Below are 51,972 nucleotides of genomic sequence, written 5' to 3'. Positions count from 1 at the left end.
CCCCCCCCCACCGCCAGCCTCCCCCTCACGCCGGGGCAAATCAGTCAGGCTGCCAAACTCCCCTCCGGCTCGGCCTCCTTCGCCTCGCCCATGCCGGAACTCGAAGCCGAAGAGAACAAACCCACGCCCATCTGGCAGGCCATCCTCGCCTTTGTCGGAGCCGCCGGTGCCATCACCTGCGCCGTCCTCCTCTATCTGATCTACAAGCAACCCATCTGATCGACTGATCGGCAGATCGTCAGATCGTCATTAAAATTTCGTTTCCGCATTAAAACACATGTCCGCAGCCATCGCTCAACTGACCACCGACACCTTCAAGACCGCTCTCACCAGCACCAAGCTCCTCCTCGTGGATTTCTGGGCTCCTTGGTGCGGCCCCTGCAAGGCCATCGCCCCCATCCTTGACCAGATCGCCACCGAACTCGCCGGCCAGGTCACCATCGCCAAAGTCAACGTTGACGACAATGGCGAGCTTGCCGCGCAGTACGGAGTCCGCGCCATACCCACCATGCTCCTTTTCAAGGACGGCCAGCTTGCCGACACCCTTGTGGGCATGATGCAGAAAGACGTGATCAAACAAAAAATCCAGGCTCAGGCCTGACAGCCGGGGAAATCCCAAAGCACCATGACCCGGCCCACCAGCCGGGTCATGTTTTTTCTAAAAACCGCCACCGCGCATCTCCACCTGTCCCGGTAACTATTTCAGGGAACTTCTAAAAAACGAATTTTGAACCACTAGAGCATTTGCAGTTGAGAGGTAGCCGTCGTCTTAACGGTAGGGAGGCCTCTCCGAGGCCTCCGAAACCATGCTCCATCCACCTATGAATTTCGCATTCTCTTACCACGCACGGCGGAGGCCTCGGACGGAGCGCAGCAGCGCGCAGATGGCATCGCCGAAGGCGATGGCCCGAAGGGCTGCCCTCGGCAGAGGGCACAAAGGCCTCCCTACCAAGTAGGATATAACATTTCAGCTTTTCCGCGCATGTCCGCCTCCAACCCGCCAATTTCCGCCCTCTTCCCTGAGCACCGCCCGTTGCGCTCGCTAGAATTTTTCCCGCCCAAGGACGACGCCGGAGTCGAGTCCCTGCGCGCCGCCGCCACCGCCCTGCGCAAAGCTCCCTGGGACTTTGTTTCCGTCACCTACGGAGCAGGCGGCTCCACCCGCCAGCGCACCACGCAAGTCAGCCGCATTCTCAAAGACGAACTCGGCTTCACCGTCATGCCTCACCTCACCTGCGTCGGCCACAGCCGCGCCGAGCTGACCGCCCTTGCCGACCAGATTCACGCCGACGGCTTCCGCAACATCATGGCCCTGCGCGGCGACCCCCCCAAAGGCTCCGCCACGTTCACCCCTGCCGCCGACGGACTCCGCCACGCCAACGAACTCGTTGCCCTCCTCAAGCAGCGCCACCCCGACTTCTGCCTCGGCGTCGCCGGCTATCCCGAAAAACACCCCGAAGCCGTCACCCTCGAAGCCGACCTCGACGCCCTCAAGCGCAAGATCGACGACGGCGCTTCGTTCGTCACCACCCAGCTCTTTTTCGACAACGCCATCTACCAAAAATTCGTCGAAAAATGCCACGCTCGCGGCATCCACGTCCCCATCATCCCCGGCATCATGCCCGTCCTCTCCATCGGGCAGATCAAGCGCATTGCAACCCTCTCCGGCACGCAACTCCCCCCCCCCCTTGCACGCCGCCTCGAAGTCGCCGCGGAAGACCCCGACGTGGTTGAAATCATCGGCATTGACTGGGCACTCGACCAGATACGCGGCCTCCTCGCGCAAGGCGCACCCGGTTACCACCTCTACATCCTCAACCGGGCCAAAAGCGCCCTCGCCCTCGCCGCCGGCCTCGCCGCCTGACGGAAGGCCCGGCCCAAGCGCAAATAAGGCGCACATCCACCGCGCCCCGCCTGCCGGGGCAATCAGAGAATTTGCTACTCAGCATCCCCAACCCTCTCTTTGCCTTTTTATTAAACGAAATCTGATATGTTCCATAAATTATTATGGACACTAAGGAATCCCGGCACGCAATTGGCTCTGTCCAAGCACTCACCAACTAACCACAACGTCTTTATTGAAAACCATCGCATGAAGGAACGCTGTTAATTCACCGCATCCAAGTATCCCCCAAAAACGTCCAGCTCATTGCCCGCCTGCCTCACCGGGCCTCTACCACAAACAACTAACACTGAGGTTATGCTAACGACTCTGGGAATACTCACGCTACTCTGGCTGGGATCGGGTGCGTTGATGATGATCGAACTAAAGAAGACTCCGATCTTCCCCACTTGGGGAAAACGGCGTCGCACTCTCGAAAAAACCATCAATCCGACCTGAATCCGGCCCGACCCGGCCAAACCAGCCCTTCGCACACAACATCCGGCTCCGGCAAACAAAAGACCGCGACTCACCTCGCGGTCTTTTTTTTCGCCTCCGCAGTTCATTTCATGTCTTTTTAGCATTCAACTTTTCCAGCGGCTTGCCCCCGCCTCCAACCTGGTCACATTCCGCCGTCCACGCATCAGCCGCCAGCATGTCATCCGCGCCCTTCTGTCCCCTGCCAACCATCACCACTTACGTCATCGGCCACAAAAACCCCGATGCCGACTCCGTGTGCTCCGCCATCGGCTACGCCGCCTACAAGGAAGCCCGCGGCCACACTGGCTACATCGCCGCGCGCGCCGGCAACTCCAACGCCCGCATTGACACCATTCTCCATCGCTTCCAGCACCCCCTCCCCCTCCTGCTCAGCGACGTCACCCCGCGCGTGCGCGACATCATGGTGCCCGCCTCCGACGTTGTCTCCATCGGCGAGGAGGCCACCTGCGCCGAAGCCTTGGAACTCATTGACGAACACGACGTGCGCGTCCTCCCCGTCGTCACTGAAGACCGGCGTGTCCTCGGCACCCTCTCCATTTTCCAACTCGGCGGCTTCTTCGTCCCACGCATCCGCGCCGTGCGCGAACTGCGCAAAGTCCACACCAACATCGACTGCATCGTCCGCGCCCTCAAGGCCCGCGTCCTCCACGCCACCGACTCCGACCGCCTTGAGGAACTCTTCGTGCGCATCGGAGCCATGGATGTGCGCTCCTTCTGGAAAATCGCCCAGGACGACGGCATCCCCGCCGGGCAGGCCGTCATCATCGTCGGCGACCGCTGGGACATCCAGCAACGCTCCATTCAGGTCGGCGTGCGCCTCCTCGTGCTTACCGGCGACCTGCCCGTGGAGGAGGAGATCATCCACGCCGCGCAACAAAAAGGCGTGTCGCTCATCGTCAGCGCCTACGACTCCGCCACCACCGCCTGGATCATCCGCACCGCCACGCGCATCCACAACCTCATCGACCGCCAGTTTTCCTCGATCAGCGCCGAACTCCGGCTCAGCGACGTGCGCAGGAAACTCGCCAGTTCCTCCGCCGCCGCCCACGTCGTTCTCGACGATGAAGGCCACCTTCAGGGCATCCTCACCAAGACCGACATGCTCAAGCCCGTGCGCACCCAACTCGTGCTCGTTGACCACAACGAGATGACGCAAGCCGTCACGGGCGCCGATCACGTCACCATCACCGAGGTCATCGACCACCACCGCCTCGGCGCAATGGCCACCCAGCAGCCCATCCTCTTCATCAACGAACCCGTCGGCTCCACCTGCACCATCGTGGCCGACCTCTTCCGACGCGACAACCTGCGTCCCACCCCGCAGATTGCCGGCATCCTCATGAGCGGCATCATCGCCGACACGCTCCACCTCAACAGCCCCACCTCCACCGAAAAGGATTCGCTCCTGCTCAACTGGCTCTCGCAGATCGCCGACGTCGATTCGCGCCAACTCGCCGACGAGATTTTCAGTTCCGGTTCCATCATTCTCAGCAGCGCCCCCGACACAGTCATCCGCTCCGACTTCAAAATCTACGACGAGGACAACATCCGTTTCTCCGTCTCGCAGGTGGAGGAACTCGGGTTTGGCAACTTCTGGAAACACTCCAAGCAACTCGCCTCCGCGCTCGAACGACTTTGCGTTGGCGAAGCCCTCGCCTTTGCCTGCCTGCTCGTCACCGACATCAACACGCAAAACTCCCTTCTCGTCGTGAAAGGCAGCGAGAACTTCATTCGCCGCATCACGTATCCGGCGGTCGAGCACGACGAGATATTCGACATGCCCGGCATCGTGAGTCGCAAAAAGCAACTCATCCCCTACCTCACCACCGTCCTCCACGAAATGTCCGCCGAAGGACTCGCCCCCGCCCGCTAAACACGGCGGGCGGCACGGCGCGCTCAATCCGCCAGCTTCGCCTCTTCGAGCCACCACACGCCGTCCTTGCGGACCAGACGGCCCTTCACCACCTGATTTTTCTTCGCAACCTTGAGCGTGGCCTCATCAACCCTGAGCAACATCGTCATGGCCTTCATCACGCCGGGCACCTCCTCGTGTTTGATAAGCAGACCGCCCTTTTCCGGCAGCACGGAGACGACCACTCCCCAAAGCATCGGAGCCGCTTTCTCGCTCAGTCCGGACACCTTGGCCTCAGGCTGGCCCTGTCCGTCCTGACTGCCCTTGTCATTCGTCCCTTGGGTCGCCGCCACAGACGCTGCGCAGGATGGGCACCCCGCAGCCGCCCAAGCCGCGGGCGACGTCGTCAATGCGGCAACGACAACGAATGCCAGCAGCGGCAGGACAACAACACGCGAGACGCAAGTAACACGGACAGCGGGAGTGCGGAAGACGTTGGCAACATTGCAGGTGGTCATACGGGTGTTCATGGATGTGACAGAAAAAAAAACAGGGGTAGCCATACACCCCGCCGACGCAAACCGACCGGTCAATTATCCGCCCCCTCCCCCCCTCCCCCCCCCCGCGCCTGCCTGCGCTCCTCACGAAGACGGACTCACCACATTCAACCCGGTGTCCGGAGTGGGAATCACTGGAGTCCACTCCTGTCCCCGCTCCGCCGCCGCCCTGGCCGACTCCGTTTCCTCAAGTGCCCTCTCCACCGCATCGCCCGCATCGTTGACAATCTGGTTGATCGCCGCCGCGTCGCCCGCCGACAGCCCGCCAACCTCCACCTGCACGCCCCCCTGCCCGGACGACGACGCCTCCAACTGCGTCCCGGCAGGCAACGAAGTCTCCTCCTGCCCACCCACCGGAATAAAACCAACCACACCCTCCGTCACCCGAATCACCAACTGGCCTGTCTCCGCATCGAATCTCAGCCAAAACGCCGTGCCCCGCACCCCCGCCACGCCCAACGGCGTGCGCACCTCGTAGGTTGAGCCCGTGCGCAACTTGCGCACCCGATTCGTCAACTCGCCCCGGCGCAGTTCCATCCGCACGGACACTGCCGGCTCCACCGATCCCGGTTGCAATTTTTCGCCCACGTCCGACGGCAAAACCGCCTCGTCACGGACCAACCCCGTCAGCACCAATTCCGAATCCGACCCCAACGTGGCCACCGAACCATTGGCAAACAAAAGCACCACGCTCGACTCCGGCCCCGTCACCAGCACCGCTCCGAGAGGAATCTCCGCATCCCTGACCACCACCACGGCAGCCTCGCCCGCCAGTCCATCCGCCGCCTTGTACATCGCCGCGCCGGAAACCGCCACGACCCGGCACATCCGCACCGACTCCCCCGCCCCCGCGTGCGGCGCAAACATACTCCAACACAAAAGAAGCATCACGGACAATGTGGCAGGCATGGTAGGATTACACCCGAGTCGAACCGTCATGCGCGAAGCATCAGTCCATCTCCCAGACAATTGCCAGCCAATGATTGCAAGAAATCGGGGGAGGGAAAAAACCTGACGCTCCCCCGAACTTTCGACTCGCCTCTTCCACCGTGACACCCGCCTTTTGGACGATTTCCATGCTACGCATCCACCTTCCACCCAACCTGCCCGACGCCGCCACCCGCGACGCCATTGCCGTGAAGGTCACGCTCGACACCACCCACCCCCCCCCCCCCGAAATCCTCCCCGCGCTCGCCCTCCTGCAACGCTGGTGCGGCGGAGCCACCGTCCTCCCCCCCTTCCTGCAACTCACCCGCGCCCAACTCGCCCAACTCACCACCGCGCTCACCGGCCAGCCCGTCTTTGCCTGGTTCAACGGCAAAACCTCCGACAAACCCCTCCTCTGGATCGGCCCCCACCTCCGCGGCGTCAGCGAACACCTCACGTCTCCTCCCTCCCCCCCCCCCCCCCCCCCCGTGGGTCCCCCCCCCGCTCCGACTACCCGCTACTCGCCACCCGCTACTACTCACTACTCCCACCCCATGCTCGTGGACGGCAGCGAACACTACCTCGCCATCGCCCTCCCCTCGCGCGAGCACACCGCCTACGCCGCCGCGCTCGAACTCGTCAAAACCCACGGCTTTCGCCTCGAACCCTCCAACCGCAAATGGTGGCTGCGCGACCGCCACAAAGTCCTCAACTTCCTTGCCCGCCACGGCGACGCCCTCCGCCACGAATACTACGCCGACTTCACCCCCAATTTTGAAAAAAACACCGCCGCCTTTGCCGACGCCCGCATCGCCATCGAAATCACCGAGACCGGCCGCGACTTCGCCGTGACCCTCGGCTTCGACACCCCCGGAGTATCCGCCGAACAACTACGCAACGCCGCCGCCACCAACCGCGGCTACCTCGAATCCACCGACGGCAAACTCTACCTCCTCCCCCCCGCCCAAGTGGAAAAACTCGCCCGCGCCCACCGCATCCTCGCCACCGGTGGCGGAGGCATGGGCGCGCCCACCGCCACCCGCCACACCCACCGCATCTCCCCCGCCCGCGCCGCCGAAATCCAGGAACTCATCGAAGAATTCGCCCCCGACTACCAGCCCCCCGCCGCATGGCGACGCCGTGCCGACGCCCTGCGCAACCTCTCGACCCTCCCCCCCGCACCCATCCCCGCCTGGTTTGCCGCCACCCTCCGCCCCTACCAGGCGCTCGGCGCCGCCTGGCTCTGGCACCTCCACCGCCACCAACTCGGCGGCATCCTCGCCGACGAAATGGGCCTCGGCAAAACCGCCCAGGCCCTCGCCCTCCTCGCCGCCCTTCACGACCCACCGACGTTGGATAATCGACGTTCGGCGCCCCGCGCCGCCCCCTCCCTCGTCGTCTGTCCCGCCTCCCTCGTGGAAAACTGGCGGCGCGAAACCGCCCGCTTCGCCCCCCGCCTCCGCGTCTTTGTCCACCACGGCGCGCAACGCCTCGCCTCCCCCGACGGCATCGACCTCATCATCACCTCCTACGGCACCCTCGCCCGCGACTCCGGCCTCTTTGCCGACATCCCCCTCACCCTCCTCATTGCCGACGAAGCCCAGCACGTCAAAAACCGCCGCACCCAGAACGCCCGCGCCCTCCGCACCCTCAGTGCCCGCTCCCGCTTCCTCCTCACCGGCACCCCCATCGAAAACTCCCTCGACGACCTCCGTTCCCTCTTCGAAATCCTCCTTCCTGGCTTCCTCGACGCCAAGCCCGCCACTGCCTCCGGACTCCGCCCCGACGAACGCGAATGGATCGACGAACGCCTCCGCCGCCAGACCGCCCCCTACATACTCCGCCGCACCAAACAAGCCGTCGCCCCCGAACTCCCCGCGAAAATCGAGCAAGTCCTCTACTGCGAACCCACCCCCGCGCAAGCCCGCCTCTACCGCGACTGGCAAGAACGCTCCGAACGCGAACTCCTCGACCTCGAAACCGGTGGCGCCAGCGAATCCGCCCTCCGCCTCGCCACCCTCACGCAACTCCTCCGCCTCCGCCAAATCTGCTGCGACCCCCGCCTCGTCGCGCCCGACTCCGCCGCCCCCGCCGACAGCGCCAAACTCGAAGCCTTCCGCGAACTTTTGGCCGAAGCCATCGACGACGGCCACCGCCTCCTCGTTTTCTCCCAATTCACCTCGCTCCTCGCCCTCCTCCGCGCCGAATTCGACGAACAACAACTCCCCTACTGTTACCTCGACGGCACCATGACCCCCCGCCAACGCCAGGCCGAGGTGGACCGCTTCAACACCAACGACGATATCCCCCTCTTTCTCATCTCGCTCAAAGCCGGCGGCACCGGCCTCAACCTCACCGGAGCCGACACCGTTGTCCACTTCGACCCCTGGTGGAACCCCGCCGCCGAAGCCCAGGCCACCGACCGCGCTCACCGCATCGGCCAGACCCGCGTTGTCACCAGCTACAAACTCATCTGCACCGGCACCGTTGAGGAAAAAGTTCTCCAGCTACAGGAGCAAAAACGCGCCCTCCTCGCCAACGTCTTCGAGGCGAGCGACGCCCTCAACGCCCGCCTCACCCTCGGCGACCTCCGCAACCTCCTCGCTTAGTTCTACTTTGTTAAGGGAACTTCTAAAAATTACACAGAGGACACAGAGGAGGCACAGAGTTTGGGGAGGCCTGTCCGGTGGAAGGACATTTTCCTCGTGAATGAATGTCTCTGTAATTCATTTATTATAAATAAAATAATGTTTTTTACGGAAAAAGGAGCAAAGTCGTTTTGTCCTCCCTAAACTCTGTGCCTTCTCTGTGATCTCTGTGTAATTTCTGATTTTCAGAACCTCCCTTAAGTTTGGAGAATCGCCACAAAAACGATTGGGAACGACAGGAGAATGGCCGCAAAAAGGCACAAAAAAACAGCCTCCTTTTTGCGCCTCTTTGCGGCCATTTAGCAAAGGGGACTTCTAAAAATTGAAGAGATCGGAATTTCACGCCACGGCGCAACGAACGCAACGCCATCAGCCTGCTCTTGCCTCTGAGCGTGGCGTCCGTTGCGCCGTGGCGTGATACTCTTCTTTCCAGATGGAAGATGGAATTCATGCTCTTGTCCGGTTCTTGGAAATTTTTAGAAGTTCCCACAAGTATTTCCGTCTCTGTATTTTTTTGCGCCTTTTGTGCCTTTTTGCGGCCATCAACTGTGGAATATAGGATAAAACGACTTGACGCGCTGATCTGAGCCCGTCTTTTTCCTCCACACATTTGCGTCAGGGACGCGCACACTGGATCAACGAATAACCGAAACTACTTGGGCCAAACCCGCTAACTGCTTGAAAATGAGCTTAAACGCGACATACGGGACTACACAAAGCTCCCAAGCTCCCAAGCTCCCAAGCTCCCAAGCTCCCAAGCTCCCAAGCTCCCAAGCTCCCAAGCTCCCAAGCTCCCAAGCTTAGCTTAAGCTGTGTCAGCATAGAACACCCAAACAAGGGGGTACCATGCCCGGACGGGACGATGGCGGAACGGGACGCGATTTCCCATCATCGGGAGACGACGTCCCATTACTCGGACGCGGCTTCCCATCACTCGGACGTCACGTCCCATTACTCGGACGCGGCTTCCCATTGCTCGGATGTCACGTCCCATCACTCGGACGTGGCTTCCCATTACTCGGACGTCACGTCCCATTACTCGGAAGCGACGTCCCATTCGCCAGAAACGACGTCCCGAAGGGCTCATTTTGCCTCTTTTGACCGCAACCACAACTCCCAATCCAAGGAAAACTCATGAGTAACCACATGGCCCGCAACTACCTGCCCGTAACCGAGACGGAAGCCTACCTATGGCTGACCAACCTTGCGCAACAACTGCCCTCCGTAGCCAACCTGCTCGGCATCGGGCAAAAAGCCACCCCCCTGGTGCAAGCCGCGCAACTACTCACCGACACCCACCGCTACCAGCAAGCCACCCGCAGCCTCGCTGAAGAACGCACCGCCAACAAAAACGAAGCCGCTTGGAACCCCATCGGCCAACACGTTTACGTGCGCCCCACCACCACCGACACCGGCCCCCAAGCCACCCAAAGCGCCGAAGCCGGAGCCTACCCCCTGGCCATCGCCCTATGCGACGACATCCTCACCAACCGGAGCGGCAAACTCGATCAGGCAATAAAAGACCTCCTGCGCCTCAACCCCCTGCCCAAACACCCCCCCGGAGCGGCCACCGGAACCAAACCCCAATACGAAGCCCTGATCGACCACAACCAACTCACCATCAAACTCACCAAAGCCGGCTATCAATATTTTATGGTGAAGATCGACCACGGCACGGGCGAATTCGACGCCGAGCACGTGGTGCACGAAAGCCCCTTCAAAGACCCCACCCCCCTCCCCACCGACACACCGCAGATGTGGCGCGTGCAGGTGTTTGGATACGCCAAAGGCAACCACGTGGGCATCCCCGGCGACATTATAGACGTAGCCGCCAAAGCCTACCTCGCCGAACACTCCGAAGGCACCGGCTGATTTCTCCCATTCTCCCGCACGATGAGAAACCAAAATGATATTCCGAGTGGCGCGGGCGTCTCGCCCGCAATCCGATGTAGCGCAGGCGTCCCGCCTGCAATCCAGCCTGCTGCGCGAAGCGCCGCACTCCATAAAAGTCACCGCGCTTCGCGCAATAGACAAGATGGCAGGCAGGATGCCTGCGCTACGTCAGAATGCGGGCGGGACGCCCGCGCCACTTTTGTTTAACCCCAGTCCGGCGGCAGAATGCCGCCGCTCCGTATTCTGAATTTGAAAGTCTCAATCCATTTTTCCCGCACCTATGAAAAGCCAAAAGCAAAATGATACAGTCACGCTTCCGCGTGTCTTTCTTAAACTCGGGGCGACAGCGGCCATCGCGCTCCTTTCAACGCATCTCGAAGCCGCCTCTTCTATCAACATCCCGACCGTGACGGTGGGCGACATCGGCAACGCCGCCGATTCGACTGGCTACGGCGCTGTGAGCTACGAGTATCAGATCGGCAAGTATCAGGTGACAAACGGGCAATATGCGGCGTTTTTGAATGCCGTGGGCGTGACCAGCTCGAACAACACACTTGGGCTCTACAACAGCAACATGGACAGCAATGTCAACTACGGTGGCATTACGTGGAACGCAGGCAGCAGCCAATACGAGGCGAAGACCGGATGGGAGAACAAGCCTGTGAATTACGTAACGTTTTACGATGCGGCGCGGTTCGTGAACTGGCTGACGACCGGGGACACGGAGAACGGGCTGTATGTGTTCAGCGGAGCGACGACGATCACGAGCAATCCGGACCACGCGACGAGCAGCGGCTGGGCAGTCGCGAGCGAGGACGAATGGTATAAAGCCGCGTATTACAATGGAGACGGGACGTATCGGGAGTATCCTGTGACGGGCACGTTGAGCCAGACCACGGCGAATTACTATAGCGGTGGGAGTGCGATGCCTGAGGGGGCGTATATAGCGGATGTGGATTTTTATGATGATGTGTTTGGAGCTGGTTCGACGTATGGTACGTTCCAGCAGGGGGGTAACGTGTATGAGTGGAATGATACGTTTATAAACGGAACTTCCCGTGTGGTGCGTGGCGGTGCGTTCGACAGCAACGGTGTCTACCTCGCCTCTTCGGCCCGCCTCTCCGCCGGTCCCGCCACCGAGGGCTACGGCCGCGGTTTTCGCGTTTCGTTGCTCGGCCCCCAAGTGCCCGAGCCGGAAGCTGCGCCCGCGACGCTGGACGAACCGGTGATCAACGGCAGCACGATCACGATCAATGTGCTCGGCACGCCGGGCAACTATTATGCCCTGTATGCCTCGCAAAACCTCCTCGGCAATGCCGCCTCATGGGGTTTTGTTGCCGGCACCACCGGTCAGTTCGACGATAGCGGACTGGCAACGTTGACTTTCACCAAGAGCGCGGCCACCGCCGAGTTCTACCGCGTAGTCACCAGCGCAAGCCCGCTCGACGGCGCGACGATCAACGCCGACTCGAAGTTTTCCCACAACGTGGGCGGAGTCTATGACGTGACGGTGGCCGCGAAGGGGAAGGCGTATGTCGCCAATCAGTTGGTGCAGAGTGTAAACACCGTGGCGACCCTCTTCGACACGCTGGCCCGCGGATCGAGCGTAGGCCTCCAGAATGGCACCACCGGCGGCATAACCACCGTTACCAAAAGCCAGTTTAACGGCTCATGGGGAGCCAACGGTTCGCTGGTTGTGGACACGGGAACAGCGGTCGAGGTCAGCAACTATGCAGTGACACCTGTCACCCTGAGCTTCTCCGGCGTGGTGGCAACCGGCACCCGCACCAGCGCCTCCATTGCCGGGATCAACACTCACACGGCCAGCCCGTTTCCGGTGTCGGCCTCCACCGAGGACTTCGGCATCACCCGGACAAGGGGCGATGTGGTCACCCGCCTGCAGCCTGATGGTTCGGCACTGACCTACACCGTCGGTCTGAATGGCCAGTGGGGAGCCCCTGGCGGCACTCCGGTTGTCAACATCGGCGAAGGTTTCCTGTTCAGGCGCGCCGCCGCCGCGACGTGGAGCAAGATGCTCACCCTGAGCACCGACAGCATGGAGATCACCTGGTAATCTCCACCGGGTAATCAGGACCAAAAACTTTCCCTTCCGGACAAGACGGGAGGGGAAATTGTACAATAACAGAATCGATATATCATTATGAAAAAATCACTAATAGCCGCCTGTCTTCTGGCAGGCAGTGTCATCGGCCATGCCGGTATCAACAACATCCATTGGGACAATATCGACATTGATCCTGTGCTCACGAGTTCGGGGGACTTGGCGACATCCGCCGATGGTTACCTCGTCAGTTTCTGGGTGGAGGATACCGTCAAAGGCTTGGTCTGCGCGGGTGTGAACACTTTCGTCGACTTGTATTATGACATGCCCGAGTATGCGGGATATTACGAATACAATTCAGCGATACCGGGCACACAAGAGAACCTTTTCTTCAATACGCCGGACAACGGATTGCTCTATACGGAGATCCGGGTGTGGCAGTATTTCACGGACGGGCAAGTGCATACGCAGACGGATTACGATCTGATCTCCGCGACCAGTCTGAATGCCATTGAAGGAATCTGGAACGCTGCGGTGGCAGCCGGTGTGTCGCACGGCACTGTGGGCGGCACTGTCGCCACCAATGGCAATGGCACTCCTGTTACCGCGGTGACAGCTTTGTATCCGGCCCTTATTCTGAGCGCGTCCGCCGTCCCCGAGCCGTCCACGTATGCGGCTATCGCCGGGCTGGCGTGCCTAGCCTATGTGATCGTGCGCCGGAGGCGCTGATTGGTAACGGAGGGCGGGTTTTATTGCCAATCGCCAATCCCCGCCAGACGCGGCGCAGCCGCGCCCATCCGAAAAAAAACGGAAGGGCGGTGCTTCGCACCGTCGGCGGGTCGGGAGACCTATACGCGCTAACATCTTTTCAATCGCCACGCATTTCTTGAGATTATTTCAGCATAAAACAGCGGTTTTTAGATTTAAAAGGCTGGTTTGAATCAAAAAATGAAGAAAAAAACGAAACATGTTAGCGCGTATAGGTCGGGAGACCCGCCCCCCATAGGCACTTAACCACGGAGGCAACGGAGGGCCGGGTCGCATAGGAATGCAAATCAAGGATGCCCTGTCTTCTGTTCCTCTCGTGGTTCCCCGTTTTTTAGAGCATTTTCGGTTTATTTTGTCTCACGCAGAGTCGCAGAGGCGCAGAGAAAAACAGAACTCAGAGAGCAAACGCCAGAGGCGAAGTCTTTCTGTTTTTCTCTGCGCCTTTGCGTCTCTGCGTGATCTCTTAAACCTTGCGACAAATTGAACCGACAATGCGCAACCGGGATCAAAATTTCACGCCACGGCGCGACGAACGCAACGCCATCAGCCTGCTCTTGCCTCTCAGCGTGGCGTCCGTCGCGCCGTGGCGTGAACCTCTTCTCCTTTGCGCCTCTTGCGCCTCTTCGCGGCCATTTCAGTAATCCCGAAATCCCCCCCCCCGTCCCCCTCGTCCCTCCTGCATTTCATCTCTCAGCTTTTTAGCTTTTAGCTTTTTAGCTTTTAGCTTTCAGCTATTCCCACCACATGAACGACGGCCGCATCCGCAAACACGCCCGCGAACGCCTGCTCTTCCTCGAAGACACGCCCGTCGCCAAACGCCTCGCCGCCTGCAAACGCTTCCTCCGCCTCGAAAGCGCCATGATCCGCATGAGGCACGACGCCCGCGAATCCGGCCTCGCCATCGCCCGCGCCCGCGCCGCCCTCGCCGACGTGATGCTCACCCATCTCTTCGACTACGCCCTCGCCGCCTACGAACGCCGCTTCGGCGCCCTCCCCGCCCCCGTCGCCCTCCTCGCCCTCGGCGGCTACGGACGCTCCGAACTCAGCCCCCTGAGCGACATCGACATCATGTTTCTCTTCCCGGCCAAAATCGCCGCCGAAACCATAAAACCCCTCCAGCACCACCTCATCGACGAAGTCCTCTACCTCCTCTGGGACAGCGGCCTCAAAGTCGGCTACTCCACCCGCACCATCGACGAAGTCTTCGCCGAAGCCAAACGCGACATCCAAACAAAAACCGCCCTCCTCGAAGCCCGCTTCGTCGCCGGCAACGCCGTCCTCTACGACGGCTTCTCCGCCGCCTACCGCAGCTACTACACCACCGACAACCCCCGCGCCTACATCGCAGCCCGCCTTCAGGACCAAGCCGACCGCCGCTCCAAATACAGCGACACCGTCTTCGTTCAGGAACCCGACATCAAAAACGGCGTCGGCGGCCTCCGCGACTACCAGAACATGATATGGATGGCCCGCGTGAAACTCGACATCACCCACGTGGACGAACTCGAACCCCTGAAATACCTCCGGCGCAACGAACTCCGCGACGCCAAACGCGCCTACGACTTCCTCCTGCGCACCCGCAACGAACTCCACTTCCAAAGCAAACGCCCCACCGACCTCCTCGACCTCGAAGCCCAACCCCGCGTCGGCTACGGCCTCGGCTACATGCACACCGACCCCCTCGCCCGCGTCGAACAATTCATGCGCGACTACTACCGCTCCGCGCAGACCCTGTTTCGCGTCTCCCGCCTCGTCGAAAACCGCCTCGCCCTCAACATCTCCCCCGCCGCCACCTCCTCCCTCCCCCTCCCCGCCACCGCCGCCGCCGCCCCCCCCCCCTCGCGCTTCAGTTCCCTGCTCGACATCGTGCGTGCCCGCCGCGTCCAGCGCGTCAAACGCATCGACGGCTTCATCCTCCGCGGCAGCGAACTCACCGCCGAGAACCCCCGCGCCGTCTTCAAAGACGACCCCGTGCGCCTCATCCGCCTCTTCCGCCACTGCCAGACCCTCGACGCCCAACCCGACTTCGCCCTCCAAGCCCTCATCCGAGAATCCCTCCCCCTCCTCCGCCGCAACGTCACCCACGACTCTGGCGCCAACACCGCCTTTCGCGCCATCCTCCAGCAAACCGGCGCCGTTTACCCCACCCTCGCCCTCATGCACGAACTCGGCGTCCTCGGCCGCTTCATCCCCGAATTCGACGGCCTCACCTGCCTCGTCCAACACGAATTTTACCACCGCTACACCGCCGACATCCACACCCTCAACGCCATTCGCCAGCTCGACATCGTCTTCAGCGAAGCCGAGCCCATCGCCGCCAAATACCGCCTCGCCCTCCACGAAAGCGCCCGCCCCACCCTCCTCTACCTCACCCTCCTCCTGCACGACATCGGCAAAGCCCGCGGCATCAAAGGCCACGCCGAGGCCGGCGTCGCCATTGCCACTCCCATCCTCGAACGCATGGGCGTGGAGGAAGCCGACCGCGAACTCGTTCTATTTATTATCAAAAACCACCTCATCATGGCACGATTTTGGCAGAAGCGGGACGTGGATGATCCCGACTCCGCCATCGCCTTCGCCCAACTCGCGCTCGACGCCGAACGCCTCCGCCACCTCTACGTCCACACCTTTTGCGACTCGCGCGGCACCTCCGCCGGACTCTGGAACAGCTACAAAGACACCCTCCACACCACCCTCTTCCGCGCCACGCTCGTACAACTTACCTCCGCCGAAACCCAGGCCACCCGCAACTCACAACGCCTGCAAATGATCAAACAGGAACTCATCTCCAAAAACCTTCCCGGCATCAGTGCCGACGAGATCAGCGCCCACTTCGGCCTCCTCCCCGAACGCTATTTTGTGCAGACCGAGGCCGACGAAATCACCCTGCATATCCAGATGGTCAACCGCCTCATCAAGACCATCACCCAAGCCGACACCCTCGCCGCCCTCACCCCCGTCATCGACTGGCACGACGACCTCAACCGCTCCCTCACTGTCGTCAACATCGTCACCTGGGACCGCGCCGGCCTCTTTTACAAACTCGCCGGAGCCTTCAGCGTCGCCGGCCTCTCCATTCTCTCCGCCAAAGTCATCTCGCGCACCGACCACATCGCCATCGACACCTTTTATGTTGTCGAACCCGGACGCGGCGTTGTGCAAAGCCCCAAGGCGCAGGAAACCTTTGCCCGCACCGTCGAAGCCGCCCTCGTTTCCAACAAAGACCTTTACCCGGAGATTCTTGCCCAGGCCCGCCGCCACACCAGCATCCTGCGCCCGGCCCATCCAGCGGGCGACACCCTCCACGCCGCCTTCCCCACCACCGTTGAAGTTTACAACGAACTCTCCATGCGCCGCACCATTGTTGAAGTGCAGGCGCGCGACGAAATCGGACTCCTTTTCAAACTCGCCCGCCTCATCAGCGAACAAGGCTTTGACATCACCTTTGCCCGCATCGGCACCGAGCGCGGCATAGCGATCGACACCTTTTACATTGAGGACGCGCAACCCGCCCTCGTCACAACCGCCGATGACAACGACGGCAGCCAATCCCTTGCCAACACCGGCCGCCTGCACGCCCTCCGGGAAGCCCTCCTGCAAGCCCTCGCCCCCGCCGCCGCCCCCGAAGCCGCCGCCGGATAAAGTGGCGCGGGCGTCTCGCCCGCTGTAGGGGCTTCGCTTGCGAAGCCCGCTGAAGTTTGGCGCTGACTAGTTGGACACGGAGGAAAACGCTTGCCTATGTATCTAGTTTTGTAACTAGATTCGGTCATGGGCTATCCAACCAAAGTTCAATGCATTCAGCGCAAGGAAACCTCACAGTTCTACATCAACTTCCCCACGCCCATCGCGCAGGCGATGGACTTGGCCAAGGGCGAGACGGTCGAGTGGACCATTCACGACAAGGGCCATCTGATCGTCTCGCGCCGGGAGGTTCCCGCCGATCCGGTCCCGGTAAAAAAGACGAGGCGTTGAGCGATCACCTCGAAGCCTTGTTCGACGGGCTCAGGCCGGCGTTTGCCAGGGAGGAGGACTTTGTGCGCACCCGCCGCCAGTGGCTGGCCGGTTTGCTCAATCTGGGCCGCCACACCGTGACCGGTGCGCTCAGCACGGCCGGTCGCCAGCATCAGGACTGGTCGGCCGATTATCGTTTGTTGCAGCGCCTGCCCGTCGAGCCGATCTTCGCGCAGGTGCGTCGCCAGGCCCTCGCGGCCACCGAGGCGGCCCGGCCTTGGGTGGTCGCCGTTGACGATTCCATCACGCGTAAAACCGGCCGGTGTATCCCGGGTTGCGGCTGGCGCAAGGACCCGCTCGGCCCGCCCTTCAACGTCAACTTTGTCTGGGGCCAGCGCGTGCTCCAGTTCTCTGCGGCGATTCCCGCCGGGGACGGCTCGGCGCGGCTGGTCCCGGTGGACTGGCAGGAGGCCCCCATGCCTGAAAAACCCGCGCGCCAGGCAGGGCCGCAGACGCAGGCCGCCTATCTGGAGGCCCGTAAACAGGCCAACCTCAACCTGGTCGCGGCCGCACGCATGGCACGGCTGCGAGAGGCGACCGGCCGGCGCATCCACTTCGTCAGCGACGGACGCTTCACCAACCGCACGCTGTTGCGGCGCCTGCCGGAGAACACCGTGCTGGATCGGCCGGGTGCGCAAAGACACCGTGCTTTACGCGCCCTGCGCGGCGCAACCGGGCAGGAACGGCCGGCCCCGCCGCTACGGGCAGGTTCTGCCGACCCCGGAACAACTGCGCCTGGACGACGGCGTGCCGTGGACGAGGGTGTCGGCCTTTGCGGCGGAAAAACGACACGACTTCAAGATCAAGGCCTTCGGTCCGGTCATGGCCCGTATCACCGGGGTGCATACGCCGGTGCGCGTAGTGGTGATCGCCCCGCTCGGCTACCGACTGCGCAAGGGCGGAAAGCTGCTGTATCGCCAGCCGGCCTATCTGCTCTGCACCGATGCGGGGCTGCCGGTGCAGGACATCCTCCAGCAATACCTGTGGCGCTGGGACATCGAAGTGAACTTCAAGGACGAAAAAAACCTGCTCGGAGTGAGCCAGGCGCAGGTGCGCTCGCCCGAGACGGTGATCCGCCAGCCCGCCGGCGCGGTCGCAGCCTACACCCTGTTGCTCCTGGCCGCCCACCGCGCCTACGGACCGGACCGGCTGCCGCCGGCCGTGCCTCTGGCCCGGTGGCGACGGCGCCAACCCCCTCGCCGGGCGACCACCGGCCTGCTCATCAACCAACTGCGCGTCGAACTGTGGTCGCGGCATCTGCGAACTCAGAGTTTATCCCACTTCACACGCTCAAACCCGCCCAACCACAACGCGCATAAACCTCCCCTCCTCCCCGACCTCGACCTCGCCTCCGCCGTCTTCTACTCCCATAACTAATCTCTCTATCGCCAAACTTCAGATGCGGGCGGGACACCCGCGCCACTTTTGATGCCGACCCGACCCAACGACGCTTCGCGTCGTCTGTCGGCAGGATGCCGGCGGTCCCAGGCGCTACCGCGCCGGAGTTGCCCCCTCCACCACTTTTCCTCTCCGCTAAATGGATACGGCCTCTCCGAGGCCTCCCTACCGTTAAGACGACGGCTACAGCTTAATAGATTATCCCTAAATTACTCTTGATATTCAGGAGAAGAAAGAAGAGAGAGGAGCATGAGCCGAACGAAGCGATGGGAAGTGAGTGACGGATTGTGGGAGCGGGTGGAACCGCTGCTGCCGAAGGAGGCGCAGAGGGATGCGGGGAAGCAGTACAAGCGAAGGCCGGGGGCTGGGCGTCCCGGGGTGGACAAGCGCAAGGTGTTCGAGGCGATAGTGAGGGTGTTGCGAACGGGATGCCAGTGGAACAGCATCACGAAGGGAAGGGACGGGGTGGGGTCGAGCAGCGTGCACCGCTACTTTCAGGCTTGGACGAAGGCCGGAGTGTTTCTGGAACTATGGCGCAAAGGTCTGGCCGAATATGATGAGATGGAGGGGATCGCGTGGGAATGGCAGTCGATTGACGCCACCCAGCTGAAGGCTCCCCTTGCGCAAGAAGCGGTCGGACCCAATCCGACGGACAGGGGGAAAAAACGGGACCAAGATAAACGCCCTGACCGAAGGCGGTGGAGTCCCTCTGTCTGTGTTCATAACCGGCGCAAACGTGCACGAATCAACCACGGTGAGCCAGCTCATCGGGGCCAAGGTGCTTCATCAACAGCCTGACGGCGAAGAAATAGATGAAAACCTCTGCGCCGACAACGCCTACACCGGACGAGCCGATTTGATCCGCGCACTCGGTTACATCCCCCACATTTGCCACCGCAGGCAGGAGGCCGAGGCTCTCAAACATCAGCCGGGATTCAAAGCACGCCGTTGGGTCGTGGAGCGCTTCTTCTCATGGCTTAAGCGCAGCCGAAAAATCCTGGTGCGCTATGAAAAATCGCTCCTCTCCTATTGGGGCTTGGTCTGCCTCGCCTGCTCCCTGATCTCCCTGCAACGATCAGACATTATTCAGGGATAATCTCTTAGGGAAACGGCTCTAGTGTCCCGTCATTGAAGTTCCTTACATAAATGAGCGACCTTGCCGAGGATGAGATCGGCGGAGGCGGTCCATTGGAAGGGACGGGGGTTTTGATTGTGGGTTTTCAGATAGTCGGAGATGGCGCAGCGTAATTGCTGGACGCTGCGGAAGCTCTCACGCTGAAGGCGTTTGCGGGTGAGTTCGGCGAAGAAGCGTTCGACCTGGTTGAGCCAGGAGCTGTGAGTGGGGATGAAGTGAAGATGCCAGCGGGGATGGCGGGCGAGCCAGCGCACGACCGCGTCGGTCTTGTGGGTGGCGTAGTTGTCGAGCACGGCGTGGATATCCAGTCGGGCGGGGGTGCGATCTTCGATCCGCTTGAGGAAGGCGAGGAACTCCCTGTGGGTGTGGCGGCGATGGCAGCGGCCCCAGACCTCGCCGGTGGCCACGTCGAGCGCGGCAAACAGCGAGACGGTGCCGTGCCGGAAGTAATCATGGGTGTGGCGTTCGGCCCGGCCAAGGTCCATGGGGAGGATGGGTTGGGACCGCTCCAAGGCCTGGATCTGACTCTTCTCGTCCACGCAGAAGACCACCGCGTTTTGCGGGGGGCTTTGGTAGAGGCCCACCACGTCGCGGACCTTCTCCACAAAAAGCGGATCGGTGCAGAGCGTGAAGGACTCGTGCCGGTGCGGCTGGAGCCCGAAGGCTTGCCAGATGCGGCTGACCGTCTGATGCGACACGCCCGTCTCCTTGCCCATCGTGCGCGTGCTCCAGTGCGTCGCCGACTTCGGCTTGGTTTGCAGCGTGCGCCGCACGATCTGCGCGACCTGCTCGTCCTCCACCGTCCGCGGCGCACCAGCCCTCGGCAGGTCACCCAGTCCGGCCAGCCTTTCCAGCCTGAACCGCTCCCTCCATGTGCACACCGTCGGCTCACTCACTCCCACCTCCCTCGCCACCTCCTTGTTCGTCATGCCCTTCGCACACCCCAGCACGATTCTCGCTCGCGTCACCTCCGCCACACCTGCCTTCCGCTGCCTCGCCACAGACTCCAGCGTCCGCTTCTCCTCCTCGCTCAACATCAACGGCTTCTTCGGGCGTCCTCGTTCCATCCACCCGCTCTACCACTTCGTCACCCCTCTTGCATCACTTATTTAACTTACTTCAATGACAGGGCACTAGGAGCTGTCTTCAAAAAGAGAGGGTAAAGAAGTATTCACTGGCTGGTATTCCCTCAATTTCGATCTACCAAACAATCAACAACTTACAAAGCTCTCCAGTCGTAAGGATTTCGCCCATTGTTTAGTGACAATCTTGTCCATTATTTCTACACCAATTTCACATTGAGAGTTTTTAATTGTAAGAAATTTCATGGATAAAAATAAAAATTTCTTCTCAAAAACTCATGGACTCAACCTCAGTCGCATACTTTTCATAGAAAAACGTCATGAATATCCTGATTTTTACTGGGTTTATTTCGATACCGGGTTAGTGGTCTCTATTACCAATACAGAATATGAAGATATAACACAATATATCACCGCATTATAAATGGGCGAAAGCCAACTGACTTATAGGATTCGACCTCAATTAGTTTATATTCAACAATAGAACCATCTTCTAGTGTAAAACGCAAGAAGCTGTCTATTTCTTCTGCTTTCCCGGAATGTTGTTTTATTTCGCCCGAAGTAAGCTTTACTTCGTAATTTATTACTATTTGCTGCGTCATTTTGTCTATTGGTTTATTTTTCGGTTAGCGAATCTTAAACTAAAATTCTCGCACAATAGCACCTTGTAGTCAAGCAATTAAATTTCGTAACTTATTATTGGAGCTACGAAGGCGGGCTTCTTGGCTTCTGTAATGGATTCATAAATATTTTTATATTGGCGGGCTTTAGCGGTGTCTCAGAAACGCCAATCTTCGCAGAATATGATTCTATTGTCAATGGTCTTTATTCCATAACTTATTGATTTTAAATTAAAAAGACAGAAAAATAAAAATAAAGTTCAGTGATTTTATTTATTTTTCAAAACAAGTTGATTGAAAATAAAGACCAGCATTATTTTTAATTTCCCTCACCTATTAAAATATATTGATCCGATCTTCCCCGAAATAATTCATTCCCCTTTTCTATCAGATTTTGCTTGACCGATCAAGGATAAAATGACAGTTTCATTCATTATGCCAAAGAAAGATTTCAGTCAAAATGCCCTCTCCATTGTGGAGTTGGTCACTGGTGAGAAAATTGCCAAAAATTCAGCCGCCGTTTCCCTCGGACGATTGGGCGGACTAAAAGGCGGGAAGGCCCGCGCACTCAAATTAACAGGCGAAGAACGCAGTGCCATTGCGAAAAAGGCAGCATTAAGTCGATGGAAGAAAAAGCAAAATGAGGGATTAGATTTTAGTAAAAAACAGAAAAGGAATATTTCAGAATCATAAATAATTTTTAAATAATAGGTTAAGTCATATTTTATTCCCCACTTTTTTCTTGCTATCCGTGACCGCTCAAGCATAATCGGGACCATGAACCGATTGGCACATTCAAAGCGAGTTCAGATGCTTTCCTGCCTTGTGGATGGATGCAGCATGGAAGCAACGGCCAGAATCGTGCATGTTGCGCCCAACACAGTTGCAAAATTTTTAGTGGATTTGGGAAAAGCCTGCACGCGGTATCAAGCCCGTGTCTTTGAAAATATTTTCTGTAAGCGAATTCAATGCGATGAAATTTGGTCTTTTGTCGGATGCAAAGAAAAGAACGTAACAAACAACGGAAAACGGCAGGGCGATACTTGGACATGGATTGCTTGCGACCCTGACACAAAATTAGTTCCTTGTTGGTTTATCGGGCGTCGGGATTCTGAATCTGCTAAAAAATTCATGAGGCGACTTGCCCGCCACTTATCACTAGGCAGCACTCAAATTACCACCGATGGATTAAAAGCCTATATCAATGCCATTAAAGAAATATTATGGATTGAAACCAGTTATGGCATGGTTGAGAAAAAATACGATGTCAGTGGAGACGATCACAGAACCAGATATATCGGGAGCGAAAAGACGGCAATTTTTGGAAACCCCGACCCCGACACAATGAATACCTCCATCGTGGAACGGCAAAATTTGACCATGAGAATGTCAATGCGCCGCTTCACTCGAAAAACAAATGGCTACTCCAAAAAAATCGCAAACCACCGTTATGCTATCGCCTTGCATTTTATGTATTACAACTTCGCCAGAATTCATTCCACATTGAACACAACCCCAGCAGTAGCCGCAGGAATTGCAAATCATGTTTGGAGTTTGGATAAGATTCTGAAACTTATTGAAAGATAGGTAATTAACAATTCTCAATTGACTTAATCTTCTAATTTTACTTCATAGATTTCCTACAGTCTAATTTTCGCAGAAACTCGTTGATAAGTCTCCCGTCTGAAAACCGCTAAATTTCTCTTGGGAGAGGACTTATTGATCCGAGCGCGTCACAACTGGCGCGGTTTGGTCATTCCTCTCCTAAGCTCTTAGCGGTGCTTCAGACGGCGGGATGTTCTGGGCCGCGCCTCTTTATTTTTGGGTTTTTACGGAAGTTGTTCTGATCCAAACAAAAAAATAGAATCCGTCATGAAAACCGCTAAAAATAAAAATATAATTAAATTAATCCTTTTCCTTATTGGAATGGGATTCCTGACTGTTGGATGCGAAAAACAGCATTCTTCTTTTCAAGTGGAAGATAACTCCCAAGACCCTACCGCTTTATTAAGAGCACGACTAACTAAATTAAAATCTTTCGCCATTGATTCAGATGCGAAGAACCCCGGAGCAAAGAGTAGCATTTTTCCGAAAATATCTTACGATGTTAAGCAAACAAATTCAATGGTTTCTCCTTATATAGGAACAGTTGAAATCCACGAAATATCTTATGAGGTCGATTCTAATGGGATCAACCGTGAAAAGGGATGGCGTGGTTTAAAAATTACATTAGCATTCCAGCAAAATGAATGGGTTGTGAAACAAGTTCGAGTGAAAACTTATACATCTTCTGATTTTCAACAATATATAGAGGACTACAGAGACGCTTATAATTCTGAGATTGCTCAGGCCAAAATAATACTTTGGATGTTTGGCGACTAACTTAATGTCAGATATAATACTCATAGAAATGCAAAAAAACATTTAAATTATTATGAAGCCCGAATACCAACAAATTTTAAAAATCATCTTTCTAGCGGTTGTTGTCCCCGTTATGGGCCAAGCTGATGTAAAATATGCTCCTTTGCAGTCTAGCATAGTGAAGGTCAGTAATATTCGTAGAACGGCAGCAATCGAAGGAGATTGGAAAGAAGGAATAGATGAAGCATGGAAAGATGCAAAGAAGAAAGCCTTTGAAAAAGCTCTTAATGCTTACAAAATCACCTCTCAGAGAATTGGAGTAAAAGGAAAAATGAGGAGAGTTAAAATTACCATAGAATGGACAGAATAATCGCTACATCAAAAAAACAGTTTGTAAATAAAGATACTTGATATTTGAGCCACATAAGATATTGAAATTCAATTTTCTGGCATCCCGCCAGAATCAGTAAAAACCATTAACCAAAAAATAAAGAAATAAAATGAAATTTGATCTAAAATTATCTGATACAGAAAAGCCAATTCATGAATCAGATGGGAAAAGATGTTTCTTCGTTGAAAAGATGGATATTAACAACATATCTTCCCATTTAATTAAGCATAACATAATATTTACAAATGAAGGAATTTGTGCCACAAGTGAAATAGGGGAATTATATTACTTTGTATCAGATTCAAAGGAGGAAGATATAATGTTCGCACTTGAAGATTGCATCAAATTACTCCGTCCATACCCAAAAGGTTAAGCCAGAGGGGTCGATTTTTTTAGTTTCGATTTCTTTTTGAATTACACTCAACGCCATAGGAACAAAAGGACTAAGATTCTTGAATTTTCTTATCATTTTTGCATGGACATTTATCCATGAAACTATTTTACCGTCCTGATCCTTCGCGGCAAAACAGAGAAGATCATAAGACAAATTGAAGGGATTCAAAGAATCTAATATTATGCTAAAACCGTTATATTGAATTGGCACGCTCTTGGTGATATTATTAAAATTTGCATTCTTCATAAAAAAATTGTTTTAAATATTTTTTTGGCTTTCTTTTTTAAAAAGGAGAGGGGGATTTTTTTCTAAAATTACAAAATCATTACGATTGGAGAGCTTTGTAAGTTGTTGATTGTTTGGTAGATCGAAATTGAGGGAATACCCACTGGCTGGATACTTTTTTCTCGACTAGGCGAGAATGTAGTGATTCACATTTTATTGTGAACCAACAGATAAGGTTCGTTCTGACCGACGGCGGATGGGACGAGCTAAAAAAATTAACGACTATCGGAGTAATCTGAGTGGTCCGCGGAAGCGTGGCCGTAAGAGCAAGGACGAGCGTCTGCGCATCGAAGCAATCCTGTGGGTGTTGCGAACCGGAGTGCCCTGGCGTGATTTGCCGCCATTTTTCGGTCCATGGAAGACAGTCTATACTTCGTTCAGAAGATGGACGGTATCTGGCCTGTGGACGACTTTGCTGGGAGTAATCAGTGCTCAACGCGACGAGGAATACCTGATGATCGACAGCTCCAGTTGCCGGGTTCATCAACACGCTGCCGGACCGGCCGGCGGCCAGATTGCCCAAGCCATGGGCCGATCAAGGGCCAGTCTGTCCACCAAGATCCACATGGCCTGCGATGCCTTGGGATACCCCCTGGGCTTTATCCTCACCGGCGCCAACGTCTCAGACTTCGATCAGTGCAAGCCCTTGCTCACAAAATATCTCAAACCGGGCGCCTTCGCCATCATGGACAAGGGCTACGACAGCGATGCCATCCGTGCTTATGTGAACCAACTCGGCGGCACCCCCGTCATAGCCTTGCACCCAAGTAGATCCTTCAAACCCCCTTTTGACCAGCACCTCTATCACGAACGGTACCGCATCGAAAACCTCTTCGCCAAACTCAAGGCGCGGGCGTCCCGCCCGCATCGGAACAGAATGCGGGCGGGACGCCCGCGTCGGGTAAGCAATCAAGTTGTTGGTTTTAGCGGACTTGATTGATTGTTAATGGTTTAGACATGCAGAGAGAAGCAGGAAAATGCCGGGAAGTGAAGCTAAAAACATCATTTGATGCAACTTTTCGGCAACCTTGCTGAGGGGGACCAAGGTTTGCCAGCCGCTTCTCCTTGTATCCAATAATTGGATACTATGTGTTATCTCTTTGAATTGGGGAAATCGGTCTGTGTGGCAAGCCCTGTTTTTTATGGGTGAGATGTTTTCAAGAGTATTCATCGGGATGCGATGTCAGGCAGCGGAGTTCGCAAGTCATCGGGGCGAGCGGGGGCCAAGGCGTTGCCGTTCGCGGGATGCGGGATCGTGGCTGCGACCGGGAGTGGTTGCCGGTGGCGGCGGGGGGCGGATTTGGGCCTGCGGTGCGGGCTGGCGCGGGTGCTTTACCTGTAACGATGCCGGGGGAGAGAAGGCGGGAGCGCGGGGGCAAGCGGGTTGCCGGATGGTGGAGAAGCGCGGGAGACCGGCGGCAGGGCGATGCCGGGGGTTTGCTTTCTTGGATTAGGAACCCCTAGGCGGGGTTCCAAGGGGCGCAAATGAGCGCCCTTGGTCGCGCCCCTCCAAGGGCGCGAAATCTTTTTCAGGCTGTGGCCCCTACCCCCAAGCGAAGCGCAGGGGCCGCCGCTGATTCAAGAAACTGGAAGCAGGGAATCCGCCTTCTTCATTTTTTGGCTGTTCGGTGCGGTTGGTCCGGATGGTGCGTGGCGTTGAATTTTTGTGAAAGCGGCTGCGTGAAAGGGAACGGAGTTGTTTTTCCCCGGTGGTGAATTTTTTGACGGAATGGCCCGAAACCATGATGGTTTTATCCGTATCGGATAAATCATTTCAACGGCGGGATGCCGGATGCATCCGGGTTCCGTTGCGATCATCGGCAAGCGGTGCGGTTTTCAATCCGGTGCGGTTCCATTACGCTGTGGATTGGATGAACAGGGCCGAACACAGTCCCGGAATCTTCCGCAACGGAGCGGAGACGGAGGCCGGAGTGGAGTCGCCCGACGAAGGAGGGAGGCTCGCGCAGGCCGGAGGCGGAGCGCAGTGAGGAGCGTTCCGGGTCTGTGTTCGCGTCCCTCAAAAATCCGCCCGAACACGATGGCACGCCGAATCCAGCGAAGCGCGGCGTGTCTTCGTGCGTGTCGGATTGTTATCGTCTCTGTTTTGTCAGGCGTTTGGCGGCGAGGGGGAATTTGCCGGTCGAAAAACCGGTCAATCCGGGGTGTCGTGATTCCCCCATTACGGTTTCGGCGGATGCCGGGAGAGGGAGCCCGGAATTGGGGGCGGTCCGGTGTGGCCGGTGCCCTATTTTACGCGTATCGGGATTTTTTTGGCGCGGCTGCGCTTTCAAATTTTCCGGTGAAAAATCAGGGCAAACCGGATGGTAGTGCTGCCCTCATTACGATCCGGCGGATGCCGGAATGGCGGGACCGGGAGGCCGGAAAGATCGTTGCGTCCTGACGCAAGGGGAAGGGCGTATGGGCCGATTTTGGAACGTGGCTACGTTCCGTTTCCGGGTGCGCAAGGTTGCGCTGTCGGGAGCCGCGAATGTGGCAGGTTCGGGTTCACGGGTGAAGTTTTTTTGCGCGGATTTTTTCGATGTGTTTTTAAGGTGGGTGTGCGCAGGTGCGGGGTCGAAGGGCATGAGGCCGTAGGAACGGGTGGGGTTGCGTTCGTGGTGTCGCGTTGGGTGGCGCGGAGTGCGTGGGTTGGGGGCGGGCAGGTGCCGAGGAGCGAGGTAGCCGGGTGGTGGCGGAGCCGGGCATGGATAGTCATGAGCGTCAGGCTTGCGGATGAGCGCCAAGTGGTGGGTTCGGGGTGGCGCGGGTTACTCCGGCATGGCGGAACGTTGGTCACGGGGATGGGGCGGGAATGGGGTTTGCGTTGCATTGACGGGGCGCAATGGCGTTGAGGCTGGTGGGGCCATGGCGTGGCTTTTGTGGGCGCGTGGCGGGCGGGAGGCGGGGGCGGGGTTACGGGTTTTGCGGAAGGGACGGGCGTTGGGTTCGCAAGGGGCGCACGAAAAGCTTTGGCGCGATGGGCGGCGGCGAGGTCGCATTTTTGCGTTTGGCCCATAAATAAGGATTTTCCCGATACATGATTGCTGGTTCAGCGTGGTTCAACGCTACGCGGGCGGTTTGGCGCATGCGATGCGCGGATGTGCGGGACAATGCCTGATGACGAAGGCTGTGCGTGGAGCGGATGCCCGCGCCGTTGTAGTCGGCGAAAGCCGCCAGCAGGCGTTTGTAGTCGAGCGGACCTTCGCCCGCTGCGCTCGGGAAAACGGCTTTGGCGATGTCGGCGGCATTGGCAGGGGCGGCTTTCGTGGCCGCCGTTTTTTGCGCGGCGGTCGCGGGCGCGAAATCCTTCAAGTGCATCGAGGCGATACGCGGGGAAAGCTTTTTGTAGAGCGCGATGACTGCTGCGGGCGTTCGATCACAATGGCTTGAGTTGTATCCATATTTAAAAAAAGCAAAAAAATGGGAATCAAAGAGGTGTCGTAGCGGCAGTGGACGGGAAATGACCCCGTCGGCCACGCGGATTCAGTTCCGCGGAGCTCGTTTCTTCCGCAACGTTACGCATTTTTTTTGATACAGGCTGTTCTCGGAGCGGCGTCCGGCGCTACCCCGGCATCGGTATAAAGGGCGAGGTTGAAGCGGGCCGGCGTGGCGACCAGACGGCGGATGCCGCTGGCGGTGTCAACCACCGCCGTCGCCCCGCTGAAAATTTCGCGGACGCGATTGCCCGGAAACAGGTCTGGGGCAAGCGCGATTTCGGCGGAATCCGTGTTTTCGGGAAAGAAAACAAAGAGAATGTCGTCACCGTTTCCCGCCCGACCGCTTTTTAAATAGACGAAGTTCTTTTCGTCGGGCGCGGGAGACCGGACGCGCGCGGGCGGGACGACGCCGGCGCCAGCGACAATCGCGGTCAACAGGTTTTCAAAGCCGGCATTCCAGCGCTCGCGCCAGGCGTTGCCTGGATACGTTGCGAAGTGGATGACACGCCCCTTCCCGTGTTCGCGGACAGAGCACAGGCCGCCACCGGCGTTCTTCAGGGGAGTCAGCCACTGGCTGGCCCCGGCGTCGTGGGTTTTGCCGTTGTAATGAAACACGGTGCCGGCTCCGGCGGTGGAAGCGGGGGGGGAGGGGAGGGGGCGGCGTCCGATTTCCTCCACGCCGGCGCGGGCGAGGAAACGCTCTTCCGGAGCGCGGTAAAAACCGGCGCTGTTGAACGCGCCGCACTCGGATTCGACGACGAGCGTGCCACCGCGTTCCACGAAGCGCAGCAACGCGTCCTCCGTCGCCGCGTCGGTGACGAGCAAGCGCGGGCAAAAAAGCACCTTCAGCGAATCGAGCGCGTCGAGGTGCGTTTCCTCGACGCAGGTGACGGGGCTGGAGCGGCGCGTGAGGGCGCGTCCGTAGGCCGTGAGCGCATCCATGACGCGCGCGGCGGAACCGTCTTGCGACCACGCCAGATAATAACTTTGCGGCGAGAACAAGATGCCGGTCTCGGCGCGGTGCGGAATGTAGGAATCGAAGAGCGCGGCGTGTTCTTCCAACAGGTTTCCCGTCACCTTGGTCGCCGCCAGGCGTTCGCCGGCAAAGCCGTCCGCGCCGTCGAGTCCGAAGCCGCCTGTTTCGCGTCCGAAAATCTCGTCGCGCCAGCACCAGAAGAGGACGGTGTCGGCGCCGCAGGCGATGCCGTTCCAGACCCAGCGCTGTTGTTGGGCGGCGTGGACCTCGTCGTAAACGTTGAAACCGACGGCGGAGCGCCCGCCTTGCAGTTCGCTCAGCCACACTTTCTTTCCGCGCGCGGCGGATTTCACCATGTCGATGCGCAGCCCGAAATCCGCGTCATCAATGTTGCCCCATGTGGGAAAACTGGAACAGCCCACGCCATCGAGTTTGCCGGCGAGATTCCAGTCGTTGCCGCGGTCGAGCGCGAACGTCGCCGCGTCGCCTCCATAGAGCGCGGTGGGGCGCGCGCCGTGTGCAGTGATGACGTGCGTCCGGTCAACCTCCCGCATCACGTCGTAACGGGCGGCGGCATGTGTGTCCGCGCGGCAGGTGAGGAAATGCTGGAAGGCCATCATCTCCGTGTAAACGCGGTCGGGGAGCTTGCCGGGCTGCACGTCGTCCCACGAGGCGTAGCGGCGTTTCCATGCGGCATTGAGGCCGTCGAGCGAACCAAAGCGTTGCTCGAGCCATTTGCGGAAGGCGGCGAGTGTGTGCGAACAATAACAGACGAGTCCGTCGGCGTGGACATTCCAGCGGAGTTCGTTCCAGATGTCCCAGCCGCGCAGGTGGTGAAGCGAGGCGTAGCGGCGGCCTGTCTCGCGGATGAAACGCGCCATGCGCGTCCATACTTCCGGGTGGTCGGTGCAACCGCCGGGAGTCAACCCGAAGTGATGTTCGCAACGGGCGCAGGAAATGACCTTGCGTCCGAAGTTGTCAACCAGCTCGCTGCCGGGAATTACGCGGTGAATCCAGTTGGGCTGGACTTCGGCAATCGTGCTGAGGATGACGCCGAGTTTGTGTTTTGCGGCAAGTTCAACGAGGCGATCGTAGTCGTCCCAGCAAAATTTGTCCGGCGTGGCTTCGGCCCAGCCCCAGCTCACCCAGATTTGAACGGTGTTCAGGCCGGATTCACGGATTTTTTTGAAGTCGTTTTCCCAATACCCGGATTGAGGAAAGGGCGCGCGGTAATAATGAGTGCCGAGAGTCATGGAACGGGGAGGAGGTCAGTTTTTGGCGGTGAATTTCTGCACCCAGGGCGCATCGTTGCCATCAAAGGGATGGGTGACGCCTTGCCGGTATTCGATGTTCTTGTGCGTGGTATCCGGGATGTTGTTATAAAGCACGGTGATGCCGGAAGGCGGACAGGTGTAGTCGCCCAGGCCGGACAGGATGGAAGTCGTGGCGCGGATGCGTTTGGCGTGGTTGACCGGATCAAAATAGTCGAGAGCCCGGGTATAATCGGGACGCCAGCCCTTGAGGCGGCCGAGCGTCACGCCACCGAGGTCGCACCCCCACGGTTTCTTGACGACGCAGCGTGTCACGCCGGCGTCGAGACCGGCGGCGAGAAGCGCCTGAAACCCGCCCTGGCTGCCGCCGTTGACCTCCAGGTGTTTGCCGTCCCATTCCGGCTGCGCTTTGATGAATTCGAGGGCACGAAGGACGCGCATCGCCATGCCGTAAAAATAAGCGGTCTCCGGTTTTTCGTTCTCCCGTCTGTTGAAGGCGTAACCCTTCAGGGTTGTGTTTTTCAGGTTGGTGTAAAACTCCGCCGGTTTTCCGTTTTCGATGCCGTGGGCGTTGATGTCGAGGGCGATGGCCGGACGCGCGGGGTTGTTGGCAGCCACGTCGCGTCGAGATGAGGACCGGACTCCGTAGCCGTGAAAGTAGACGATGGCTACGGCGGATTTCGGCGCGGCGTTTCTGGTTTTGCTGAAATAACCGGAAACAGGTTTCCCCTCCCCCCCGCCAACACCGGCGCAGGCGATTTTCACGTCGAAGGTTTCGACGTTGGGGCATTCTTTCAGGGGCGGCAGCGGTTTTTGTTCAAGCACTTTGAGCGGCACCTTGGCGAGCGCGGCTTTTTGCGCGGCCCACCATGCGTCGAAGTCGGCGGGCTCGGGGATGCTTTGTAACTTTTCCGGCATCACGCCCGCGCCGCCGTTGAAGGCAATGGCGGTTTTCCGTTGGTCGTCCATGCGGGAAGGCTGGCCATTTTCGTCGAGCGCGGTGACGACGATATGCACGAAGCCGGGTTTGGCAGCCGAGGTCGTGACAAGCAGAGGCTTGCTGCCGGAAACGTCCTTGCCCTTTTCGGTGAGCCCGTCGTCGCCGGTGCGCGTCCATGCGAGCGGCGTGCCGATGACGGGCTTGCCGTCCTTTTCGAGGCGAACCTCGAAGGTCATCTTTTCGCCAGGCGCGTAAAATGCCTTCGCTTCCCTGGTCTTGCCGGTAAACAGCAAATCGCCAGCGAGGCTGGTGACCGCGCCGAAGGCGAAAGCCGATGTGAACAACAGAATGGAGCCGATGCGGGTTTTTATTGGATTGCGAATCATGGCGGAAATTTACGAAAGGCATCCAGAGGACGGACGAGGAACAGGGAAGCGGGCGAAGACGATTTTCTGATAGGGCGCGCCGCTGTCCTTAGGGTCGCCGCCGCCGGTTTCGTAGAGGCAACCGGCCTCGGTTTCGGAAATGGAAACGAGGCCGGAGTAGGCAGAAAAACCATTATGGAGCCGAAGGGAGAGCGGCCAGGTTTGCGCGTCGTTCCAACTGAAATGGACGGTCATTTTTTCGCGATCAGTTTTGCTGGCGGGATTGGAGAAAAGGATGAGGCCGGGCTGGCCGTTGGCGGGCCAGTTGTGGCGCAGGATGGCGCCCTGGCAGACAGGCTCGATGAGCGCGGGCGCCGGAGCTGGAGAGGACCATGTCGCGCCACCATCAAGGCTGGTGGAAACGCCACGCAAGTTCTGCTCGTTTGAAGGCAGGCCGTAGTCGCGGCGTGAGTTCATAAGGAGGGCTCCGGCTGGAGCAGAAAGCTCTACAAGCTGGCTTTCGTTGGCGACGGGGCGGACGGGCGCGGAGAGCTGCCAGGTTACGCCGCAGTCGTCGGAGAAAATTGCGTGCGCGCCGAAGCCGCGGGCGTTTGCGGAACCGGAAATATCGTAAGAATGGTTACAGGGAACCACGAGGCGACCCTTCCGCGGGCCGTGCCTGAGCTGGACGCCGACGCCGGGGCCGGTCGCATACCAGCCCCACGCGGGGTCTTTCGCCGCCGCGGTAATGTCACGCGGAATTGTCCAGGTTTTTCCGTGGTTGGTGGACTGCATGTGCCAGACGGTGCGGGTGCCTCTGGACGTTTTTGCAATGATGTCGCGCTCGTGGTCGGCGCCGTTGTTATGCGTGAGCAGGAGATGGAGGATGCCGGTGGTTTCGTCGAGGACGAGGCAGGGGTTGCCGCAGGTATTGTCGCCGTCATGACAGACGATTTCCGCCGCGCCCCACGAAAAGCCGCCGTCGGTGGAGCGTTTGAGGACGAGTTCGATAGCGCCAGTGTCGTCGAGACCGTTTTTGCGAGCCTCGGCGAAGGCGAGGAGGTCGCCATTGGGGGCGCGGATGACGGAAGGGATGCGGTATCCGGCGCAGCCGTCAGTGCCGGAGACGAAGACATCGGTTTGGACGGGAGCAGCGGACGTTGATTCCCGAACATTTTCGGACAGTTTCATTTTGGAAGAATGGCGCGAGGGGGGGGTGATGATTACGTCTGCTCCTCCATCCCGAAAACTTCCGTTTCAAAATCGATGGTGAGGCGAACCCATTTTCCACGCCAGGCAACATCGGTGTTTTGGGCGAAACAAAGATTTCCGTCGGCATCGAGCCTCCCCCCCCCGGTCAATTCGGTTCCGAAGACGGAAAGTAACGAGACCCGCACTTTTTCACGGTCGCCGACGATCAAACGCAAGGGTTCATACTGAAACGGAGATGTCGTCAGCCGCGCCGTCAGGCCCTCGCGATTCCGGAAACCTGCCCAGCGATTTTTCAACTGACGCAACATCACGTTTTGCTGCACGGCTTCACGCGGCGGCACTTTTCCCGACTTGTTGTGCGGGGTGTTGTAAGCATTTGCCGAGATATAAACATAGTCGTCCGCGCATACCACGCCGCCGGGCATCAACATTTGCCATGTCCCGACTCCGCCATCGGGAAGGTTTGCGCGAATTTGCCACGGTAAACGCGGACGAATTATTTTTTCCCCATCCAATGTGATTGCCGGCATCAATTCCATCGTCTGTTCGCGCACCGGATAATAACCGGCGACAAGAAAACGCGCCGAGGCATCCTGTTGCAAAACGTAAAGCTGCAAGTCTACACGGTCGTTAATATCAGGAACCAAAACGAGTTGCGGGGCCGACCATTCAAGACCATCCACGCTGACACGGCGGTGAATCACGCGGTAGGCTTTGGTCAAGTTGTCATATTCCACACGGCGTTCCGGAGCGGCATCCGCCGACAACAGTGAAACCGAGTATAATTGGTAAAGACCGCTTCGTGCATTATATGAAACCGTCGTGGCATCATTGGAAATTTTCCGGGTCAGCGCTTCCGCGCCTCCCGCGTCCTTTGCAATCCGGAGATTTTCCCGGTGCGAAAGCAGTCCATCAAACGAGGCGTCGCGGCGGACATCCTTGTCACCCGGATGATATAAACAGGGTTTGTCGAGGTTCTGGATGACAAAAGTCTGTCCATCGTCGCCCGAGCATTTGACATAACGAATCATGCCATTGCCATGAGCCCAGAAAAACAACTCGAACGCACCGTTCTCCCTCCGTAAGACAAAGGGCTGCGCGGCATGACAGCCTTCGGGAAGATTTTTTACAAGGAGCGGCCTGTAATTCGCGGCAATATTGGGCCAGCGGGCGAGGTCTGGCGTATCTATGAAACCGAGGGACATGGATGTCCTCATTCCAACCATCGCTTCCTTCCCTTGGGGCGAGGACGCCGCGGGTTTCCACAACCGTTTTGTCAAATAGACGCGCCATTGCTGGCCGATGCGGACAATGGATGCCATTTGGTTACCGAAAAGACCGGTGGCACCCGTCCCCCTGCCCCCCGTGAAACCCAGAATTTCTGGCTCGGGGAAAAACGGCTCGACGTTTTCTGCCGCCAGTTGCGAATCGGTAATAAACAGGGTGTTCATCCGTCTTTCAGTTTGAGCCGGGGAACGGCGACCAGATGTCTTGCGTGGAATCCTTTTTATAAGGTTCCTGGCTGATGCGTTTGATGGTCTTGAAGTTTTCGACGTGCCCATCGACGTAGCAGATATTTTGCGAACCATCATGATAATCGCCACCGTAGTTGGGCGCATTCTCGGCCATGTTCTCGGCATACGTCATTGTCATGGATGCCTCGGGGTTGCCGTTTTGATTTATTCGGGACTCCGTAAAAAGCATCGTCCGAGAGGGATTTTCAACACGAGAGACTGAGAGCCTTTGTGCGGAACCGTTGTGCAGGTGGGCATTCATCCCAAACGAGATGACATCATCATCATAGTCGGGATGACTCGTTTTCACCTGTTTTTTGACCACGGGGCAAGTGGCACCGCTCATGCGATAAAGCAATCGGGTCTCCAGAGTGGAGACATTGATGCCTTTATAGACGTAGGGGAGAAAGGCGCGGCGCCAAAACCAGGCGTTCCGATCTGTCTGAGGAATGGGGGGTGTGATTGTATTAGTGTCTGCCGGGAGAGGGAGAACGTCACGGTTGTCGCTGGCATAAAGCATGACAAGGCCGTGAAGGTTGCGGATGTTGGAGACGCAGGTGGCGCGCTGGGCTGTCTTGCGAACTTTGCTTACAGTCGGTATGATAATCGCGGCAAGAATGCCGATAATGGCAATCACGGTGAGCAGTTCGATGAGCGTGAATGCGCGGTCTTTTCTCGGCGTGAAAACATGAGGGGGCAGGGTCGGGTTCATTGGCTGTTATTTTTGGTAAACCATTTTAACAAAACTTTCTGGCGTTCGGTTGGTTGGTCGGCGGGGGCGCGAACCGGTTTGGCGCGAGGTGAATCATCAACATGCTCAACGTCCCAGATGGTTGATTCGCGGAAGGCGTGGTAGGTCCAGTCCCAGCCGTATTCCTCGAAGAGGCTGATGCAGTCATCGATATATTGCGCGGCGCCCGGCGCCCAGCGGGCGGCGCTGAATTCGCCGATGAAAATCGGTGCGCCCGTGGCGAGTTGGAAATCGCGAATCGGCTGCACATGTTTTCGCAACGATTCCTTGTCGTAATGTGTGCCAGAAATGACACCGGGATACCTCTGGCCCGCAGCATAGTTTTTGCCGTCGGCCAGCCCTTGGTCGGTTTTCACTCCCTGATGCGTGTAGGTATGCGGGAAATACACATGCGCCTGATAAATGATGTTTGGCAAATCAACCGGCTTCAGCCACGCAAAAGCCCATGGTGAGTCGAAATATTCGGTTTCGAACATGATCGGCGTTTTCGGATCAATGGCACGGATGGCGTGGGCGGCACGGACTTGCAATGCGTACCAGTCATCCACGCCTGCCGGAGATGGCATGTATTGCACCGGTTCGTTCACAAGATCGTAAGCGTACAGGGCCGGGTGATCTTTGTGGCGGCGGACAATGGTTTCCCAAATGGCGACAAACTCGTCGGCGAATTCCTTTTCCATCAGCATCCGGGTTGTTTTGCTAGGGGTCTTGTTGCCGCCCGGCTTGGAATGGAGGTCTATAATGACTTTTATATTGTGCGCGGCTGCGGCATCCAGGGCGCGCGGCAGTTCAGCCAGTTGTTTGTCCAGCCATGCCTGCCAGGAGGGAGCCTGATGCGCTCCGGTTATTTGCCAGCGGATGAGGTTGACGTTCCATTTTTGGAGATCGGCGAAGTCCTTGATGTTAAATTTGCCGGGAGACATGACGCCGCGCAGGGTGGTGCGTGCATTGGCGGCGGCGGCACGTGTGGTGGCAGTGGCCTTGGGAAGATCGACGGGCGAATGGAGGACGCGCAGGCGCATGTCGCTCAGCCAGACCGTCCCGACCGCGCCCGTGAGTCCGAGGCTCACCGCGGCTTTGGGAGCGGGGGTGCGAATCTCGGTGCGGTGGCTCGCGTCGCGCCAGTCGAAGGTTCCATGGGGTGGCGGGGTAGCGGGCCAGTTTTTTCCGGAGCCCGAGGGTAAGACTAATCTCAGTTCGATGCCTTGGTTGGCGGCGAGTTTTTTGGCGGGATCGGCACTGCGGATGTCCTGCCCGCGCACTTTTGCCACAAGCATGACGTGCGCGCCAAGCAGGCTCGAAACATCCACGGGAAACGTCACGACGTTCCGGGCCACGCCCGGCTCCTTCGCCTCCAGTGTGAATCGAACCGCCAGGGCGCCGCCGGGTCCGTCGTTGGTGATGGCACCGCCCGCGTCCTTAATCCGCGCCCGCATTCTGGCGTCATTGAGATCAAGGACAAAGGCGTCGCTTCCGGCAGGGAGCGCCGCCGCCCGCGCATCGCCGAGCCAGAGTCCCGAGAGGAGGAGCCATGCGAATACCGTTTTGCTCATGGTGTGCGGGGGAGGAGAGGGGGATGCGTAATCAGCGGAGTTTGCGACGGAAGGCAAGAGCACCTGTCAGGACAATGACACTACCGAGCAGCGCCGTGGTCGCCGGTTCGGGAATGCCCGGACCGGAAGGCAGATCCTGTGTGAGCACGATTTGCGCGGGAAGACCGTTTCTCGAAGCGCTTTCGCCACCATTGGCGGGTGTACCCGGCGTGAAGCGATAGTGGGCGTCGCCGGTAAAGGACGTCCCGTTATTGCTCACGACAAGGCCGAGCGTGACGCTGCTGCCGTTAATCGAAATGAGGTTGGACTGTGTGACCAGGCTGGTGATGTCCCACGTGTAATACATTCCGTGAACCGCGCCGTTGTTGGGGTCAATGCCGGGGTCGGTGCCGATGACCGCAGTGCCAACTGCGGTGCCCTTTTCCGTCCAGACAAACGGGTCTGATGCGGCGGGAGTGGCTGTGGTCGTTGTTCCGAATGCGTTCACGTAAACCGTATTCAAATTCTGGTTATTGGAAGCGTTGTAGGAGAGATAGAGCTTCAGGGTCACGTTGGTAACGGTACTCAAATCAACGCCCGTGAGATCGAATGTCACGAAGCCCGTCCAGCTGTTGCTGGCGGCGATGTTCCTGTTTGCGGAAGTCACAAGACCGGTTGCCGTGGTGACAATCCAGTTATCGCCAGCGGTAAGGGTTGTGTCCTTCGTTTCCGCACGGAGGCGGGAAGCAGGCGCCAGCGCAGCGAGAAGCGACGTTGCCGCAATGAGATGACGGATGTTGAGACCAGGTTTTGTCTTCATGATGATATGTTGTGGGAGGTTTGATGGAGGAATGCGAAAGACGGGGGGAGGTGTCCGGGACAAGATGAGAGCATGAGAAAGAAACTAAAAAGCGGTTGCGGCGGGGACGAAACCTGTCTTACCAAACAGTAAAGTGAGAACAAGCATCCGCGATGTCGCCAGAGCCGCCGGAGTGTCGACGATGACCGTTTCCTACGCCTTGCGCGACATGGCGGGAATCCCGCCGGAAACACGAAAACGCGTGCGCGAGGTGGCGGAAAAGCTCGGCTACGTGCGCGACCCGCAGATGTCCTACGCGCTGACTTTCGCCCGCCGCAGGGACAAGCCCGTCTATCGCGAAACGATCGTGTTGCTCGCCAGCATCCTGCCCGCGCAACAATGGTTGCGGGAACTTGCCGAAGGCGCGAAAGCACGCACGGCGGAACTTGGCTACGGGTTCGAAGTGCGCAACTACGACGTGACGGCAAAAGGGCAGCGCGCGCAATCACGCCAGCTCCACGCCCGGGGTGTGCGCGGCCTTATCCTCACGCCCGATCTGCGGGGCACGACGACGACGTTCGAATTCGAGTGGGACAAGTTTGCCGCCATCGAGTTCGACCAGTTCATGTCGCCCTCGATCCTGACGCGAGTGACGCGGGACATCCCGGATGACTACATCATGATGTTCGAGCAGTTGCGCAAGCGCGGCTACCGACGTATCGGATTGGCCGTGACAAGGGAAACCGACAGGATTCACCATCATGCCCCTCTCTCCGCGTATCTGACTTGGCATCACCTCAACCGCGAAACCACAACGCTGCTGCCCGAGTTGGAGAGCAGAGAGAAAAGCGATTTGCTCCGCTGGCTCAAACGGCATAAGCCCGACGCGGTTGTCATCAACGGTCCGTTCATGTGCGAGCAGATTCGCGCAGTCGGCTGCAATCCGCCGGAGGACATCGGCGTGTGCCGCATGGATGCGACGGGAAACGACGAGTGGAGCGGCTTGCGCCCCGACCATGCGGACATGGGACGCGCGGCGGTGGACCTGCTGGTATCAGCACTTGAGCGGGGCAAAATCGGCCTGCCGGAAAAGCCGCGAATCCTGAACATTCCCAACCACTGGCACGAGGGGACGACATTGCGAACGCTGCCGGCGGCCACCGGCGAACCGATGTCCGCGCCTTCTGTTGCTAGCCACGTCTGCCCTCACAGCCCTCAAGTGAGGTCTACATGAAAAGAATGACAACTCGGGTGCGCGGCATGTTGAAGGCAAGGAGGCAGACTACCAAACAAAAGCCCGCCGCAAGGGCCGGGCGGGAGGGGAGAAGTCCAGAGGCAGAGGTGGTCGCCTTAAATGTGGTGTGAAAACTCCTCAATGGAGGCACAGCGGATGGCGGCACGATGCAGGTTGCGGAGGCGTTCAGGGTCATTGATGCCCTGAATGGCTTCGCGCAAGCCTTCCGGCACACGATCAAAACGCACCTCAAGGGCTTCGATCACGGCGTTGTGTTGGGCTTTCAACGCCCCAGCCTGTTTGAGTCGTTCGACGGTGTTCATGATGTTGCTCCTGTATTCTTCCGGGATGTGAGCTATAACGATGTCCTTGGTTTGCTCCTCTTTCAAGTCCGAAGAGGAAATCAGGTAGTGCCAGAGTTGCTTGACCACCGCTCCGACGGAGGCGCGGTCGGGGTCGGAAAACATTTCATCGAGCAGGCGCTTGATTTTGCGGATGTCGATCAGGCCAAGGCGATTGCCCTGGAGTGCGCCGAGAATGGCACGGGCGAGGTGGCCGTCGGCGAGTTTTTCGAGGGGGAGACCGGCCAGTTCCACAACGATAAAACCGCAGTCGGGCATGAAGGTGCGCGCCCATTTTTCCATGCGCGGGGGCACGTCGATCAGGTCCGCCAGCCGCCAGATTTTGCCCCATTTGCGCGGGCCGGGATGCAGCACCATCGAAATCACCAGCGGAAATTTGTCCGTTTCGCGGCGGCGGCTTTGTCTGTCGGCCTTGCCCGGTGCTTCCTTTTTCGCGGCCTCGGCGCGGTCGTGCTCGTCCTGTCGCCAGATGAGGAAGGTTTCCTCCATAATGCGCCGGGCCATGTGCTTTTCGGTTTTGGTCTGGTGCTCCATCAGGACGTAAAAATGCACGTTGCGGCCATTGACATTGATGCGATAAACGACGTCTTCGCGGCGTTCTCCCAAGGTGTCGCTGATGCCGGAAATCCGGGTGACGGTGAGCGTGTGCCAGTCGGCTTGCGCAACCAGTTCGGGCGGAAGCCATGTTCTCAAAAACTGCCGCGCCACTGCAGGCAGGGAAAATGCGTGCCGGAAAATGCGGTCGTGATCGCCGTTGCCCGCCGCCTTCGTGGCGGGTGTCGGCCCGGCAGGTGCCGGGTGCGGGGCTGGCGGGGTGTCCGGGGCAGGCGAGGGTTTGTCGGGAGAGGTCATGCGTTTGGCGAGGAATCGGAAATCAGAGTGTTTGTGCCGAACAGGCAAAACTTTGTTGCACGTCGCGCCTGCCGGTGCGCGGTCGCAGGTCCGGCAGGTGCCGCGTGGCGTTGAACCGCGATGAACCTGGGTGCAAGCAACAGAATGAAATTTATCCTTCGTAAGGAATTTTTTTCGGGAAGGTATCCGAAATCGTTAGGTCGCGGGGCCGCTTTTTGAAAAAATCCAATCCACCGCATGGTGCGGAACGGGTGTCGTTTTTGCCGAATACGGGTGTAATGAAATATCCATGACAGAAATGACCTCTGGCAAGCCCGCAAGTGCGGCCGCGAGGTGCGGGCTGGTGCCGTCATCGTGACTCGGCCTAAAAACGACACATGTGTCGCAAACCGCCAAGTAGCACGGCGTGCCGGATGGCGGCGCGTGCCGGATGGGATAGGAAGGCGCAGGTGCGCCCGGCGTAAAAAACGGGGGATGGCGGGTCGGGTTCGTGGTGTCGGGATAGCCTGTGTGGCATCAAAATAATCACGGTGTGTGACAAATATCGCCAAGTGGCGCAGCACTCGGGAGGGGGGGCGGCGGCGTCCAGGAGCGTGTCGGGGCCGGGGCGGCGTCAGGTGCGAGCGGGGATTTTGAGTTTTGAGCGGATGTGGGAGGCGACGTCGTGAAGGTCGTAATAGACAAAATGGCCGACCTTGTGAGAGGGAATGAGGCGGAGTTTTGTCCATTGGCGCAGGGTGCGAATGGAGGGTTCGCGTCCGACGGGAAAGATGCCGCCGAAGCGCAAGCCGTGGATGTCCGTCAACGGGCTGGCTGGCGGACGGGTGGCGTTGCTGGCAGAGGCAGGCAGGTGCGTTGCGGTGTCGGGAGGTGTTGTTTTGTCGGTGGGCATTACAAGCTCATGTTGCGCGTCAACCCGGCGGCTTGTCAGGGACGACGGACCGGGGCAGGCGCGGTGTGCCGTCCGCCGGTGCCGGAGCGTGGCAGGGGCTCAGGCGGCGGCGGGCAGGGCGGCTTCATCGGCCTGCGCAGGCGGCGGCAGCGGGGACGGCATGTCCTGCACGATGGCAGGTTTCGGTTCTGTGGCGGCGGCGTGGGCGGGGCGAAGTTTGGGCAGGATGGCAAAGAACGCTTCGGCTTCCTGCGGGCTTTTGACGTCCAGATAGTGGCGGCGGATGATGCGTTCCGAGTTACCCGCCTGCAAAGCGGCGTCTCCGATGGAGCGGAATTTCCCGACGTGCATCGAAATGAATGTGTGGCGCATCACGTCGTGTCCGATGTCGAATTTTTGAGCGATCTTCGCCCGCTGCGTTTTCAGGGACTCGGGAATGATCGGGAATTTTTCCAGCGGGTAGGCGTCGAGCCATGCGGTCAGATTTTGTTGGATGGTGACGGGGCGGCGCATGTTCACCTTGGACACCCACGGTTCAATGATGATGGTGCCGGTGTCGGTGCGCACGTCAGAAGCGGTCAGGCGGGCGATTTCGCCATCCGGCACGCTCGGGCGGATGCCGGCGAACAGGCACAGCGCGTAATAGGGCACGAGCGCGCCGCCGTCGATCTGTTCGACGTGTGCCATCAGTTCCGCCGCTTTTTGCGCGGTGATCGTCGGCGCCGATCCCCGGCAATGTTCGATGTCGTGCGGCTGGATTTTTTCCATCGGGTTGTCTTCGGCTTTCAGCCATTCCCCGCGGTGGCAGGCGAACTCGAAGAGGGTATGCACGAGGGCGCGGCGGTTGTTGAAGGTTTTCAGCGCCACCTCGCCCCGGTTCAGGTAGGTCTCCAGTTCCTGCCGGGTCAGTTCGTGCAGGTGTTTTGGTTCGGGGCCGGAACAAAAATGCTCCAGTAACGCGTCCATCTCGCCTTCGATCGAGTCGAGTTGCCGCTGGCTGATGAGGTTCTTTTTCTGCTCGGCGCGGCGTGCCTCAAGGTAGGTTTCGACCGCGTCGGCCAGCAGGATGTGCGAGCGCGGTTCCTTGTAGTGGCTCAGTCCGTAGTCGGCATAAAATGCCAACGGGTGCGGCTTGTCTTCGAAACGATGGAAGAGCACCTCGGCGAGGCGAACCTGTTCTTCGGTGAGGCTGGTCACGACGGAATGCAGGCTGGCTTGCGTCTGCATCAGTTTCAGGTCGAGCGCGCCGCGTTCGACAAAGGCGGCTTGTTTGTCCTTGAAGTTTCTGCGGATGCGCAGGCCGTGCAGCCAGCCGCTGACTCTCCATGACATGGCTCCGTTGCGATTCGTGAACGGTTTGACGGTGAAGGCGGATTTGCGATTTCTCATTTATCGTGTTGCCGCGTCAACCGGCAACCTGATCGCTTCCCCCTCTCTTTCCCTCTGATGGATGCGGGCGGGACGCCCGCGCCACTTTGCCATCAGCACGATGCCGGCAGGATGCCGCGGTCCCAGTCGCTACCGCGCCAAATCCAACCTTTTCCGCCTGCCCCCCCCCCCCTCGCTAAACAGTTACGAGAGGCCTCCCTACCGTTAAGACGACGGCTACATCTCAACTGAAATGACCCTTACTTGACCGAGTCGTTGGCGAACGATGCGTACACGATGCCGATCAAGTTGACCTCGGTCACCAATTCCGCATCCGGCACCGTATTGTTGAGACCCATCGCCTGCCAGCCGCCCTGCACCGCCTTCAGCAGCCTGTGCACCACCATTCGCCCGGCCCGGTTGCGATAGGCCACCTGCATGCCCGGTTGCAACGTCGCGTAGTCCACCCGTTGCAGCACCAGCACCGTGCGATCACCGTAAACCGGTTGCATCGAATCCCCCGAGCCGATCACCGCAAACCGGTCGGGCCCCGCCGCCGCCACCTTCTCGGCGTCCCGCCACGCCTGCCAGCGACTCACGTCCACCGAAGGCGCGCCGCTCCACTCTCCCGCCACCGACGCCACTCCCGCCGCCGGGCCGGACGGCTCTGATGCGCAGCCGCCCAACCCCACCGCCAAGCCCACGACCAACCCCGCCGCCTGCAAACACGTCGTGTATCGCAAACGTCCATCAACACGGAGCCTCTTATCTGATTTTATGACCATCATTGCGAAATATGCTCGAAAAGCGAAACGCAGGAATCTTCTTAAACCCGCGCCCTGTTCATGAAACGACTCATCATAATAGAGGACCAGACTGCAATCCGCGAAATGCTGGCCGAAATTCTCCGTTCCGATCCCAACTACCAACTCGTGGGAGAGTGCGGTGACGGACAAAGCGCCTGCGCGCTCTGTCTGGAACAAAAACCCGATGTCATCGTCCTCGATGCCAAGCTCCCCGGACTCAACGGGGTCGATGTGCTCCGCCGCATCGAAAAACAACTGCCCAACGTGCGTGTCCTGGTTTTTTCAGGACACGAGAACCCCACCCTCGTCCGCGAAATGCTCGAGGCGGGCGCCCACGGCTTTGTCGAAAAGACAGCCGGCCTGATGGAGTTCAAGCGCGGCCTCGAAACCGTGGCCAACGGCGGCACCTACTTCGGCCCCGCCATCGCCGCCATGCTCCGCATGGTCGTCGCCAACTCCGGCTCCCGCGCCCCCGCCGGCGTCGATTCCCTCACCGACCGCGAACGCGAAATCCTGCAACTCGTCGCCGAGAGCTACACCACCAAGGACATCGCCACCAAGCTCGATATCAGCGCCAAGACCGTGGACAACCACCGCACCAACCTCATGCGCAAACTCAACCTGCACGACGTCGCCAGCCTCACCCGCTACGCCGTCGAGATCGGCCTCATCGAACCCCGCAAAACCCTCTAGCCTCTCCCGGGCCATTCGCGCACGTCATGACCCGCACCGAAATCGCCGCCTACGTCTCCCGTCGCCTCGCCGCGCTTTATCCCACTCCCCCCATCCCCCTCGAACACCGCGATCCCTACACGCTGCTCATCGCCGTGCTCCTCTCCGCGCAATGCACCGACAAGCGCGTCAACCTCACCACGCCCGCCCTCTTCGCCCTTGCCGACAACCCGCGCGACATGGCGCGCCTCACCGTCGCGCAGATCGACGCCATTGTCCGCCCCTGCGGCCTCGCTCCCCGCAAGGCGCAGGCCATCCGCGACCTCTCGCACCTCCTGCTCGAAAAACACCACGGACAAGTGCCGCGCACCTTTGAGGAACTCGAAGAACTGCCCGGCGTCGGCCACAAGACCGCCTCGGTTGTCATGTCACAGGCATTTGGATACCCCGCCTTCCCGGTGGACACGCACATCCACCGCCTCGCGCAACGCTGGTCGCTGACGCCGCTTGGCGCCTCGGTGCAGCAGACCGAGCGCGACCTCAAGGCCGCCTTTCCCGAGACCGAGTGGAACGCCCTCCACTTGCGCATCATTTATTACGGACGCGAACACTGCACCGCCCGCGGCTGCGACGGCACCGTGTGTGAAATCTGCCGCCACATCCACCCCGCTCGCCGCCCCATCCGCACCGTCAGGGCTTGAGCCTGAAACACGTCAACTCAGGTCCCATCCCGCTTCCGTCCGACCTTCCTCATTGGGATTTCAGATATTTCCTCTCGACAGAACATCATTAACGATGCCTTTGTAACGTTACACACAATTTAACGCACAACAATCCGCATCGAACCCACTCTCAATGATCAGCCAACGAGAAATCGCCCGCCGCCTCGGTCTCTCCGTGATGACCATTTCACGCGCCCTCCGCGGCCATCCCGACCTCTCGCCAGCCACGCGCGAACGCATCATCGACGAGGCGACAAAGCTCGGCTATTCCAAGGACATCCCCCCCTCCCCCACCAGCGCCGACACCGAACCGCGCACACGCCGCATGGGACTCGTCGCCTACGGCCCCGACATGACACCCCTTTTCGAGTCCGAAACCCCCCGCCGCATCTACCTCGCCATCCAGCAGGAATGCCAGCACAACGGCGCCGAAACCCTCGTCGAATTTCTCCCCCACCCCGCCGAAACCCCCATGTTGCTCCGCAAAAAAAACGTCCGCGGCATCTTCCTCTTTGGACGCTACACGCCCGACGTCGCCACTCGCTTCAAAGACGTCCCCACCCTCGCCGTCAGCAGCTATATCCGCGACAATCCCCTCCCCCGCATCGTCGCGCAAAACCTGCGCGGTATGCGCGAAGCCACTACGCACCTTATTTCGCTCGGCCACAAAAAAATCCTCTACCTCGGCCTCGACGAAGGTGACCTCACCGAACTCTACCGCGAACGGGGCGACGGCTACATCCTCGCCATGCAGGCCAGCGGCCTCAAACCCGTGCTCCGTTACAACCCCGGTTACGATTTTCGCGCCCAACTTGGCGACATCGGAAAATTCACCGCCATTGCCTGTGCCACCGACGGCGTGGCCGTCGCCGTCCGCCAGCAACTCCTCGAACGCGGCCTCGACCTCCCCGGCGATTGCAGCCTCGTCGGTTTCGATGGCACCACCGAAGGCAGGGAACTCGGACTCAGCAGCTATTCTCCCGACTGGACCATGATGGGCAAAGTCGCCGCCGACCTCCTCCTTTTCCGCCCCCAGGACCTCCTCGGCAAAGCCCTGCACGTCGTCGTGCCCGGTGAATTCATCGCCCGCTCCTCCTCCGTGAAGGCGCGCTGAAATATCTTCACCGCCCCCTCCCCCCCCCCCCCTCCACGCGCGCCCGCCATGTCGCGGCAATATTTTATTTGACAGCGTTCGTAACGCGATTAACGCTACGTAACGTTACAAACATTTTTCCCCTCCCCCATGACATGAACATGCCACAGTCCAACACCTCTGCACACCAATCCCGCGCCTCCTCCGCGTTCACCCTGATCGAATTGCTCACCGTCATTGCCATCATTGGCATCCTTGCCGGCATCATCCTCCCCACCATTGGCAAAGTCCGCGAAACCGCGCGCCGCGCCCAGTGCGTTTCCAACCTCCGCCAAATCGCCAACGCCACCCTCCTCTTTGCCGACGACCACCGCGGCATCCTCCCCGGCGGCATCAAGGACAACTCCAATCACCTCGGCCTCGCCGGTGGCCAGGCAGCTTGGATCAACATCAACAAATGGAACATGCTCGGCACCCATATAGCCCCCTATCTCGGCACCACGCTCCCTGCCGACGCCACCTCCATGCTCATGCCTGCTTTTGTCTGTCCCTCCTTTGTCACCCAGTTTCCTGACCTCGCCGCTAAAACCAACTCGATCGTCTATGCCGTTAACATTTCCAACCTCATCACCGGCAACTCCAACTCCCGACCCTTCGGCAATTCAAACGATAATACCGCCGCGCTCCGCATCGAACAAATCCCTGACCGCTCGCGCACCCTGATGCTGCGCGACAGCGACAAGAAAAAAACCACCGACGCCTCCTGGGACTGCCCGCCCGAACCCGTCCACGGCAACATCCGCAACGGCGTTTATTTCGACGGCCACGTATCCGCATCCAAAATCTGAATACGCCGTGTCCTCCCCCCCTCCCCCCCCGCGCGCATCACAATCCGTCTTTTCTCACCTGAATCATGAACACACACGCCCGCCTCGTTTTAACATTCACAGCCGCCACGCTCTCCCTCGCGTCAACCATCGCGCTCCACGCCGTCGCTTATACCCGCACGACGGGCGGCAACTGGAGTGACGCCACCCTCTGGACACCCACCGGCGGCCCGCCCGGCGCGGACGACACCGCCACCTTTACGCTGGGCAATGCGTCCGCCTCCCTGACGCTGGACAGCACCGGCGCCACCACCATCAAAGACTTCCATGTCGGCTCCACTACCGGCGGCTACACGTTCACCTTTACCTCGCCGGGCAGCGGAAGCACCGGGCATCGTTCCATCAACATCACTGGCACGTTGAGCAAAGCCAACGACACCACCAAGATCGTCTTTGAAAACAGTGCCAGTTCCACCCGTCTGCTCAACGTTTCCATCGGAAAACTCGACCTCGCCACCAACGGCGGCTCCGCCGCCTTTGGGCGCGCTGACGGCACCCGCGCTCTCAACAACTTGACCATCGGTGAAACCATCCTCGGCGGCGGAGGCGGCAGCAACAGCGTCGCGCTATTTCTCAACGTTTCCAACGACTACTCGCTCGGAAAACTCACCTTCAACACCGGCAACAACGCCAAAACGGTTTACCTTGTTAGCAACACTGCCACCGCCGCCGGTTACGCCCGCACCGCCACGGTCAACGGCATCACCGACACCAGCTCCAACGCCACCATCCAAGGCTCAGCCCGAGACACCAGCTCCGACACGAAGAATGCCGCCACCCTTCGTATCGAAACAACAAATACAGAAGATACCTTCACCGCCGCCACCGCCCTCATTGATGGCACCGGTGGCACGCTCGCCCTCCGCAAGACCGGCTCCGGCACCCAGACCCTGACCGGTGCCAGCACCTACACCGGCGGCACCGAAATCGAACAAGGCACGCTCGTCATTCGCGGCCCCGGCACACTCGCCGCCACGGGAGACCTCGCCATTGCCACGGGAGCCTCCTTCGTCACGGCCACGGAAGCGGCCCTCACCCTGCGCAACGCCACCCTCGCCACCGGAGCGATTCTCGGCTTCGACCTCGCCGCCCCCGGCGCCCGCCTCGCCCTCACCAACAACCTCACTCACGACACCGCCCACTCCGCCGGAGGCAACGCCACCTTCATCATAGACTTCCTCGGCACCGGCCTCCTTGACCACGCTTACTCCGGACTCCTCTCCGTTGCCGGCACCACCAACGACTTTGCCAGCGCCACACTCTCCTACAAAAACTTCGGCGCGCAAAACCTCAGCGGCACCCTCACCTTTGCCCAACTCGCCAACGGCTTCACCATCACCGCAGGCAACATTCCCGAACCCGCCCTCACCGCGCTCCTCGGCGGCCTTGCGATCCTCGGCCTTGTCACCCTCGCCCGCTGCCGCCGCATCAACGGAAAATAAACCGCCATGCACCGCCTCCCCCGCCTGTTCGTAATCGCCACACTCCTTGTCGCGACCGCCCGTGCCGCCACGCTTCACGTTGCCCCGCCACCACTCGGACAACCCGGCGCGCCCGGCACAGCCGCCTCTCCCCTCGCCAGCGTGCAAGCCGCCCTCGACCGCGCCACCGCTGGCGACACCATTCGCCTCCGCCCCGGCATTTATTACGAACGCGTCACCTTCAAAACCGGCGGACGCCACAATGCCCCCGTCACCCTCGAAGGCGAACCCGGAGCCATCCTCGACGGCTCCCACACCACCCCGCTCGACTGGCAACCCGCGCCTGACATTGCCCCCGGCGTTTACCGCGCAGCCATTGCCGAACCCGTGCGCCTCGTCACTGTCAACGGCCGCACCGTCACCATGCTCCGCGACGACTGGGTGCGCCCCGGACGCGCCCGCCACGGCACAAACTGGGAATACACCACACTCTTTCGCGACGGCATTGCTGGTTCTGGATGGAACGGAGTCCGCGCCCTCTCACTTTATCAATTCAAAGAAAAACAACTCCTCCTCCGCCTCCATTCCCCCGCTGTTTCCCCCGACGCCCCGCTCACCGGCGAACCCGGCATCACCGACACCGCCCGTAACATCGACCCGCGCCAGCCCGGCATCGACATCACCGTTGGCCCTCCTCCCAACCTCCCCATTGTTCTCATCGACGGCACCGACCGCTGCGTCGTTCGCGGCCTCACCCTTCGCAACGCCGGTGCCGGCGTACTCATTCGCAACTCCCTCGGCTCCGTTGTTGAAGACTGCATCATCGGCCCCGCCGAGGAAGGCATCGCACTCGGTGCCGGGGCCGACCGCGTCACCCTCCGCTTCAACGAAATTTTCTGGAACCCCTACGGCGAAAATCGTCCCAAAGCCAAAGACTCCTGGGACCTCTGGACCGCCAACAAACGCGGCGGCTGGAGTGACAAACACGGCATCAAAATCAACGGTTCCCGGGGCGGCCACCGCATCCATGACAACCTCATCCACCACCACTGGGACGGCATCAGCGTCTCCCCCGGTGACCGCGGCACCGACGGTGGAATGCGCATTCACCACAACCGCCTTTTCACGCTCGTTGACGACGGTTTTGAAACCAACGGCGCGCAGGAAGACAACCATTGGAACGACAACATCATTGATGGCACCCTCTGCGCCATTCGCCTCAAGGCCCCTGACCACGGCCCCTTTTACGTCTATCGAAACATCCTCCTCAACAACAAGGAAGACCTCCGCAACTTCGGGCGCAAAGACAACACCCACAGCCGCGACCCTGCGACCGGCGAATGGAAAACCACCGTTGTCGGCAAAGGCTCTCCTGTGATCCTGCCCGCCGTCGCCTACATTTATCACAACACCGGCACCTCCTCCGCCGCCATCGTTTCCAACTCCGTTTACGGCATCGGCGTCCCCAACTACCATTTTTACAACAACCTCTTTTGGTGCGAAGTCTGGTGGCGCGGCGTCCCCAAGGCCAAGCCCTCGATCCCGCCCAATTGGAAAGGCGACCATAACGTTTACCTCCGGCGCGGCGACAACCCCGCCTGGACCGATGGCGAAGCCCAGGCGCACTCCCTCGGCATTGATCGTCATGGATTTTTCACTACAACGCCCGCCGCCTCCCCTTCCGGTTTTACCAACCCCGATGCCGGCGACGTTTCGCTCCGCGCCGACAGTCCCGCACGCGGACGCGGGGCGGACTTGACCACCCTTTTCGGGAAACCCCTGCCCGGTTGCGAACCGGGATATTTCGAAGGCACCGCGCCCGATGCCGGGGCTCTGCCAGAGGGTCGTCCCATGCCGCGTCTCCCCCGTCTTCGTTCCGAGGTCGAAGCCGAAATGGAACCCGCCGGTTCCTGGCCGGGACCGGACGCACGGCACGTCCGGTAAGGCACACGTCCCCCCCCCCCCCCCTGCATCCCGCCTCCTGCTCGGCCTCACCAACCGCAGCAACCGGGTCGCGCGCGACTCCACCCCGGCCCGACCAACAAGTGATGCCAACGACTGGCTGAACAACGGTTTGATGCCTGCGAAAAGGCCAGGGCTGTCAGGTGGGCGTCAAACTCGCCTGCGTCGCAACGCAGCAGCGCGCGAGCATCATAGGTGAATTTTTCCCCGTAGATTTGCCACAGGGACAGGAGGCCGCTCTCGCGGACGGTAGGTAGTATTATACCCCATACCCGTTTGCGGCGGTGGCTATTACCATAGCCCGTAATAACCATGAACTATAATAGAAAACTTTCCCTATCGCTCGTGGCGCTTGCCGCCCTGATCTTACCCTCGCACTCCGCGCAGTCGCAATCGATTCTCCTCTCGGCCAGTGACTTTGTATTGCTCGGCGGCACGGCGGTGACCGTGGGCGGCGCCGGCCCTGACGTCTTCTCAAACGGAAATGTCGGCGCAGCGGCCTCCATCTCCGGATTTCCTCCTGCCACCGTCGTCAATGGGACAACGATCACCGGCGGCATGATTGTCGGGAATGCTCTCAACGATCTGATCACCGCTCGCAACGCGCTGTCCGCAATGGTCTCCCCGCCCGCCAACAATCTCACCGGCGTAAACGGCGGCGACCTGGCCACCCAAATCCTGACCCCGGGCGTTTATAAGTTCGACGTGGCCGCGTCGCTCTCCCTCAACGGCGTGCTCACCCTCGACGCCCAGGGCAAAAACAACGTCACCTGGGTGATCAACATCGGCACCGCTCTCACCACCGGCGCCAACGCCCAGGTCGTGTTCATCAATCTCGGCTCCAACGGCGGCGCCGACAACGGCCTCTTCTGGAACGCCGGTACCGCCTTCACCTTCGGCGCCAACAACGTGATCGCGGGCAATTACCTGGCCGGCACCGACATCACCTTCGGCACCACCGTCCCCGCCGCCGGCTCCGGCAGCGGCCGCGCCTTGGCTCTGGCCGGCGTCACCTTCGACGGCACCGCCACCATGGATGCGCTCGGCGGCCCCGGCAACGGCGACCTGACCGGCGGACTCGCCTTCGACGACAACGGCAACCTCGTCGCCTCCGGCTACGTGCTGCTCAGCGCGAGCGGCACCTATAGCCAGGGAACCTCCAGCGTCGTTCTCACCCCCGGCCAGATCTATAACACCCCCGGTGTCATCATCGACGGCGACAGTTCGGACACGCTGCTGTCTCCCGCCACCCTCACGGTGTTCCAGACCATCGCGACCCTCACCGGCACCAACACCTACACCGGCGGCACCATCGTTGACGGCGGCACCCTCATCGCCGGCAGCGCCAATCTCCCGACCAACGGCGACATCTCCCTCATCGACAGCAACGCCACCGGCACCGCGGGCTCGCTCGTGCTGGACCAGCCTTCCGACGGCACCCTCGGCGGCGTGATCTCCGGCGAAGGCTCAGTCACCAAGACCGGCTCGGGCATCCTCACGCTCTCCGGCGCCAACACCTATTCGGGCGGCACCACCGTCGACGACGGCACGCTCGTGGGAACCACCACCAGTCTCCAAGGCGACATCCTCAACAACGCCGCCGTCACCTTCGACCAGGCTGACGCCGGCACCTACGCGGGCATCATGACCGGCACCGGCTCCCTCACCAAAGAAGGCGAGGGCACCGTCACGCTCTCGGGTGCCAACACCTACTCGGGTGGCACTACCGTCTCCGCCGGCATACTCGTCGGCACCACCACCAGCCTCCAAGGCGACATCGTCAACAACGCCGCTGTCACCTTCAATCAGGCTACCGCCGGCACCTATGCGGACGTCATGACCGGCACCGGCTCCCTCACCAAGGCGGGCGCGAACACCCTCACGCTTTCCGGTGCCAACACCTATTCGGGCGGCACCACCGTCTCCGCCGGCACACTCGTCGGCACCACCACCAGCCTCCAAGGCGACATCGCCAACAGCGCCATCGTCACCTTCAATCAGGCCACCGCCGGCACCTACTCCGGTGCCATCGACGGCATCGGCTCGGTCACCAAGACCGGTGCGGGCATCCTCACGCTCTCCGGTGCCAACACCTATTCGGGCGGCACCACCGTCTCCGCCGGTTCGCTCGTGGGCA

Annotated in this window: 42 protein-coding genes and 2 pseudogenes (1 of these 44 only partly in view); 29 read left to right on the top strand and 15 right to left on the bottom strand. The window is 59.4% G+C overall.

From position 1 onward, the window contains the following. The 5 genes and pseudogenes from OBACDRAFT_RS19950 to OBACDRAFT_RS19935 form a co-directional block, all read left to right on the top strand. Positions 1-219: pseudogene (locus OBACDRAFT_RS19950) on the top strand (hypothetical protein); the annotation flags it as partial. Positions 220-277: 58 nt separating this feature from the next. After that, positions 278-601 (top strand): thioredoxin, encoded by a 324-nt coding sequence (gene trxA, locus OBACDRAFT_RS19945; protein ID WP_043588634.1) that lies wholly within the window; start codon positions 278-280, stop codon positions 599-601. 381 nt (positions 602-982) lie between these two features. Next, positions 983-1,864: a methylenetetrahydrofolate reductase [NAD(P)H] gene (gene metF / locus OBACDRAFT_RS19940; protein ID WP_052362291.1), complete on the top strand. Its 882-nt coding sequence runs from the start codon at positions 983-985 to the stop codon at positions 1,862-1,864. A gap of 336 nt (positions 1,865-2,200) precedes the next feature. Further along, entirely contained in the window at positions 2,201-2,341 is a 141-nt protein-coding gene (locus tag OBACDRAFT_RS28635; protein ID WP_157837220.1) for a hypothetical protein, read from the top strand. 196 nt (positions 2,342-2,537) lie between these two features. Beyond that, the gene (locus OBACDRAFT_RS19935) at positions 2,538-4,256 is read left to right on the top strand and encodes a putative manganese-dependent inorganic diphosphatase (protein ID WP_043588632.1); all 1,719 of its coding nucleotides are present in this window, start codon (positions 2,538-2,540) and stop codon (positions 4,254-4,256) included. A gap of 23 nt (positions 4,257-4,279) precedes the next feature. On the opposite strand, the gene OBACDRAFT_RS19930 is transcribed toward OBACDRAFT_RS19935, so the two are convergent. Together OBACDRAFT_RS19930 and OBACDRAFT_RS31295 are read right to left on the bottom strand one after the other, a co-directional pair. Further along, complete coding sequence (locus tag OBACDRAFT_RS19930) at positions 4,280-4,765, bottom strand: copper-binding protein (RefSeq protein ID WP_232767425.1); 486 nt, start codon at positions 4,763-4,765, stop codon at positions 4,280-4,282. Positions 4,766-4,876: 111 nt separating this feature from the next. Beyond that, positions 4,877-5,587 carry a FecR family protein gene (locus OBACDRAFT_RS31295; RefSeq protein ID WP_425601743.1) on the bottom strand — a complete coding sequence of 237 codons (711 nt, stop codon included), beginning with the start codon at positions 5,585-5,587 and terminating at the stop codon, positions 4,877-4,879. Positions 5,588-5,841: 254 nt separating this feature from the next. Here OBACDRAFT_RS31295 and OBACDRAFT_RS30915 point away from each other — a divergent pair, with 254 nt between their 5' ends. From OBACDRAFT_RS30915 to OBACDRAFT_RS25850, 9 genes are all read left to right on the top strand, one after another. Further along, positions 5,842-8,328 (top strand): DEAD/DEAH box helicase, encoded by a 2,487-nt coding sequence (locus OBACDRAFT_RS30915; RefSeq protein WP_269799088.1) that lies wholly within the window; start codon positions 5,842-5,844, stop codon positions 8,326-8,328. Between the two features lie 1,173 nt (positions 8,329-9,501). Beyond that, entirely contained in the window at positions 9,502-10,239 is a 738-nt protein-coding gene (locus OBACDRAFT_RS19915; protein WP_125069523.1) for a hypothetical protein, read from the top strand. Positions 10,240-10,273: 34 nt separating this feature from the next. Next, positions 10,274-10,507, top strand: coding sequence for a hypothetical protein (locus OBACDRAFT_RS28630; RefSeq protein ID WP_157837219.1), 234 nt, complete (start codon positions 10,274-10,276; stop codon positions 10,505-10,507). A 33-nt stretch (positions 10,508-10,540) separates the two neighbouring features. Beyond that, positions 10,541-12,334 carry a formylglycine-generating enzyme family protein gene (locus tag OBACDRAFT_RS25855; RefSeq protein ID WP_052362289.1) on the top strand — a complete coding sequence of 598 codons (1,794 nt, stop codon included), beginning with the start codon at positions 10,541-10,543 and terminating at the stop codon, positions 12,332-12,334. Between the two features lie 87 nt (positions 12,335-12,421). Then, on the top strand, positions 12,422-13,051 hold the full coding sequence (locus OBACDRAFT_RS19905) for a putative globular PEP-CTERM protein (protein ID WP_043588627.1): 630 nt from the start codon (positions 12,422-12,424) through the stop codon (positions 13,049-13,051). Positions 13,052-13,834: 783 nt separating this feature from the next. After that, on the top strand, positions 13,835-16,732 hold the full coding sequence (gene glnD, locus OBACDRAFT_RS19900) for a [protein-PII] uridylyltransferase (RefSeq protein ID WP_043588626.1): 2,898 nt from the start codon (positions 13,835-13,837) through the stop codon (positions 16,730-16,732). Between the two features lie 126 nt (positions 16,733-16,858). Beyond that, on the top strand, positions 16,859-17,062 hold the full coding sequence (locus tag OBACDRAFT_RS26995) for a hypothetical protein (protein WP_064499320.1): 204 nt from the start codon (positions 16,859-16,861) through the stop codon (positions 17,060-17,062). 786 nt (positions 17,063-17,848) lie between these two features. Further along, complete coding sequence (locus OBACDRAFT_RS30165) at positions 17,849-18,478, top strand: hypothetical protein (RefSeq protein WP_157837218.1); 630 nt, start codon at positions 17,849-17,851, stop codon at positions 18,476-18,478. 270 nt (positions 18,479-18,748) lie between these two features. Continuing rightward, positions 18,749-19,595, top strand: a protein-coding gene (locus OBACDRAFT_RS25850; protein WP_088179327.1) for an IS5 family transposase whose coding sequence is annotated in 2 segments (ribosomal slippage) — positions 18,749-19,156 and positions 19,158-19,595 — 846 coding nt in all. Because the reading frame shifts where the segments join, the coding sequence is not laid out codon by codon here. Positions 19,596-19,613: 18 nt separating this feature from the next. Here OBACDRAFT_RS25850 and OBACDRAFT_RS19875 read toward each other — a convergent pair. Next, a pseudogene (locus OBACDRAFT_RS19875) lies at positions 19,614-20,635 on the bottom strand (IS630 family transposase). Between OBACDRAFT_RS19875 and OBACDRAFT_RS30160 the strand changes: the two are divergent. The 7 genes from OBACDRAFT_RS30160 (at position 20,562) to OBACDRAFT_RS25845 (ending at position 25,707) form a co-directional block, all read left to right on the top strand. Then, positions 20,562-20,747 (top strand): hypothetical protein, encoded by a 186-nt coding sequence (locus OBACDRAFT_RS30160; protein WP_232767432.1) that lies wholly within the window; start codon positions 20,562-20,564, stop codon positions 20,745-20,747. The pseudogene OBACDRAFT_RS19875 and the gene OBACDRAFT_RS30160 overlap by 74 nt on opposite strands. Before the next feature lie 1,006 nt (positions 20,748-21,753). Further along, a complete protein-coding gene (locus OBACDRAFT_RS26990; RefSeq protein WP_088179326.1) occupies positions 21,754-22,029 on the top strand; it encodes a hypothetical protein in 276 nt (91 codons plus the stop codon). A gap of 84 nt (positions 22,030-22,113) precedes the next feature. Continuing rightward, positions 22,114-22,923, top strand: coding sequence for an IS1-like element ISOpb1 family transposase (locus OBACDRAFT_RS19870; protein ID WP_052362288.1), 810 nt, complete (start codon positions 22,114-22,116; stop codon positions 22,921-22,923). 285 nt (positions 22,924-23,208) lie between these two features. After that, positions 23,209-23,718: a hypothetical protein gene (locus tag OBACDRAFT_RS28625; protein ID WP_157837217.1), complete on the top strand. Its 510-nt coding sequence runs from the start codon at positions 23,209-23,211 to the stop codon at positions 23,716-23,718. Between the two features lie 52 nt (positions 23,719-23,770). After that, entirely contained in the window at positions 23,771-24,067 is a 297-nt protein-coding gene (locus OBACDRAFT_RS19865) for a hypothetical protein (protein ID WP_043588616.1), read from the top strand. Between the two features lie 130 nt (positions 24,068-24,197). Next, positions 24,198-24,461, top strand: a complete 264-nt coding sequence (locus OBACDRAFT_RS28620) for a hypothetical protein (protein ID WP_157837216.1) — start codon at positions 24,198-24,200, stop codon at positions 24,459-24,461. 502 nt (positions 24,462-24,963) lie between these two features. Continuing rightward, the gene (locus OBACDRAFT_RS25845; RefSeq protein ID WP_081722217.1) at positions 24,964-25,707 is read left to right on the top strand and encodes an IS5 family transposase; all 744 of its coding nucleotides are present in this window, start codon (positions 24,964-24,966) and stop codon (positions 25,705-25,707) included. A gap of 1,973 nt (positions 25,708-27,680) precedes the next feature. On the opposite strand, the gene OBACDRAFT_RS19835 is transcribed toward OBACDRAFT_RS25845, so the two are convergent. The 8 genes from OBACDRAFT_RS19835 to OBACDRAFT_RS19800 all read right to left on the bottom strand — a co-directional run bounded on the left by OBACDRAFT_RS19835 (position 27,681) and on the right by OBACDRAFT_RS19800 (position 37,585). After that, positions 27,681-28,085 (bottom strand): hypothetical protein, encoded by a 405-nt coding sequence (locus tag OBACDRAFT_RS19835; protein ID WP_157837215.1) that lies wholly within the window; start codon positions 28,083-28,085, stop codon positions 27,681-27,683. Positions 28,086-28,282: 197 nt separating this feature from the next. Further along, the gene (locus OBACDRAFT_RS19830; protein WP_052362286.1) at positions 28,283-30,433 is read right to left on the bottom strand and encodes a beta-galactosidase; all 2,151 of its coding nucleotides are present in this window, start codon (positions 30,431-30,433) and stop codon (positions 28,283-28,285) included. Between the two features lie 15 nt (positions 30,434-30,448). Next, the gene (locus OBACDRAFT_RS19825; RefSeq protein WP_043588605.1) at positions 30,449-31,777 is read right to left on the bottom strand and encodes an acetylxylan esterase; all 1,329 of its coding nucleotides are present in this window, start codon (positions 31,775-31,777) and stop codon (positions 30,449-30,451) included. A 9-nt stretch (positions 31,778-31,786) separates the two neighbouring features. Continuing rightward, the gene (locus OBACDRAFT_RS19820; RefSeq protein WP_052362285.1) at positions 31,787-32,947 is read right to left on the bottom strand and encodes a sialidase family protein; all 1,161 of its coding nucleotides are present in this window, start codon (positions 32,945-32,947) and stop codon (positions 31,787-31,789) included. Between the two features lie 32 nt (positions 32,948-32,979). Beyond that, positions 32,980-34,419: a hypothetical protein gene (locus tag OBACDRAFT_RS19815; protein WP_043588603.1), complete on the bottom strand. Its 1,440-nt coding sequence runs from the start codon at positions 34,417-34,419 to the stop codon at positions 32,980-32,982. Positions 34,420-34,426: 7 nt separating this feature from the next. Beyond that, entirely contained in the window at positions 34,427-35,194 is a 768-nt protein-coding gene (locus OBACDRAFT_RS19810; RefSeq protein WP_052362284.1) for a prepilin-type N-terminal cleavage/methylation domain-containing protein, read from the bottom strand. Then, positions 35,191-36,786 carry a glycoside hydrolase family 5 protein gene (locus OBACDRAFT_RS19805; RefSeq protein ID WP_043588602.1) on the bottom strand — a complete coding sequence of 532 codons (1,596 nt, stop codon included), beginning with the start codon at positions 36,784-36,786 and terminating at the stop codon, positions 35,191-35,193. Before OBACDRAFT_RS19805 ends, OBACDRAFT_RS19810 begins: the two co-directional genes overlap by 4 nt. A gap of 31 nt (positions 36,787-36,817) precedes the next feature. Then, a complete protein-coding gene (locus OBACDRAFT_RS19800; protein WP_043588601.1) occupies positions 36,818-37,585 on the bottom strand; it encodes a PEP-CTERM sorting domain-containing protein in 768 nt (255 codons plus the stop codon). A gap of 133 nt (positions 37,586-37,718) precedes the next feature. On the opposite strand from OBACDRAFT_RS19800, the gene OBACDRAFT_RS19795 reads away from it, so the two are divergent. After that, on the top strand, positions 37,719-38,798 hold the full coding sequence (locus OBACDRAFT_RS19795) for a LacI family DNA-binding transcriptional regulator (RefSeq protein ID WP_269799087.1): 1,080 nt from the start codon (positions 37,719-37,721) through the stop codon (positions 38,796-38,798). 116 nt (positions 38,799-38,914) lie between these two features. Here OBACDRAFT_RS19795 and OBACDRAFT_RS19790 read toward each other — a convergent pair whose 3' ends face one another. From OBACDRAFT_RS19790 to OBACDRAFT_RS31290, 4 genes are all read right to left on the bottom strand, one after another. Continuing rightward, a complete protein-coding gene (locus OBACDRAFT_RS19790; RefSeq protein ID WP_043588599.1) occupies positions 38,915-40,012 on the bottom strand; it encodes an Rpn family recombination-promoting nuclease/putative transposase in 1,098 nt (365 codons plus the stop codon). Positions 40,013-40,625: 613 nt separating this feature from the next. Next, complete coding sequence (locus tag OBACDRAFT_RS19785) at positions 40,626-40,904, bottom strand: hypothetical protein (protein ID WP_007360514.1); 279 nt, start codon at positions 40,902-40,904, stop codon at positions 40,626-40,628. A gap of 99 nt (positions 40,905-41,003) precedes the next feature. Further along, entirely contained in the window at positions 41,004-42,293 is a 1,290-nt protein-coding gene (locus OBACDRAFT_RS19780; RefSeq protein ID WP_043588597.1) for a site-specific integrase, read from the bottom strand. Positions 42,294-42,532: 239 nt separating this feature from the next. After that, complete coding sequence (locus OBACDRAFT_RS31290; protein ID WP_043588595.1) at positions 42,533-43,060, bottom strand: S24/S26 family peptidase; 528 nt, start codon at positions 43,058-43,060, stop codon at positions 42,533-42,535. 57 nt (positions 43,061-43,117) lie between these two features. On the opposite strand from OBACDRAFT_RS31290, the gene OBACDRAFT_RS19770 reads away from it, so the two are divergent. The 7 genes from OBACDRAFT_RS19770 to OBACDRAFT_RS30910 all read left to right on the top strand — a co-directional run. Further along, positions 43,118-43,771 (top strand): response regulator, encoded by a 654-nt coding sequence (locus OBACDRAFT_RS19770; RefSeq protein ID WP_043588593.1) that lies wholly within the window; start codon positions 43,118-43,120, stop codon positions 43,769-43,771. Between the two features lie 26 nt (positions 43,772-43,797). After that, entirely contained in the window at positions 43,798-44,451 is a 654-nt protein-coding gene (locus tag OBACDRAFT_RS19765) for an endonuclease III domain-containing protein (RefSeq protein WP_043588591.1), read from the top strand. A gap of 154 nt (positions 44,452-44,605) precedes the next feature. After that, positions 44,606-45,586 (top strand): LacI family DNA-binding transcriptional regulator, encoded by a 981-nt coding sequence (locus tag OBACDRAFT_RS19760; RefSeq protein WP_043588590.1) that lies wholly within the window; start codon positions 44,606-44,608, stop codon positions 45,584-45,586. A 134-nt stretch (positions 45,587-45,720) separates the two neighbouring features. Continuing rightward, positions 45,721-46,413: a DUF1559 family PulG-like putative transporter gene (locus OBACDRAFT_RS19755; RefSeq protein ID WP_232767419.1), complete on the top strand. Its 693-nt coding sequence runs from the start codon at positions 45,721-45,723 to the stop codon at positions 46,411-46,413. A 65-nt stretch (positions 46,414-46,478) separates the two neighbouring features. Beyond that, on the top strand, positions 46,479-47,894 hold the full coding sequence (locus OBACDRAFT_RS19750; protein ID WP_081722216.1) for an autotransporter-associated beta strand repeat-containing protein: 1,416 nt from the start codon (positions 46,479-46,481) through the stop codon (positions 47,892-47,894). Between the two features lie 6 nt (positions 47,895-47,900). Then, a complete protein-coding gene (locus OBACDRAFT_RS19745) occupies positions 47,901-49,817 on the top strand; it encodes a right-handed parallel beta-helix repeat-containing protein (protein WP_043588588.1) in 1,917 nt (638 codons plus the stop codon). 330 nt (positions 49,818-50,147) lie between these two features. Continuing rightward, positions 50,148-51,972 carry the 5' portion of an autotransporter-associated beta strand repeat-containing protein gene (locus tag OBACDRAFT_RS30910; RefSeq protein WP_043588586.1) on the top strand. It continues 2,795 nt past the right edge of the window, so only the first 1,825 of its 4,620 coding nucleotides appear in the window; the start codon lies at positions 50,148-50,150; its stop codon lies beyond the right edge, outside the window.

The sequence above is a fragment of the Geminisphaera colitermitum TAV2 genome (genome assembly GCF_000171235.2).
Taxonomy (GTDB): Bacteria; Verrucomicrobiota; Verrucomicrobiia; order Opitutales; family Opitutaceae; genus Geminisphaera; species Geminisphaera colitermitum.
The sequence above is the reverse complement of the archived record's forward strand: the minus strand, read 5'-3'. Positions and strand labels throughout refer to the sequence as shown.

Bases quoted from the DNA above. Each gene is read 5' to 3' on its own strand.
- trxA (WP_043588634.1), top strand. From the start codon at position 278: ATGTCCGCAGCCATCGCTCAACTGACCACCGACACCTTCAAGACCGCT.
- metF (WP_052362291.1), top strand. From the start codon at position 983: ATGTCCGCCTCCAACCCGCCAATTTCCGCCCTCTTCCCTGAGCACCGC.
- OBACDRAFT_RS28635 (WP_157837220.1), top strand. From the start codon at position 2,201: ATGCTAACGACTCTGGGAATACTCACGCTACTCTGGCTGGGATCGGGT.
- OBACDRAFT_RS19935 (WP_043588632.1), top strand. From the start codon at position 2,538: ATGTCATCCGCGCCCTTCTGTCCCCTGCCAACCATCACCACTTACGTC.
- OBACDRAFT_RS19930 (WP_232767425.1), bottom strand. From the start codon at position 4,765: ATGAACACCCGTATGACCACCTGCAATGTTGCCAACGTCTTCCGCACT.
- OBACDRAFT_RS31295 (WP_425601743.1), bottom strand. From the start codon at position 5,587: ATGTACAAGGCGGCGGATGGACTGGCGGGCGAGGCTGCCGTGGTGGTG.
- OBACDRAFT_RS19915 (WP_125069523.1), top strand. From the start codon at position 9,502: ATGAGTAACCACATGGCCCGCAACTACCTGCCCGTAACCGAGACGGAA.
- OBACDRAFT_RS28630 (WP_157837219.1), top strand. From the start codon at position 10,274: ATGATATTCCGAGTGGCGCGGGCGTCTCGCCCGCAATCCGATGTAGCG.
- OBACDRAFT_RS25855 (WP_052362289.1), top strand. From the start codon at position 10,541: ATGAAAAGCCAAAAGCAAAATGATACAGTCACGCTTCCGCGTGTCTTT.
- OBACDRAFT_RS19905 (WP_043588627.1), top strand. From the start codon at position 12,422: ATGAAAAAATCACTAATAGCCGCCTGTCTTCTGGCAGGCAGTGTCATC.
- glnD (WP_043588626.1), top strand. From the start codon at position 13,835: ATGAACGACGGCCGCATCCGCAAACACGCCCGCGAACGCCTGCTCTTC.
- OBACDRAFT_RS26995 (WP_064499320.1), top strand. From the start codon at position 16,859: ATGGGCTATCCAACCAAAGTTCAATGCATTCAGCGCAAGGAAACCTCA.
- OBACDRAFT_RS30160 (WP_232767432.1), top strand. From the start codon at position 20,562: ATGCCCTTCGCACACCCCAGCACGATTCTCGCTCGCGTCACCTCCGCC.
- OBACDRAFT_RS26990 (WP_088179326.1), top strand. From the start codon at position 21,754: ATGACAGTTTCATTCATTATGCCAAAGAAAGATTTCAGTCAAAATGCC.
- OBACDRAFT_RS19870 (WP_052362288.1), top strand. From the start codon at position 22,114: ATGAACCGATTGGCACATTCAAAGCGAGTTCAGATGCTTTCCTGCCTT.
- OBACDRAFT_RS28625 (WP_157837217.1), top strand. From the start codon at position 23,209: ATGAAAACCGCTAAAAATAAAAATATAATTAAATTAATCCTTTTCCTT.
- OBACDRAFT_RS19865 (WP_043588616.1), top strand. From the start codon at position 23,771: ATGAAGCCCGAATACCAACAAATTTTAAAAATCATCTTTCTAGCGGTT.
- OBACDRAFT_RS28620 (WP_157837216.1), top strand. From the start codon at position 24,198: ATGAAATTTGATCTAAAATTATCTGATACAGAAAAGCCAATTCATGAA.
- OBACDRAFT_RS25845 (WP_081722217.1), top strand. From the start codon at position 24,964: ATGGGACGAGCTAAAAAAATTAACGACTATCGGAGTAATCTGAGTGGT.
- OBACDRAFT_RS19835 (WP_157837215.1), bottom strand. From the start codon at position 28,085: ATGCACTTGAAGGATTTCGCGCCCGCGACCGCCGCGCAAAAAACGGCG.
- OBACDRAFT_RS19830 (WP_052362286.1), bottom strand. From the start codon at position 30,433: ATGACTCTCGGCACTCATTATTACCGCGCGCCCTTTCCTCAATCCGGG.
- OBACDRAFT_RS19825 (WP_043588605.1), bottom strand. From the start codon at position 31,777: ATGATTCGCAATCCAATAAAAACCCGCATCGGCTCCATTCTGTTGTTC.
- OBACDRAFT_RS19820 (WP_052362285.1), bottom strand. From the start codon at position 32,947: ATGAAACTGTCCGAAAATGTTCGGGAATCAACGTCCGCTGCTCCCGTC.
- OBACDRAFT_RS19815 (WP_043588603.1), bottom strand. From the start codon at position 34,419: ATGAACACCCTGTTTATTACCGATTCGCAACTGGCGGCAGAAAACGTC.
- OBACDRAFT_RS19810 (WP_052362284.1), bottom strand. From the start codon at position 35,194: ATGAACCCGACCCTGCCCCCTCATGTTTTCACGCCGAGAAAAGACCGC.
- OBACDRAFT_RS19805 (WP_043588602.1), bottom strand. From the start codon at position 36,786: ATGAGCAAAACGGTATTCGCATGGCTCCTCCTCTCGGGACTCTGGCTC.
- OBACDRAFT_RS19800 (WP_043588601.1), bottom strand. From the start codon at position 37,585: ATGAAGACAAAACCTGGTCTCAACATCCGTCATCTCATTGCGGCAACG.
- OBACDRAFT_RS19790 (WP_043588599.1), bottom strand. From the start codon at position 40,012: ATGACCTCTCCCGACAAACCCTCGCCTGCCCCGGACACCCCGCCAGCC.
- OBACDRAFT_RS19785 (WP_007360514.1), bottom strand. From the start codon at position 40,904: ATGCCCACCGACAAAACAACACCTCCCGACACCGCAACGCACCTGCCT.
- OBACDRAFT_RS19780 (WP_043588597.1), bottom strand. From the start codon at position 42,293: ATGAGAAATCGCAAATCCGCCTTCACCGTCAAACCGTTCACGAATCGC.
- OBACDRAFT_RS31290 (WP_043588595.1), bottom strand. From the start codon at position 43,060: ATGATGGTCATAAAATCAGATAAGAGGCTCCGTGTTGATGGACGTTTG.
- OBACDRAFT_RS19770 (WP_043588593.1), top strand. From the start codon at position 43,118: ATGAAACGACTCATCATAATAGAGGACCAGACTGCAATCCGCGAAATG.
- OBACDRAFT_RS19765 (WP_043588591.1), top strand. From the start codon at position 43,798: ATGACCCGCACCGAAATCGCCGCCTACGTCTCCCGTCGCCTCGCCGCG.
- OBACDRAFT_RS19760 (WP_043588590.1), top strand. From the start codon at position 44,606: ATGATCAGCCAACGAGAAATCGCCCGCCGCCTCGGTCTCTCCGTGATG.
- OBACDRAFT_RS19755 (WP_232767419.1), top strand. From the start codon at position 45,721: ATGAACATGCCACAGTCCAACACCTCTGCACACCAATCCCGCGCCTCC.
- OBACDRAFT_RS19750 (WP_081722216.1), top strand. From the start codon at position 46,479: ATGAACACACACGCCCGCCTCGTTTTAACATTCACAGCCGCCACGCTC.
- OBACDRAFT_RS19745 (WP_043588588.1), top strand. From the start codon at position 47,901: ATGCACCGCCTCCCCCGCCTGTTCGTAATCGCCACACTCCTTGTCGCG.